At 71.6% G+C, this 42,979-nt stretch carries 38 protein-coding genes (1 of these 38 running past the window's edge); 24 read left to right on the top strand and 14 right to left on the bottom strand.

All coding sequences use genetic code 11. The annotated features are described in order from the left end of the window. The 3 genes from ACWCPM_RS25785 to ACWCPM_RS25775 all read right to left on the bottom strand — a co-directional run. Positions 1-295: biotin/lipoyl-containing protein (locus ACWCPM_RS25785; RefSeq protein ID WP_450978639.1), on the bottom strand; the 295-nt coding region annotated here is incomplete at its 3' end. Between the two features lie 61 nt (positions 296-356). Beyond that, a complete protein-coding gene (gene lpdA / locus ACWCPM_RS25780) occupies positions 357-1,745 on the bottom strand; it encodes a dihydrolipoyl dehydrogenase (protein ID WP_450978638.1) in 1,389 nt (462 codons plus the stop codon). Between the two features lie 500 nt (positions 1,746-2,245). Beyond that, entirely contained in the window at positions 2,246-3,778 is a 1,533-nt protein-coding gene (locus tag ACWCPM_RS25775; protein WP_450978637.1) for a leucyl aminopeptidase, read from the bottom strand. A 350-nt stretch (positions 3,779-4,128) separates the two neighbouring features. Between ACWCPM_RS25775 and ACWCPM_RS25770 the strand changes: the two genes are divergently transcribed. The 5 genes from ACWCPM_RS25770 to ACWCPM_RS25750 all read left to right on the top strand — a co-directional run bounded on the left by ACWCPM_RS25770 (position 4,129) and on the right by ACWCPM_RS25750 (position 10,727). Further along, positions 4,129-6,162 carry a hypothetical protein gene (locus ACWCPM_RS25770; RefSeq protein WP_450978636.1) on the top strand — a complete coding sequence of 678 codons (2,034 nt, stop codon included), beginning with the start codon at positions 4,129-4,131 and terminating at the stop codon, positions 6,160-6,162. A gap of 116 nt (positions 6,163-6,278) precedes the next feature. Next, positions 6,279-7,826 (top strand): GT4 family glycosyltransferase PelF, encoded by a 1,548-nt coding sequence (pelF, locus tag ACWCPM_RS25765; protein ID WP_450978635.1) that lies wholly within the window; start codon positions 6,279-6,281, stop codon positions 7,824-7,826. Further along, positions 7,823-9,313, top strand: a complete 1,491-nt coding sequence (locus tag ACWCPM_RS25760; protein WP_450978634.1) for a hypothetical protein — start codon at positions 7,823-7,825, stop codon at positions 9,311-9,313. The genes pelF and ACWCPM_RS25760 overlap by 4 nt, the downstream gene beginning before the upstream one ends. Continuing rightward, positions 9,310-9,957, top strand: coding sequence for a spherulation-specific family 4 protein (locus tag ACWCPM_RS25755; RefSeq protein WP_450978633.1), 648 nt, complete (start codon positions 9,310-9,312; stop codon positions 9,955-9,957). The genes ACWCPM_RS25760 and ACWCPM_RS25755 overlap by 4 nt, the downstream gene beginning before the upstream one ends. Further along, on the top strand, positions 9,954-10,727 hold the full coding sequence (locus tag ACWCPM_RS25750) for an endo alpha-1,4 polygalactosaminidase (RefSeq protein WP_450978632.1): 774 nt from the start codon (positions 9,954-9,956) through the stop codon (positions 10,725-10,727). The genes ACWCPM_RS25755 and ACWCPM_RS25750 overlap by 4 nt, the downstream gene beginning before the upstream one ends. A gap of 31 nt (positions 10,728-10,758) precedes the next feature. On the opposite strand, the gene ACWCPM_RS25745 is transcribed toward ACWCPM_RS25750, so the two are convergent. After that, a complete protein-coding gene (locus ACWCPM_RS25745; RefSeq protein ID WP_450978631.1) occupies positions 10,759-11,541 on the bottom strand; it encodes an adenosylcobinamide-GDP ribazoletransferase in 783 nt (260 codons plus the stop codon). A 62-nt stretch (positions 11,542-11,603) separates the two neighbouring features. Here ACWCPM_RS25745 and ACWCPM_RS25740 point away from each other — a divergent pair, with 62 nt between their 5' ends. Beyond that, the gene (locus tag ACWCPM_RS25740) at positions 11,604-12,368 is read left to right on the top strand and encodes a hypothetical protein (RefSeq protein WP_450978630.1); all 765 of its coding nucleotides are present in this window, start codon (positions 11,604-11,606) and stop codon (positions 12,366-12,368) included. A 324-nt stretch (positions 12,369-12,692) separates the two neighbouring features. On the opposite strand, the gene cobT is transcribed toward ACWCPM_RS25740, so the two are convergent. Continuing rightward, positions 12,693-13,787 (bottom strand): nicotinate-nucleotide--dimethylbenzimidazole phosphoribosyltransferase, encoded by a 1,095-nt coding sequence (gene cobT / locus ACWCPM_RS25735; RefSeq protein ID WP_450978629.1) that lies wholly within the window; start codon positions 13,785-13,787, stop codon positions 12,693-12,695. Between the two features lie 161 nt (positions 13,788-13,948). Between cobT and ACWCPM_RS25730 the strand changes: the two genes are divergently transcribed. After that, on the top strand, positions 13,949-15,010 hold the full coding sequence (locus ACWCPM_RS25730; RefSeq protein ID WP_450978628.1) for a class I SAM-dependent methyltransferase: 1,062 nt from the start codon (positions 13,949-13,951) through the stop codon (positions 15,008-15,010). Between the two features lie 93 nt (positions 15,011-15,103). Here the strand turns inward: ACWCPM_RS25730 and ACWCPM_RS25725 are convergent, their stop codons facing one another. Continuing rightward, complete coding sequence (locus ACWCPM_RS25725; protein ID WP_450978627.1) at positions 15,104-16,312, bottom strand: bifunctional adenosylcobinamide kinase/adenosylcobinamide-phosphate guanylyltransferase; 1,209 nt, start codon at positions 16,310-16,312, stop codon at positions 15,104-15,106. Positions 16,313-16,568: 256 nt separating this feature from the next. Here ACWCPM_RS25725 and ACWCPM_RS25720 point away from each other — a divergent pair, with 256 nt between their 5' ends. Beyond that, on the top strand, positions 16,569-16,781 hold the full coding sequence (locus ACWCPM_RS25720) for a hypothetical protein (RefSeq protein WP_450978626.1): 213 nt from the start codon (positions 16,569-16,571) through the stop codon (positions 16,779-16,781). A gap of 40 nt (positions 16,782-16,821) precedes the next feature. Here ACWCPM_RS25720 and ACWCPM_RS25715 read toward each other — a convergent pair whose 3' ends face one another. The 3 genes from ACWCPM_RS25715 to ACWCPM_RS25705 all read right to left on the bottom strand — a co-directional run bounded on the left by ACWCPM_RS25715 (position 16,822) and on the right by ACWCPM_RS25705 (position 19,355). After that, the gene (locus tag ACWCPM_RS25715) at positions 16,822-17,883 is read right to left on the bottom strand and encodes a S1C family serine protease (RefSeq protein ID WP_450978625.1); all 1,062 of its coding nucleotides are present in this window, start codon (positions 17,881-17,883) and stop codon (positions 16,822-16,824) included. A gap of 57 nt (positions 17,884-17,940) precedes the next feature. Further along, the gene (locus tag ACWCPM_RS25710) at positions 17,941-18,642 is read right to left on the bottom strand and encodes a class I SAM-dependent methyltransferase (RefSeq protein ID WP_450978641.1); all 702 of its coding nucleotides are present in this window, start codon (positions 18,640-18,642) and stop codon (positions 17,941-17,943) included. Positions 18,643-18,725: 83 nt separating this feature from the next. Further along, positions 18,726-19,355: a DUF3043 domain-containing protein gene (locus tag ACWCPM_RS25705; protein WP_450978624.1), complete on the bottom strand. Its 630-nt coding sequence runs from the start codon at positions 19,353-19,355 to the stop codon at positions 18,726-18,728. Positions 19,356-19,626: 271 nt separating this feature from the next. Here ACWCPM_RS25705 and ACWCPM_RS25700 point away from each other — a divergent pair, with 271 nt between their 5' ends. The 5 genes from ACWCPM_RS25700 to ACWCPM_RS25680 all read left to right on the top strand — a co-directional run bounded on the left by ACWCPM_RS25700 (position 19,627) and on the right by ACWCPM_RS25680 (position 25,977). Then, the gene (locus tag ACWCPM_RS25700; protein WP_450978623.1) at positions 19,627-20,424 is read left to right on the top strand and encodes a PspA/IM30 family protein; all 798 of its coding nucleotides are present in this window, start codon (positions 19,627-19,629) and stop codon (positions 20,422-20,424) included. 19 nt (positions 20,425-20,443) lie between these two features. Next, positions 20,444-20,725, top strand: a complete 282-nt coding sequence (pspAA, locus tag ACWCPM_RS25695) for a PspA-associated protein PspAA (RefSeq protein WP_450978622.1) — start codon at positions 20,444-20,446, stop codon at positions 20,723-20,725. Positions 20,726-20,804: 79 nt separating this feature from the next. Next, positions 20,805-22,025 carry a sensor histidine kinase gene (locus ACWCPM_RS25690; RefSeq protein WP_450978621.1) on the top strand — a complete coding sequence of 407 codons (1,221 nt, stop codon included), beginning with the start codon at positions 20,805-20,807 and terminating at the stop codon, positions 22,023-22,025. Then, on the top strand, positions 22,022-22,708 hold the full coding sequence (locus tag ACWCPM_RS25685) for a response regulator (protein WP_450978620.1): 687 nt from the start codon (positions 22,022-22,024) through the stop codon (positions 22,706-22,708). Before ACWCPM_RS25690 ends, ACWCPM_RS25685 begins: the two co-directional genes overlap by 4 nt. 155 nt (positions 22,709-22,863) lie before the next feature. After that, entirely contained in the window at positions 22,864-25,977 is a 3,114-nt protein-coding gene (locus ACWCPM_RS25680; RefSeq protein ID WP_450978619.1) for an efflux RND transporter permease subunit, read from the top strand. Between the two features lie 78 nt (positions 25,978-26,055). Here ACWCPM_RS25680 and nadA read toward each other — a convergent pair whose 3' ends face one another. Further along, positions 26,056-27,240 carry a quinolinate synthase NadA gene (nadA, locus tag ACWCPM_RS25675; RefSeq protein ID WP_450978618.1) on the bottom strand — a complete coding sequence of 395 codons (1,185 nt, stop codon included), beginning with the start codon at positions 27,238-27,240 and terminating at the stop codon, positions 26,056-26,058. 343 nt (positions 27,241-27,583) lie between these two features. On the opposite strand from nadA, the gene ACWCPM_RS25670 reads away from it, so the two are divergent. Then, entirely contained in the window at positions 27,584-27,940 is a 357-nt protein-coding gene (locus ACWCPM_RS25670) for a HesB/IscA family protein (RefSeq protein WP_450978617.1), read from the top strand. 72 nt (positions 27,941-28,012) lie between these two features. On the opposite strand, the gene ACWCPM_RS25665 is transcribed toward ACWCPM_RS25670, so the two are convergent. After that, the gene (locus ACWCPM_RS25665; protein WP_450978616.1) at positions 28,013-30,253 is read right to left on the bottom strand and encodes a hypothetical protein; all 2,241 of its coding nucleotides are present in this window, start codon (positions 30,251-30,253) and stop codon (positions 28,013-28,015) included. A 114-nt stretch (positions 30,254-30,367) separates the two neighbouring features. Further along, complete coding sequence (locus tag ACWCPM_RS25660) at positions 30,368-30,577, bottom strand: hypothetical protein (RefSeq protein ID WP_450978615.1); 210 nt, start codon at positions 30,575-30,577, stop codon at positions 30,368-30,370. 219 nt (positions 30,578-30,796) lie between these two features. Between ACWCPM_RS25660 and ACWCPM_RS25655 the strand changes: the two genes are divergently transcribed. Next, positions 30,797-31,771 (top strand): carbohydrate kinase family protein, encoded by a 975-nt coding sequence (locus ACWCPM_RS25655; protein ID WP_450978614.1) that lies wholly within the window; start codon positions 30,797-30,799, stop codon positions 31,769-31,771. Here the strand turns inward: ACWCPM_RS25655 and ACWCPM_RS25650 are convergent, their stop codons facing one another. Continuing rightward, positions 31,772-33,148 carry an aminotransferase class V-fold PLP-dependent enzyme gene (locus tag ACWCPM_RS25650; RefSeq protein ID WP_450978613.1) on the bottom strand — a complete coding sequence of 459 codons (1,377 nt, stop codon included), beginning with the start codon at positions 33,146-33,148 and terminating at the stop codon, positions 31,772-31,774. A 317-nt stretch (positions 33,149-33,465) separates the two neighbouring features. Here ACWCPM_RS25650 and ctaC point away from each other — a divergent pair, with 317 nt between their 5' ends. The 4 genes from ctaC to ACWCPM_RS25630 all read left to right on the top strand — a co-directional run bounded on the left by ctaC (position 33,466) and on the right by ACWCPM_RS25630 (position 37,953). Beyond that, positions 33,466-34,425, top strand: coding sequence for an aa3-type cytochrome oxidase subunit II (gene ctaC, locus ACWCPM_RS25645; RefSeq protein ID WP_450978612.1), 960 nt, complete (start codon positions 33,466-33,468; stop codon positions 34,423-34,425). Continuing rightward, positions 34,422-36,155 carry an aa3-type cytochrome oxidase subunit I gene (ctaD, locus tag ACWCPM_RS25640; protein ID WP_450978611.1) on the top strand — a complete coding sequence of 578 codons (1,734 nt, stop codon included), beginning with the start codon at positions 34,422-34,424 and terminating at the stop codon, positions 36,153-36,155. The genes ctaC and ctaD overlap by 4 nt, the downstream gene beginning before the upstream one ends. Beyond that, positions 36,152-36,550 (top strand): cytochrome c oxidase subunit 4, encoded by a 399-nt coding sequence (locus tag ACWCPM_RS25635; RefSeq protein WP_450978610.1) that lies wholly within the window; start codon positions 36,152-36,154, stop codon positions 36,548-36,550. The genes ctaD and ACWCPM_RS25635 overlap by 4 nt, the downstream gene beginning before the upstream one ends. Positions 36,551-36,690: 140 nt before the next feature. Then, a complete protein-coding gene (locus ACWCPM_RS25630) occupies positions 36,691-37,953 on the top strand; it encodes an Ig-like domain-containing protein (RefSeq protein ID WP_450978609.1) in 1,263 nt (420 codons plus the stop codon). Positions 37,954-38,046: 93 nt separating this feature from the next. Here ACWCPM_RS25630 and ACWCPM_RS25625 read toward each other — a convergent pair whose 3' ends face one another. Further along, positions 38,047-38,448 (bottom strand): hypothetical protein, encoded by a 402-nt coding sequence (locus ACWCPM_RS25625; RefSeq protein WP_450978608.1) that lies wholly within the window; start codon positions 38,446-38,448, stop codon positions 38,047-38,049. Between the two features lie 192 nt (positions 38,449-38,640). On the opposite strand from ACWCPM_RS25625, the gene ctaE reads away from it, so the two are divergent. The 5 genes from ctaE to trpD all read left to right on the top strand — a co-directional run. After that, positions 38,641-39,261 (top strand): aa3-type cytochrome oxidase subunit III, encoded by a 621-nt coding sequence (gene ctaE, locus ACWCPM_RS25620; RefSeq protein WP_450978607.1) that lies wholly within the window; start codon positions 38,641-38,643, stop codon positions 39,259-39,261. A gap of 64 nt (positions 39,262-39,325) precedes the next feature. Then, positions 39,326-40,138 (top strand): cytochrome bc1 complex diheme cytochrome c subunit, encoded by an 813-nt coding sequence (gene qcrC / locus ACWCPM_RS25615; RefSeq protein WP_450978606.1) that lies wholly within the window; start codon positions 39,326-39,328, stop codon positions 40,136-40,138. After that, the gene (qcrA, locus tag ACWCPM_RS25610; protein WP_450978605.1) at positions 40,135-41,184 is read left to right on the top strand and encodes a cytochrome bc1 complex Rieske iron-sulfur subunit; all 1,050 of its coding nucleotides are present in this window, start codon (positions 40,135-40,137) and stop codon (positions 41,182-41,184) included. The genes qcrC and qcrA overlap by 4 nt, the downstream gene beginning before the upstream one ends. Further along, positions 41,181-42,818, top strand: coding sequence for a cytochrome bc1 complex cytochrome b subunit (gene qcrB / locus ACWCPM_RS25605; protein ID WP_450978604.1), 1,638 nt, complete (start codon positions 41,181-41,183; stop codon positions 42,816-42,818). Before qcrA ends, qcrB begins: the two co-directional genes overlap by 4 nt. A 137-nt stretch (positions 42,819-42,955) precedes the next feature. After that, positions 42,956-42,979: the 5' portion of an anthranilate phosphoribosyltransferase gene (gene trpD / locus ACWCPM_RS25600; RefSeq protein ID WP_450978603.1), read on the top strand. It continues 1,041 nt past the right edge of the window; 24 of the gene's 1,065 nt are visible here — the first part of the coding sequence; its start codon is at positions 42,956-42,958; the stop codon falls past the right edge of the window.

Raw genomic sequence — 42,979 nt, 5'->3', positions numbered from 1 at the left:
GGGCCGGCGCGGCGGGCTGCTCGGCGGCCGGGGCCGGAGCGGCGGCCGGGGCGCCGGTGCCGTCGTCGATGACGGCCAGCTCGGCGCCGACCTCGACGGTCTCGTCCTCGGCGACCTTGATGGAGGCCAGGACACCGGCGGCCGGGGCCGGGATCTCGGTGTCGACCTTGTCGGTGGAGACCTCGAGCAAGGGCTCGTCGGCCTCTACACGCTCACCCTCGGCCTTCAGCCAGCGGGTGACGGTGCCCTCGGTGACGCTCTCGCCGAGCGCCGGAAGGGTTACGGAAACCGCCATGGTTTCGGTTGCTCCTTACGAATTGCGGAAGTCTGTGTCGTCGCGCCCAATGACCGAGGGGTCAGTCGTGGGAGTGCAGGGGCTTCCCGGCCAGCGCCAGGTGGGCCTCGCCGAGCGCCTCGCTCTGCGTCGGGTGGGCGTGGATGAGCTGGGCGACCTCGGCCGGCAGCGCTTCCCAGTTGTAGACCAGCTGGGCCTCGCCGACCTGCTCACCCATGCGGTCGCCGACCATGTGCACGCCGACCACCGCACCGTCCTTGACCTGGACGAGCTTGATCTCGCCCGCGGTCTTCAGGATCTTGCTCTTGCCGTTGCCCGCCAGGTTGTACTTCAGGGCGACGACCTTGTCCGCACCGTAGATCTCCTTGGCCTTGGCCTCGGTGATGCCCACGGAGGCGACCTCGGGGTGGCAGTACGTCACCCGGGGCACGCCGTCGTAGTCGATCGGGACGGTCTTCAGACCGGCCAGCCGCTCCGCAACCAGGATGCCCTCGGCGAAGCCGACGTGCGCGAGCTGGAGCGTCGGGACCAGGTCGCCGACCGCCGAGATCGTCGGGACGTTGGTCCGCATGTACTCGTCGGCGAGGACGTAACCGCGGTCCATGGCGACCCCGGCCTCCTCGTAGCCCAGGCCCTGCGAGACCGGGCCGCGGCCGACCGCGACCAGCAGGACCTCGGCCTCGAACTCCTTGCCGTCCGCGAGGGTGACCTTGACACCGTCGGCCGTGTACTCGGCCTTCTGGAAGAAGGTGCCCAGGTTGAACTTGATGCCGCGCTTGCGGAAGGCGCGCTCAAGAAGCTTGGAGCTGTTCTCGTCCTCGACCGGGACGAGGTGCTTGAGGCCCTCGATGACCGTGACGTCGGTGCCGAAGGACTTCCAGGCGGAGGCGAACTCGACGCCGATGACGCCGCCGCCCAGCACGATCGCCGACTTCGGCACGCGGTCCAGGACGAGGGCGTGGTCCGAGGAGATGATCCGGTTGCCGTCGATCTCCAGACCCGGCAGCGACTTCGGTACGGAACCGGTCGCCAGCAGGATGTGGCGGCCCTGGATGCGCTGACCGTTTACGTCCACCGAGGTGGGGGAGGACAGCCGCCCCGTACCCTCGATGTAGGTCACCTTCCGGGAGGCCACGAGGCCCTGCAGGCCCTTGTACAGGCCCGAGATCACCTCGTCCTTGTACTTGTGGACCCCGGCGACGTCGATGCCCTCGAACGTGGCCTTGACGCCGAACTGCTCGCTCTCGCGGGCCTGGTCGGCGATCTCCCCCGCGTGCAGCAGGGCCTTGGTGGGGATGCAACCCCGGTGCAGGCAGGTGCCGCCGACCTTGTCCTTCTCGATCAGGGCGACGTCCAGGCCCAGCTGAGCCCCGCGCAGGGCCGCAGCGTAACCACCGCTGCCACCGCCGAGGATCACTAGGTCGAAAACGGTGCTGGCGTCGTTCGCCACGTCACGTCCTCCATGCATGTGCGCCGTACGCCGGTCGACGATGACCGGCTGGCGGCTGGTGTCCGGCCGCTGTGCTTCGGCCCTTCGGTGGGGCCCTGTCCTGCCGAGCCCCATCTTCGCACTTGTCGGCACCGGACGAGACGCGGGGCCGGGGTGTGATACGTCGCACGCTCGGCTGTCACACACGCGAGGCGGCACCTGTCGCGCGCGGACGCCGGGAAGGGGCGCGGGGAACTGCGCGACCGGCCACAGCCCACCCGCACCCGCGAAGGGGTGGGTGCGGCAGCCCCTTGTCAACGGGAGGGAGGGCGTCGCCGGGAAGGGGCGCGGGGAACTGCGCGACCGGCCACAGTCCACCCGCACCCGCGACGGGGTGGGCGGCGGCCACCCCTGACCAGGGGGCGAGGGCGCAGCCGGAAGGGGCGCGGGGAGCTGCGCGACCGGCCACAGCCCACCCGCACCCGCGACGCGACGATCACCCACGACTCAGTGGGCGCGCGTCACCCCAGGTCGCCGGCGGCGGTCAGCTCGGCCAGCCGCACCAGCGTTCGCACACCCGACCCCGTGCCGCCCTTGGGCGTGTACCCGAACGGCCCCTGCTCGTTGAAGGCGGGCCCGGCGATGTCGAGGTGCGCCCAGGTGATCCCTTCGCCGACGAACTCGCGCAGGAAGAGACCGGCGACCAGCCCGCCGCCCATCCGCTCGCCCATGTTGGCGATGTCGGCGGTGGGCGAGTCCATCCCCTTGCGCAGGTGCTCCGGCAGCGGCATCGGCCAGGCGGCCTCGCCGACCTCCTCGGCGGCCTCGTGCACCGCGGAGCGGAACGCGTCGTCGTTGGCCATCACGCCGAACGTCCGGTTGCCCAGCGCCAGCACCATCGCCCCGGTCAGCGTCGCCACGTCGACGAGCGCGTCCGGCTTCTCCTGCGAGGCCGCCCACAGGGCGTCCGCCAGGACCAGCCGGCCCTCGGCGTCGGTGTTCAGCACCTCGACGGTCTTGCCGCTGTACATCCGCAGCACGTCGCCGGGCCGCGTGGCGGAGCCGGACGGCATGTTCTCGGCGAGCGCCAGCCAGCCGGTGACGTTGACCTCGAGACCGAGCCGCGCGGCCGTGACGACGGCCGCGAAGACCGCCGCCGCCCCGCTCATGTCGCACTTCATCGTCTCGTTGTGGCCGGCCGGCTTCAGCGAGATGCCGCCCGAGTCGTAGGTGATGCCCTTGCCCACGAACGCGAGGTGCTTCTTCGCCTTCGAGGAGGTGTACGACAGCTTCACCAGCCGCGGCGCGGACGCCGACCCGGCCCCGACGCCGAGGATGCCGCCGTAGCCGCCCTTGGCCAGCGCCTTCTCGTCGAGCACCTGCACCTTGATGCCGTGCTCCTTGGCCGCGGCCTGGGCGACCGCGGCGAACGCCTCGGGGTCGAGGTCGTTGGGCGGGGTGTTGACCAGGTCGCGGGCGCGGTTCAGCTCCTCGGCCACGGCCGTGGCGCGCTCCACCGCCGCCTTGGACGCCTTGTCGCGCGCCTTGGCGCCGAGCAGGACGACCTCGGCGAGCGGGGCCTTGCCGTTCTTCTTGTCCTTGGCGGCCGCCTGGCCGTTGTCCTTGTACGCGTCGAAGGAGTACGCGCCGAGCAGCGCGCCCTCACCGATCGCGCCCACGGCGGCCGCGTCCTCGAGGGGCAGCGCGAAAGCGGCCTTCTTGGCGCCGGCCAGCGCGCGGGCGGCGGCTCCGGCGGCCCGGCGCAGGGTCTCCGCGCCGTACTCGGCGTCCTTCTCCGGGCGGGCGCCGAGGCCCACCGCCACCACGAGCGGCGTCTTGAATCCGGCCGGGGCGGGCAGCTTCGTCACCTCGCCCTCGGCGCCGACGGCGCCGAGGGTCTCCAGGACGCCGGCGAGTCTGCCGTCGAACGCCTTGTCGACGGCCTCGGCGCCCGGTGCGACGACGGGGCCCTTGTCGCCCTTGGCGACACCGATCACGATCGCGTCGGCCCGCAGGCCGGCCGCCGCGGCGGTGCTGAGAGTGAGAGCAGTCACGGTGGTGAAATCTCGCTTCCGATGTGAGGTTCCTGTGGCCGAGGGGTGGGCCGACCGGGCCCGACAGCCGACCCTGGATCGCTCGTGCGGTGGACTCTGTACCTGGTCCGGCACAGATCGGGCACGAGCCTACGCCCGGTGACTGTTCGAGCATTCCTACGGGCGTTCACCTGTCAGTGGCGTCGTCGCCATTCCCGATGCTCGCACTCCATGACCTGAGTCACACTCGTCGGGTTCGGGTGAGCCGGATGCTCACCGCTTCGCATGATTTCCACCGATCCGCCGTGCGCCCGTCACAAGTGCACAACGGCCTTCCGGGGCGCGCGGGGATCCTCTGGGGGGAGACCACCATGGCGCGACGCGCGCACATACGGAGATCCACGGCCGCCGTCCTGGCGGCCGCCGGACTGCTGACGCTGGGCATCGGCGTACCCGGCGCCGCCGCGGCACCCACGCCGCGGATCGATCTGAGGGTGCTGGTCGTGGACAACGGGGAGAGCCCCGTCCAGGCCATCACCGAGCAACTGAGGAGCACGGGCATCCCGTACACCACGGTGAAGCTCACCGACCCGAACCGCCCCACCATCACCGGGGCGTTCCTGAGCGACACGGTGAACGGCACGCCCCGGGCCAAGTTCCAGGGCGTCGTCCTGCCCAACGAGGCCCCGTTCGGGACGGGCTCCGCCGAGCAGACCGCGCTGGAGACCTACGAGCGGACGTACGGCATCCCGCAGGTCGACGCCTACACCTGGGCGCATCCCGAGGTCGGCCTCGACTACACCAGCGAGGGCGGCTACGCCGGCACCCTCGACGGCCGGCAGGCCGCCGTCACCGACGCGGGGCGGGCGGGGCCGTTCGGCTACCTCGACGGCGCCCTCGCCTTCGAGGACAACTCGCCCACCGTGCAGGAGAGCTACGGCTTCGTGGCCCGGCCGCGCGGCGGCTTCACCAGCTACGTGGACGTCCCGGTGCCCGGCGGGACCGGCCGCGGCAGCCTGGTCGGGGAGTACGCCCACGACGGCCGCCGCGAACTGGTCGTCACGTTCGCCTACAACCAGCACCAGCGGCAGTTCCGGGCGCTGGCCCGCGGCATCGTCGAGTGGCTGACCCAGGGCGTGCACCTGGGGCGCGACCGCAACTACTTCGCCGTCCACGTCGACGACGTCTTCGCCCCGGACGCCCGCTGGGACACCGAGCGCGACTGCACGCCCGGCGACCTCGACTGCGCCGACGGCACCGGCGAGGGGACCACGGCGATCCGCATGACCGCCGCCGACGCGCAGTACGCGGCGCAGTGGCAGCGCGAGCGCGGGTTCACGCTCGACATGGTCTACAACGCCGGCTCCGGCGAGGAGTGGAAGGCCGAGAACGGCGGCACCGACGCCCTCGCCGCCCGGCTGCTCGCCGACCGCAACCAGTACCGCTGGATCAATCACACCTACACGCACCCCTACCTGGGCTGTGTCCAGGACACCTCCACCGTGCCGTGGACGTGCGCGAAGAACGCCGACGGCACGACGCGGTGGATGAGCCGCGCCGAGATCGGCGCGCAGATCCGCGACAACCACAACTGGGGGGTGAGCAAGGGCCTGCCCGTCGACCGCACCGAGCTCGTCACCGGCGAGCACTCGGGCCTCAGGAGACTGCCGCAGCAGCCCCAGGACAACCCCGAGCTGGCGCGCGCCCTCGCCGACAACGGCGTCAAGTGGATCGCCTCCGACAACTCCCGCGAGCCCGAGCAGCGGGCGGTCGGCGGCGCGCTCACCGTGCCCCGGCACCCGATGAACGTGTACTACAACGTCGGGACGGCCGCGGAGATGGCCGACGAGTACAACTACGTCTACACCTCCAGGGCCGACGGCGGCAGCGGCATCTGCGAGAACAACCCCACCTCCACCTGCCTCGACGAGCCGCTGGACCCGGCCACCGGCTACGCGTCGTACATCGTCCCGCAGGAGACCCGGATCGCCCTCGGGCACGCCTTGAACAACGACCCGCGCCCGCACTACGTGCACCAGTCCAACCTCGCCGAGGAGCGGCTGCTGTACCCCGTGCTGGACGGGGTGCTCGGCGATTACCGGGCGCTGTTCGCGGACAACACCCCGGTGGAGAACCTCGGCCAGAAGGCCGTCGGCACGGAGCTCCAGCGCCGCGCCGAGTGGCGGAGCGCCGTCGCGGACAACCGCGTCACGGCGTACCGGATCGGCAACACCGTCACCGTCAGCGCGCCGGGCGGTGTGGAGATCCCGGTGACCGCGCCGACGGGCACCAGGCAGCAACTCCTCCTGGGCACCAGCGCCTTCGGCACCCCCTACGCCGGCAGGACCTCGGCCTGGGCGACTCCCGGCCTCCTGCAGTCGGCGCTCACCCTGAAGCTGTCGTAGCGCGAAACGCCCCATGGGGGCGCGGGGAACTGCGCGACCAGCCACTGCGGACCCGCACCCGGCATCGGCCGGCAGTTCCCCGCACCACATCCGCAAACAAGGGAGCCGCGCAGCGCATGCGCACCGGCCGTCACGTCACCATGCTCACCGAAGGCACCTATCCGCATGTGCACGGCGGGGTCAGCACCTGGTGCGACCAACTCGTCAAGGGCATGCCGGAGGTGGACTTCCACATCGTCTCGCTCACCGGCAGCGGCCGCGAACCCGTGACCTGGGAGCTACCGCCCAACGTCTACCGGCACACCACCGTGCCGACCTGGGGCCCGCGCCCGGGCCACAGCAGGGCTCCCCAGGGCCGCGCGCGGCGCCGGTTCCTCGACTCCTACGAGTGCTTCCTGCTGTCCGTCCTGGACCCGGACACGTCCTGCGACTTCGGCGAGGCGCTCTACGAACTGGCCCGTCTGGCCCGCGAGGGGCGGCTGTCGGCGGCCCTGCGCACCGAGTCGGCGCTGCGGTCCCTGATGTGGATCTGGACGATGCCGCATCTGCCGACGGCGGTGGCCCGGCCGACCGTCCATGACGCCCTGACCGCGACGGACCTGCTGGAGCACGCGCTGCGCCCGCTCGGCGTGCGCATCCCGACGGACAGCGTCGCCCACGCGGTGAGCAGCGGTCTCGCCACGCTCCCCGCCCTCGCCGCGCACGAGCTGGACGGTGTGCCCTTCCTGCTCACCGAGCACGGCATCTATCTGCGCGAGCGCTATCTCGGCAACCGCCGTGACACCCAGCGCTGGCCGGTGAAGGCGTTCATGCTCGGCTTCTACCGCGCGCTGAACTCGCACGGCTACCGCGCGGCCGACCTGATCACCCCGTGCAACCAGTACAACCGCCGCTGGGAGGAGCGCGGCGGCGCCGACGCCGGCCGCATCCGCACGGTCTACAACGGCGTCGACCCGGCCGCCTTCCCGCACGCCGGACCGGAACCCGACGTCCCCACCCTCACCTGGTGCGGCCGCGTCGACCCCATCAAGGACCTGGAGACCCTGCTGCGCGCCTACGCCATGGTCCGCGCCGAACTCCCCGAGACCCGGCTGCGCCTCTTCGGCCCCGTCCCGCCCGGCGGCGAGGGCTACCGCACCCGACTGGAGAAACTCGCCGCCGAACTCGGCGTCACCGACGGCCTCACCTTCGAGGGCCGCATCAGCGAGGTCTGGCGTGCCTACGCCGCCGGGCACCTCGTGATGCTGTCGTCCATCTCCGAGGGCTTCCCCTTCTCGATCATCGAGGCCATGTCCTGCGGGCGCACGACGGTCTCGACCGACGTCGGGGGAGTGCGCGAGGCGGTCGGCGACACCGGTCTGGTCGTGCCGCCGCGCGAGCCGGAGAAGATGGCCGCGGCGGCCCTGACACTGCTCCGTGACGACGAACGGCGCCTGAGACTGGCCGAGTCGTCCCGCCAGCGGGTCATCGAGCGGTTCACGCTCCGCCGCTGTGTGGAGAACTTCGGCACCATCTACCGGGAACTCGCGGGGCAGGCCGAGGCGTACGAACCGACGCTGGAGACGGTCGCCGACTGGACCGCCGAACTGCACGACCCCTGGTACGCGGCCGTCGCGACCTGGGAGTCCCCCCGGACGGACTCCGAGGGAGGGACCGGCCGGTGAGCGAAGACCTCCGGGTGCCCCCGGGCGCCCGCCCCGGCACCCTGTCCGTGATCCCGCGTCAGCGCACCACTCCCGGCCGGGCGGAGCCCGACCCGCTCGGCGAACTCGCCGCGCGCCTCGACGCCTTCGTCGCCGCGGCCGTCCATCCCGACGAGATAGCCGCGCTGCTGGAGTCCGACGGACTGTCCGACGCCCAGATACGCGAGCGGTACGGCGTGAAGAACTCCTTCGCCCTCGCCGAGGAGCTCTACGGTCGCGTCGAACGCCGCCATCCCGAACCCGACGACCCCGTCCACGACCCCTGGCGGGCCGGCCTCCTCGGCTGCCTGCTGCGCGGCGTGGTCTTCGCCCTCCCGGGCCTCGCCTTCGTCCTGGGCGCCCCGTTCCTCGCGGGCCCGCGGGACGCCATGGGCCTCCCGGCAGGAACGCTCCCGCTCCTCGCGGGCGCCCTGACCGGCTGGGCCTGGAACCAGGCGCTCGCGCACCGCGCCTACTCCTGGCTGGGGCTCGGCGACCGCGGTGCCGCCCGCCGCTGTCTCCTCGTGGGCGGCCCGGTCGGAGCCGTGCTCGGCGCCCTCGCCGCCGTCGCCGCCGCGGGTACCGCCGGCCCGTCCGCCGTCGCGTTCGCCGCCGCCCAGTCCTGCTATCTGGGCGCCTCCACCGCCCTGCTGGTCCTCGGCCGGGACCGGGCCCTGCTCGCCGCGCTGCTGCCGATGGCGGTGGGCGCCGTCGCGGCCCTGCTCACGGACGTTCCCGAGGCGGTCCGCCTCACCCTGCTGCTCGTCTCGCTGGCGGCGGTCGCGGCCGCCGCGCTGCGGGAGGTGGCGCCCGCCGTGAAGGAACTGGGGGAGGGCAGCTGGACGGCCGGGCTGAGGGAACTGCCGGTACGCCGCGCGAGCGGCCTACGCCTGTCGGCGTCCCTCCCGTACGCCCTGTTCGGTGTGGCCGGCGGCGTCCTGGTGCTCCACACCGCCCTCGGCGACGTCCTCGCCGGGCAGGGGCCGAGCGCGCTCGCCGCACCGGCCGCCGTGGCGCTCACGCTGAGCATGGGCCCCGCCGAATGGCTGCTGCACCGCTTCCGCAGCGGCAGTCTCACCGGGCTGCGCTCCACCGGGACGTCCCGCGCCTTCCGGCGGGTCACCGCCCGCACGGTCCTGCGGTGCCTCGCCGGCTACCTCGCCGTCCTGCTCGCCCTCGCCCTGACCGCGGCGGCGCTGTGGCCGCGGACCCCGTCCCCCGACGGCGTCCGCATGGCCGGGCTGCTGCTGCTCGGCGTGGTGCTGTGGACGGGCCTGCTGCTGCAGTCGTTCGGCGCGGTGCTCGGCGCGGCGGCGGTCTGCGGCACGGCCGCCCTCGCGCAGACGCTCGCCCTCGTCACCGGCGCCGGCCCACCGCACCTGGTCGCCCTGGCGGTCTACGGCTGCGTCGCCGTGGCCCAGGCGGCGCTGGTCTGCACCTTGCTGGGAAGGGCGACCGCCCACCGATGAGCAGCCTCCTGGTCCCCTACTACGAGCACCCGGCCGTCCGCCCCGCCGAATGGGACGCGATCGTCGCCGCCGCGCCCTTCCTGCACGGCGTCGTCCTCAACCCGGCCAGCGGTCCCGGCGACCGCCGCGACGAGGGCTTCGCCCGGCTCGCGGCGCGGCTCCGCGAGGCCGGCGTCCGGGTGCTCGGCTACACCGACACCGCCTACGGCGACCGCCCGCACGCCGACGCCGTCCGGGACCTGACCCGGTACCGCGACTGGTACGGGGCGGACGGCGCCTTCCTCGACCAGGTCGCGTCGCGACCGGAGCTGCTCGGGCTCTACCGGCGGCTGGCCGGCGACGCCCGGAGCGCCGGCTGCGGCACCCTCGTCCTCAACCACGGCACCCCGCCGCACCCCTCCTACGCCGGTATCGCCGACGTCCTCGTGACCTTCGAGGGCGACTGGGCGACGTACCGCGACATGACGCCGGTCCCCTGGCGCGGGGCGGGCGCGCACCTGTGCCATCTGGTGTACGGAGTCCCGGACGGCGCCGACACGGCGGCGCTGGCCCGGGCGAGGGGAGCGGCCCTGCACTGCGCGGTCCCGGGGACGGGAGACCATCCCTGGGGTACGTTGCCCCACACCCTGGAGCCCTTCCGGTGAGACGCCCGATCCTCCTCGTCGCCCTGCTCTTCCTGCTCGCGGGCTGCGCCTCCGACCCGGCGCCGCCGCGGGAGAGATGGCAGCCGCGGCCCGGTACCGACTGGCAGTGGCAGTTGCGCGACCGCGTGGACACCTCCGTCGACGCCCCCGTCTACGACATCGACGGCTTCGACAACTCCGCGGACACCGTCGCCGCGCTGCACGACAAGGGCCGCAAGGTCATCTGCTACCTCTCCACCGGCGCCTGGGAGGACTGGCGGCCGGACGCCGGTGAGTTCCCGGAGTCGGTCCTCGGCAAGGGCAACGGCTGGGAGGGCGAACGCTGGCTCGACATCCGCCGGACCGACGTCCTTCAGCCGCTGATGGCCGCCCGCCTCGACATGTGCCGCGACAAGGGCTTCGACGCCGTCGAACCCGACAACATGGACGGCTACGAGAACGCGTCCGGATTCCCCCTCACGGCCGCCGACCAGCTCCGCTACAACCGCCTGATCGCCCGTCTGGCCCACGAACGCGGCATGGCGGTCGGCCTGAAGAACGACCTCGGCCAGATCCCCGAACTGGTCGGCGACTTCGACTTCGCGGTCAACGAACAGTGCGCCCAGTACGGCGAATGCGAGGCCCTCACCCCCTTCATCGAGGCGGGCAAGGCGGTCTTCCACGCCGAGTACGAACTCCCCACCGCCCGCTTCTGCGCCGAGTCCCGCCGCCTGGGGCTGAGCTCGCTGCTGAAGAAGTACGAACTGGGGGTCTGGCGCGAGACCTGCTGAGGCACCCGGGCGGGCGATCCGCCGAGGGACCTCACCCCAGGACGAACACCAGCAGCGCCGTCGTGGCCGCCGTCTCCGCGAGGGCGCCGAAGACGTCGCCGGTGACCCCGCCGAACCGGCGCACGCAGTGCCGCAGCAGCACCTCGGCGACGGCGGCGGAGACGACCACCGCGAGGGCGGCGCGCAGGACGCCGTACGGCCCGAGGAGCGCCCCGCCCGCCGCCGCGACCGCGATCACCGCGAGGGCGGCGCCCAGCGCGCCGCGCACCGGGACGACTCCGGCGACGGCCGCGCCCAGCCCCTCCGGACGGGCGGGCGGTGTCCCGGTGCGGGCGGCCAGCGTCAGCGCCAGCCGGGCGGCGCCTCCCGCGACGACCGCGGCGAGCGCGCCCCCGGCCCAGGAGCCGGCGTAGAGCTGCGCCAGCGCGGCCACCTGGGCCAGCAGGACGAAGACCAGGGTGAGCACCCCGAACGGCCCGATGTCGGACTGCTTCATGATGCGCAGCGCGTCCTCGGCCGGCTTGCCGCTGCCCAGCCCGTCCGCCGTGTCGGCCAGTCCGTCGAGATGCAGTCCCCGGGTGAGCACGGCGGGCACGGCGGTGCTCGCGACGCCGGCGAGCAGCGGACTCGCGCCGAGGAACAGCGACACCAGACCGGCACCGGCCGCGCACAGGCCGACGAGGAGTCCGGCGAGCGGCGCGCAGAGCATCCCGCCGCGGGCGGCCTCGCGGTCCCAGCGCGTCACGCGTACCGGCAGGACGGTGAGGGTGCCGAAGGCGAAACGGAGACCGTGCGACGGCGGGAGCTGGGGCATCCGGGCAGGTTACGCGACTGCTCGCGCGGCACCTCCGGGAGATCCTGGGCAGACTGGGACACATGGGCAACTGGTGGGACCGCAACATCGTCGAGCCCGGCAAGCTCCCCCTCCTGCTCGCCCTCACCGCGTTCGTGCTGACCTTCCTGATCACCCGGCTGGTCACCCGCATGATCAGGGCGGGCCGGGGTCCCTTCCGTGACGTCAGCGCGGGCGGCGTCCACGTCCACCACGTGGTGCCCGGCGTCGTCCTCACCCTCGTCGGCGGCTTCGGCGCGGTGGCCGGAGGAGGACACGGCTTCGGGTCCTATCTGTCGGCCGTGGTCTTCGGGATCGGCGCGGGTCTGGTGCTGGACGAGTTCGCGCTGATCCTGCATCTGGCGGACGTGTACTGGACCGAGGAGGGCCGCCAGAGCGTCGAGGCGGTCGTGATCACCGCCGCCCTGGTCGGCCTGTGGGTGGCCGGGTTCGCGCCGTTCGGGGTCAACGACCTCGACCGGGACGAACTGCAGGACCGGGGCTCGGTCATCTCCACGGTGACCGGCAACTTCCTCTTCTCGCTCGTCGCCCTCGCCAAGGGCAAGACACGGGTGGCCATCCTCGGCGTCATCGTGCCGTTCCTCGCCCTGTTCGGCGCGATCCGGCTGGCCCGGCCCGGCTCGCCCTGGGCGAGACGCCTCTACCGCAACCGCCCCCGCGCCCGGGCCAGGTCACGGCTGCGCGCCTACCACCACGACCGCCGCTGGCTGGGCCCCACCCGCAGGTTCCAGGACTGGCTCGGCGGCACCCCCGACCCGGAGCGCGCGCGGGCCCTGGAGAGCCGCTGATCAGCGCCGTCCCCGCGCCGCCGCCGCGCCTTCCTCGCGTCCCCGGGACGGCCGCTTCGGGTTCGCGGGCCGCGGTCGACGAGTTGTACACGAACCTGCGCGTCGACTGGGTCGGCTGCTTCGGGTTCCTGGCGTTCTCGGGTCGGCTGCTTCGGGTTCCTGGCGTTCCCTGGTCGGCGGCTTCCGGTTCCTGGCGTTCCCTGGTCGGCCGCTTCCGGCTTCTCGCGTTCCCTGGTCGGCCGCTTCCGGTTCCTGGCGTCTCCTGGTCGGCCGCTTCCGGTGTCTCGGGTCCCCTGGTCGGCCGCTTCCGGTTCCGCGCGTCCCCTAGACGGCCGCTTCCGGTTCCTCGGTCTCCTCGGCCGTCCGCTTCCCGTCGGGCTTCTCGGGCAGCTCCGCCGCCAGCGCCGCCGCGGCCTGCACCAGGGGCAGCGCCAGCAGCCCGCCGGTCCCCTCGCCGACCGACACCCCGTGGTCGAGCAGCGGCTCCAGCGCCATCCGGTCCAGCGCCTTGGCCTGCCCCGGCTCCCCGCTGTCGTGCGCGGCCAGCCACCAGTCCGGCGCCCGGAACGCGACCCGCTGGGCCACCAGCGCGCAGGCCGCGGCCACCACTCCGTCCAGGATCACCGGCGTCTTGCGCACGGCGCACTGGAGCAGGAACCCCGTCATCGCGGCGACGTCGGCCCCGCCGACCGCCGCCAGCAACTGCAACTGGTCCCCGAGCACCGGCCGCGCCCGCCGCAACGCGTCCCGGATCGCCGCGCACTTGCGCATCCACACCAGGTCGTCGATCGCGACCCCGCCGCGCCCGGTCACCACGGACGCGTCGGTCCCGCACAACGCGGCGACCAGTACCGCGGCCACCGTGGTGCCGCCCACGCTGACATCACCGAGCACCACCAGATCCGTACCGGAGTCGGCCTCCTCGTCGGCGACCGCGACCCCGGCCCGGAACGCCGCCTCGGCCTCCCCGGCCGTCAGCGCGTCCTCGATGTCGATCCGCCCGCTCCCGCGCCGCACCCGGTGCCTGACGACGTCCTCGGGCAGGGCCCCCGGATCGCAGTCCAGCGCCATGTCCACGACCCGCACCGGCACATCGAGCCGCCGGGCGAGCACCGACACCGGCCGCCCGCCCTCCAGTACGTCGCGCACCAGTTCCACGGCGCTGCCCGCGGGCCGCGCCGACACCCCCAGCTCCGCGACACCGTGGTCACCGGCGAACAGCACCACCCGCGGCCGCACGACCGGCCGCACCGGTACGGCACCCTGCGCCGCCGCCAGCCATTCACCCAGGTCGTCGAGGCGTCCCAGCGAACCGGGGGGCACGATCTGACGCTCCCGGCGCGCCTCCGCGTCGCGGCGCACCCCGCCGTCGGGGCGCTCGATCAGATCGGTGAAGTCGTCGAGATTCAGCGAGCTCATTCGCCGAACAGTACCGGCCCCGGTCGAACGGGACGGCGCCACATGGCGACCACGAACACGCCACATCGTTGCACCCAAGATCGGTATCCCCTACGTTCCGTTTTGCAGCGGATTGTCATACGTCCCTCCCCGCTCTGTCCGTCGCGCCCCGGGAGCCGCCCATGTCGCCGTCCGCCCCCTCCGTCCCGCTGGCGATCGACCTGCGCCGCACCAAATACCTCGCCGAACTCGCCCAGGGCACCGAGCGCTTCCACGCGCCGCGCCGTGAGAGCTGCCCCTGGTGCGGCGGGCAGCGCCTGCGCGTCCGCCTCACGGCACCCGATGTGATCCAGGGCAAGCCCGGCACCTTCACCGTCGAGGAGTGCGAGGAGTGCGCCCATGTCTTCCAGAACCCGGGCCTCACGCCCGAGGGCATGGCCTTCTACCACCGTGACCGGGACGGGTTCGAGCGCCCACCCGTTTGCCGCCGCGACCGCGCGCGGGTCCGTGCGGTGCTGCACCTCGCGCAAGCGGAGCCGGAGAGCTGGCTGGACGTCGGGACGGGCGACGGCGACTTCCCGGCCGCCGCCCGGGAGTTGCTCCCGTACACCTCCTTCGACGGCACGGACCCCACGCCCCGGGTGCTGCGCGCCCGCGCGACGGAACGCGTGGAGGAGGCCTACGCCGGTCACCTCACCACCCCCGGCCTGCTCGGCCGGCTGCGCTCCCGCTACGACGTGGTGAGCGTCTTCCACCAGCTGGAACGGGCGCCGTCGCCCCGTGAGGAACTCAAGGCGGCGATCGCGGCCCTGCGACCCGGCGGACACCTGGTCCTCGAACTGGCGAACCCGCACAGCGCCCTCGCCGCGCTGCTGGGCAAGTGGTGGCCCGCCCACGCTCAGCCCCACCAGCTCCATCTGCTTCCCCCGGCCAACGTCCACAAGGCCCTGGAGGACGGCAACTGCACGATCCTCACCACCGACGAGGCGGCCGCGCATCTCCCGGGAGACCTCGCCACCGCGGTGACCCGGGCCCTGGCCCGGACCCTCCCGTCCCCCGACACCCCTTGGCGCGCCGCCCCGCCCACGGTCCTCCAGCACACCGCGCGCACGGTCCTCACCGCGGCGACCGCCCCCGTACGCCTGACAGCCGTGGCCCTGGACCACGCCCTGTCGCCCCTGGCACGCCGCGGCGGCTTCTCCAACGCCTACCGGGTGATCGCCCGCAAGAACCCCCAGCCCTAGGTGCTCTGTCCGCGGAGGTCGTGGACGGATGGGGCAGGTCTCGGCGCGCCGGACGGTCCCAGGGCGGCGGCCGGGTGCGCCCGCGCCCTGCCGTCAGCCGCGCAGCACCACGGCCTGACCCGCCACCACCAGCAGCACCTGCTCGCACTCGGACGCGAACGCCGCGTTCAGACGGCCGAGTTCGTCCCGGTAGCGTCGCCCGGACGCGGTGGCCGGGACGATGCCCGAGCCCACCTCGTTGGACACGGCGACCATCACCCGGCCGGTGCCCCGCACCGCGTCCGTCAGCGCGTGCACGCGTTCGCGCAGCGCCTTCTCGCCGCCGTCGGCCCACTCCGCGTCGTCCCACGCGCCCACGGCGTCCATCGCGTCCGTCAGCCACAGCGACAGGCAGTCGATCAGCAGCGGCGGCCCCTCCTGCGCGAGGAGCGGCACCAGGTCGCAGGTCTCCACCGTCCGCCACGACCCCGGCCTGCGCTCCCGGTGCGCGGCCACCCGCTCGGCCCACTCGCCGTCCCCGCCCCGGGTCCCGCCCGTCGCCACGTAGAGCACGTCGGGGAACGCCTCCAGCCGCCGCTCCGCCTCCACCGACTTGCCCGAGCGCGCCCCGCCCAGCGCCAGCGTCCGGCGCGGCACGTCCGGCACGTTCTCGTACGCGCCGACCGCCAGGCTCGTCCCGTCCCGCACGGCCCGCGCCCCCGCCGCGGCGAGCCGCCGCCGCACCTCGGGCCCGGGCGGCACGTCGTGGTCCAGATGCACGGCGACGACGTCCGTCGTCGGCCCGACCGCCCCCACCGCCCGCAGCCGGGCCAGCGCGTCCGGCCGCCCCACGACGTCGAGGAGCACCATGTCGTAGGGCTCCGCCGTCGTGGTCCCCTCCTCCAGGCCGGCCGGCGCGCAGCCCGGCGGCAGATACAGCAGCCGCTTCCCGTCGGGCCCGGTCACGGAGTACCCCGTCCCCGGGGAGTCCATCGCCAGCGCCCGCACCCGATGACCCGTCAGCAACGCCAACTCCCGCCCGTCCGGCACCCGCCCCGGCTGCGGCAGCCCGGCCGGCACCTCCACCGGCGGTCCGTTGTGCGGGTGTGACAGCAGCACCTGCCGCACCCCCGTGAGCGACCGTCCCGCCCGCGCCGCCGCGAAGGCCGCGCCGGGCGTCAGGTCGAGCAGCAGCGCCCCGTCCACGAGCACGGCGGTCGCCGCCCGCGCGTCGGCACCGAGCGCGGTCGCGCACGCCGCACAGGGACAGTCGGTGCGGGGAAGCCCCGCGGGGGCGCCGGTGCCGAGCAGAGTCAGTTCCACGATCCGATTTTCGCCGGTCGCCGCCCGTCATGCGCGCCCGGGAGGGCCCGTCGGACGCGGCCGGAGGGCGGTCGAGGCCGGGGGGTGCGCCGACGGGCGGTTCCGCCGCGCGGGCGCGAACGGCTCCCGCGGCCCCGATGTGACCGATCACCCGCGGTCTGATGACCACTCACCCGGTGGAACGCATAGGCTCAGGGCCCGGTGCCGGACCGAGATCCGGCCCGGCTCTGCAGGTGCCGACAGCTGGGAGGCCTACATGGCGGCATGGACGTGGCGGTTCGAGAAGGCCGACGGGACGGAGGTCCAGCCCGCGGTGCAGCCCGAGGAGTTCACCACACAGGGCGACGCGGAGTCCTGGCTCGGGGAGCACTGGAAGGACCTGCTGGCCGGGGGCGCGGACCAGGTGAGGCTGTCCGAGGACACCACCGAGATCTACGGGCCGATGAGCCTGCACGCGGACCAGGACTGACGGGGCGGGGCGGCCGGCCGGCCGCCCTTCTCACCGCCCCTCACTGCTCGCCCAGGGTCACGTCGACCGTCCGCTCGCGGCCGTCGCGGGTGAAGGTCACCGTCGTCCGCCCGCCGGGCCGCCGCGTGGCGAGCGCCTCGGCGAGCGAGGTGAGGCCGGTGACGTCCGTGTCACCCACCGCGGTGATGACGTCCCCGGGCCGGATGCCGGCCTCGGCCGCCGCCTCACCCGGGTGCACCTCGACGACGGCCACCCCGGCCGGCCGGTAGTCCTCGTCGACGACGGTACGGCCCGTGATGCCGAGCGCCGCCCGGCCCGAGTCCGTCACCCGGCCGTCCCGGACGATCTGACCGGCGATCGACCGCACCGTCGACGCCGGGATCGCGAACCCGATGCCGGGCGCCGCGCCCTCCCCGAGGCCCGGGTCGGTCGCGGACAGCGACGGGATGCCGATCACCTCCCCGTCGAGGTTCACCAGGGCGCCCCCGCTGTTGCCCGGGTTGATGGCCGCCGACGTCTGCACCATGTCGGCGATCGTCGCGCCCGGGACGCCGCCCTCAGCGGGCCCCGTGACGGTCCGTCCGGTCGCGGAGACGATCCCCTGGGTCACGCTGGACGACAGCCCGAGCGGTGACCCCATGGCCAGCACGATCTGCCCGACCTCGACCTTCGCCGAGTCCGCGAACGCCGCCGGGCGCAGCCCCCGGGGAGGCCGGTCCAGCCTCACCACGGCAAGGTCCTGCTCGGGGTACGAGGAGACGAGCCGCGCCGCGAGCTGGTCCTCGCTGTTGGCGGTCGTCACCCGGAACGTCCGCTGCCCACCGACGACATGCGCGTTGGTGACGACGTGGCCCTTGTCGTCGAAGACCACCCCGGAACCCAGCTCGCCGGGGCCCTGGATCTGCACGACCGACGGCAGGACCTCCTTGATCACCCTCTGGTAGTCGCTCTGCAGCTCGTTCGCCGCCCTCGGTGCCAGGGCCCGCGCGGTCGTCCGCCCCGCCTCCGGCGCCGCTTTGCCCACGGTGCAGCCGGGAACGAGGAGGAGGCAGCACAAGGGGCCCACGACGCGGCGCGCCACCCGGACAGGGCGAGCTTCCATGCCCCCGAGTCTGGCTTTCCCGGCCTGCCGGGTCCCGCGCTGTACGCCCGAACGGGATCAGCCGCGCACGCCGCACAGATGCAGCAGCGCCGCGACCCCCCGGTACGGGTCCGTGCGGCCGGCCCGTTCCTCCACCGTCAGCAGCGTCTCCACGTCGGCCGGTGGCTGCGCCTCGTCGGCCGCGGTGTCGGTGAAGACCCGCACGCCGTACCAGGCGTGCAGCGGAGCCCCGATCCCGGCGAGCGTGGCCGTCAGCGTGCCCAGCCGGTCGGCGCGGACGTCGAGGCCCAGCCGGTTGCGGTACGCGGTGGTGTCGAAGGCGGTCAGGGCGGTTCCCCAGTCGCCGGACAGCCCCGGCCGCAGTGCCAGCGCGTCCCCGTTGCGCACCAGCAGCGACAGCAGCCCGCCAGGCGCCAGCATCCGCGCCAGCCCCGCGAGCAGCGGATCGGGATCGTCGACGTACATGAGGACGCCGTGGCAGAGCACGAGGTCGAAACCGCCGGGCAGGAAGTGGACCCCGGTGTCCCGGCCGTCCCCCTCGACGAGCCGCACCCGCTCGCGTATCCCCTCCGGCTCGGCGTCGAGCGCGGAGCGCGCCGCGGCGAGCATGGTGGCGTCCTTCTCTATGCCGGTCACCTGGTGTCCGGCACGGGCCAGCCGCAGTGCCTGCGTGCCCTGGCCCATCCCCACGTCGAGCACCCGCAGCCGCTGTCCGACGGGGAAGCGCCCGGCTATCTGCTCGTCGAGCTGCCGGGCCACCATCTCCTGCCGTACGACGTCACGCAGCGCGCCCAGTCCGTTCAGCCAGGCCTTCGCCGCGTCCGCGGGCAAAGGCGTCGCGCTCAGGGCCGCTCTCCGCGCTTGACCTGCGGCTTGGGCAGCCTGAGGCGGCGCATCTGGAGGGAGCGCATCAGGGCGTAGGCGACGGCGCCCCGCTTGTTCTCGTCGGGGAAGCGCTCCGCGAGCCGCTTCTTCAGCCGGTACCCGGTGAGCACGGAGTCCAGGACGATCAGCACGATCACGACCAGCCACAGCAGCAGCGCGATGTTCTGCAGCGAGGACACCCGCACCATGCTCAGCACCAGGATGACCACGGCCATCGGCAGGAAGTACTCCGCGATGTTGAATCGCGAGTCCACGAAGTCACGGGCGAACCGGCGCACCGGGCCCTTGTCGCGCGCCGGCAGGAACCGCTCGTCACCGCCTGCCAGCGCCTGGCGCTGCCGCTCCATGGTGGCGCGGCGCTCCTCGCGCTGCCGCCTGGCGGCATCCTTGCGCGTCATCGACGTGTTGGCGACGCTGCGGCGCTGGGACTGCGCCTCGCTGCGCTTGGGTGTCGGACGGCCCTTCGGGGCCTGCGGGTCACGGGTCTGCGGGGAGTCGGTCACCTGGGCCTGCGCGGCGGTGGCGGCCTTCTCGTCTTTGGCACGGCTACGGAACACAAAACCCAAGGGTAAGGGGTCGAGGGGCATGGACCCCAGTCCCGCGGGGAACGATCCCGCAACACCAGTCGTCTGTAAGGGGACAGACGGGACGATGTGTACGCTCTCGGATCCTCCCGGACCCCTCGGGACATACCCCGGGATCACCTACTCCCTGGGCCGGAGCGGGAGCGCACTCAGTCGTCCTTGGGGATGAGCGCATCCGTCCCCGAACAGTGCGGTAATGGATGCAGGGCCCGTACTGTGGGTTCTGTCGCAGGAGCTGGAGCCGGAGTCCGTCAGAAGGGGGCGCGCGAAGCCCATGAGCGGTGTCATGAAGCGTATGGGGATGATCTTCCGCGCGAAGGCGAACAAGGCCCTTGACCGGGCCGAGGACCCGCGCGAGACCCTCGACTACTCGTACCAGAAGCAGCTGGAGCTGCTCCAGAAGGTCCGCCGCGGTGTCGCGGACGTGGCCACCTCGCGCAAGCGCCTGGAACTCCAGCTCAACCAGCTGCAGAACCAGTCCACCAAGCTGGAGGACCAGGGCCGCAAGGCGCTGGCGCTGGGCCGCGAGGACCTCGCCCGTGAGGCGCTCTCCCGCCGGGCCGCGCTCCAGCAGCAGGTCACGGACCTCGAGACGCAGCACGCGACGCTCCAGGGCGAGGAGGAGAAGCTCACCCTGGCCGCCCAGCGCCTCCAGGCCAAGGTCGACGCCTTCCGCACCAAGAAGGAGACGATCAAGGCCACGTACACCGCGGCCCAGGCCCAGACCCGCATCGGCGAGGCCTTCACCGGCATCTCCGAGGAGATGGGCGACGTCGGGCTGGCCATCCAGCGGGCCGAGGACAAGACCGCCCAGCTCCAGGCCCGGGCCGGCGCGATCGACGAACTGCTCGCCTCCGGCGCCCTCGACGACCCCACGGGCATGGCCAAGGACGACATCCAGGCCGAGCTGGACCGCCTCTCCGGTGGCACGGACGTGGAGCTCGAACTGCAGCGCATGAAGGCGGAGCTGGCGGGAGGCACCGGCGGGGGACAGCAGGCCATCGAGGGCGGCAAGGACCAGACCCCGTCGCAGCAGCAGCCGCAGGACACCCCGCGCTTCGACAAGCAGTAGCCACCCACCGGAGGGCGACATGATCGTACGGATCATGGGGGAGGGGCAGGTGAGGCTGGCCGACAGCCACCTCACCGAGCTGAACAAGCTGGACGACGAACTCCTGGCGGAGATGGAGAACGGCGACGGCCCCGGCTTCCGCCGCACCCTCCAGGCCCTCCTGGGCAAGGTCCGCGAGCTGGGCGAGCCGCTGCCGGACGACTCCCTCGAACCCTCGGAGCTGATCCTCCCCTCCTCCGACGCGACCCTGGAGGAGGTCCGCGAACTGCTCAGCGACGACGGCCTCATCCCCGGCGGCTGACGAACGGAGCGGGCCGAACGGCACGAGCGCGGGCGGCCCCCGTTCCGCGCCCCGCGCCCTACCCGTACCGTTGACGGGCGTGAGCACCCTGGAAAGCGCCCGGCGGCGTCTGACGGCGCACCCCGCGGCGCTGGACGCGGCGCTGGCGGCCGGCGTACTGGCCTGCATGGTGGCCGGGTCCTTCGTGGACCCGCGCGACAAGCACGGCGTGGACTGGGTGCTGCGCACCCCGGACCCCCTCAGCCTCCTCCTGATGGTGCTCGCCGCCGGCGCACTGGTGCTGCGCCGTCGCTCCCCGCTGCGGGTCCTCGCCCTGACCGGCGGTTTCTCGGTCGTCGAGTTCGTCCATGGCGACCCCCGCGCACCGGTCGCCATGGCCGCGGTGGTCGCCCTGTACACCGTCGCCGCCACCACCGACCGCTCCACCACCTGGCGCGTCGGCCTGCTCACCATGACCCTGCTGACCGGTGCCGCCATGCTCGCCGGCCCGCTGCCCTGGTACGCGCAGGAGAACCTCGCCGTCTTCGCCTGGACCGGCATGGCCGCGGCCGGGGGCGACGCGGTCCGCAGCCGCCGGGACTTCGTGCAGGCCATCCGCGAGCGGGCCGAGAAGGCGGAGCGCACCCGCGAGGAGGAGGCCCGCCGCCGGGTCGCCGAGGAACGGCTGCGTATCGCCCGCGACCTGCATGACGTGGTCGCCCACCACATCGCCCTGGTCAACGTGCAGGCCGGGGTCGCCGCGCACGTCATGGACAAGCGCCCCGACCAGGCCAAGGAGGCTCTGGGGCACGTACGGGAGGCCAGCCGTTCGGCGCTCAACGAGCTGCGCGCCACGGTCGGTCTGCTCCGCCAGTCCGACGACCCCGAGGCCCCCACCGAACCCGCCCCCGGCCTGGACCGCCTCGAAGAGCTCGTCGGCACCTTCCGCAGCGCCGGCCTGCACGTGGAGGTCGCCCGCACCGACCACGGCACCAGCCTGCCCGCCGCCGTCGACCTGGCCGCCTACCGGGTCATCCAGGAGGCGCTGACCAACGTCCAGAAGCACGCCGGTACGGCCGCCAGGGCCGAGGTCAGCGTCGTGCGGGTGGGCCAGAACGTCGAGATCACGGTCCTCGACGACGGCTCCGGCGACGACGACGGCCCCGTCTCCGGGGGCGGCCACGGACTGCTCGGCATGCGCGAGCGGGTCACCGCCCTGCGCGGCACCCTCACCACCGGTCCCCGCTACGGCGGCGGTTTCCGTGTGCATGCGATCCTGCCGGTCAAGACCCGCGCCGCCTCAGCGAAGGACCCCGTATGACGATTCGTGTCCTGCTCGCCGACGACCAGGCACTGCTGCGCAGCGCCTTCCGCGTGCTCGTCGACTCCGAGCCGGACATGGAGGTGGTCGGCGAGGCGTCCGACGGGGCGGAGGCGGTACGGCTGGCGAAGGAGCGGCACGCCGACGTCGTGCTGATGGACATCCGGATGCCGGGCACCGACGGCCTCGCCGCCACCCGGCTGATCAGCTCCGACCCCGGCCTGGCCCATGTCCGGATCGTCATCCTGACCACCTTCGAGGTCGACGACTACGTCGTGCGGTCGCTGCGCGCGGGCGCCTCCGGCTTCCTCGGCAAGGGCTCCGAGCCCGAGGAACTGCTCACCGCCATCCGGGTCGCGGCGGGCGGCGAGGCGCTGCTCTCCCCGGCCGCCACCAAGGGCCTGATCTCCCGCTTCCTCGCCCAGGGCGGCGACGGCCACGACGGCGAGCGCGACCCGGCCCGTGCCGAGCGCCTCGACGCGCTGACCGTGCGCGAGCGCGAGGTGCTGGTCCAGGTCGCGGGCGGACACTCCAACGACGAGATCGCCGAGCGCCTGGAGGTCAGCCCGCTGACGGTGAAGACGCACGTCAACCGGGCCATGGCCAAGCTCGGCGCCCGCGACCGGGCACAGCTCGTGGTGATCGCGTACGAGTCCGGGCTGGTACGTCCGAGGGTGGACTGACCCCGGTCCGCCGTACTGCGGCGGGAGTAGGCACCGCGTAAGAAATGGTCCCAGCGGCGACGGATCACCGTCCGGCGATGGCTCAGGGTGTAGGTACGGGCGCTGACGTGTGCCCGGAGCTTTCGCCTCAGGCCACAGAAGAGAGACGCTGACCCATGTCCTGGCTGTCGAGATTCAGCCTCGCCCAACGGGCCCTGATAGGGCTGATGTCGATCATCGCGCTCGCCTTCGGGGCGATCGCGATACCCCAGCTCAAGCAGCAACTGCTGCCCACCATCGAACTGCCGGTGGTGTCGGTCCTCGCCCCGTACCAGGGCGCGTCCCCGGACGTGGTCGAGAAGCAGGTCGTCGAGCCGCTCGAGGACAACCTCGAAGCCGTCGACGGCATCACCGGCGTCACCTCCACGGCGAGCGAGGGCAACGCCGTGATCATGGCGTCCTTCGACTACGGCAACAACACCGCCCAGCTCGTCGCCGACGTCCAGCAGGCCGTCAACCGCGCCCGCGTCCAGCTTCCGGACGACGTCGACCCGCAGGTCATCGCCGGATCGACCGACGACATCCCGACGGTCGTGCTCGCCGTCACCTCCGACGAGGACCAGCAGGCGCTGGCCGGCCGGCTGGACCGGACCGTCGTACCGGCCCTGGAGGGCATCGACGGCGTCGGCCAGGTCACGGTCGACGGCGTGCGCGACGTCCAGGTCTCCGTCACCCCCGACGACGGCGACCTGGCCCGGGCCGGACTGACCCTCCAGAGCCTGGTCCCGGCCCTCCAGGCGGGCGGAGCCACCGTCCCGGCCGGCTCCTTCGACGAGGACGGCGGCAACCGCACCGTGCAGGTCGGCGGCCCCTTCACCTCGCTGGAGCAGATCGAGGACCTGAGGATCACCGGGGAGGGCGTCAAGAAGCCCGTACGCCTCGGTGACGTCGCCGAGGTGAGCGAGCGGCCGGCCAAGGCGGACTCCCTCACGCGCACCAACGGGAAGCCGAGCCTCGCCGTCGCCGTCACGATGGACCACGACGGCAGCGCGGTCGCCATCTCCGAGGCGGTCGAGGACAAGCTGCCCGCGATGCGCGCGGACCTCGGCTCCGGCGCCACCGTCACCGTGGTCAGCGACCAGGGCCCTGCGGTGTCCAAGTCCATCGAGGGACTCACCACCGAGGGCGCGCTCGGCCTGGTCTTCGCGGTCCTGGTGATCCTGGTCTTCCTGGCGTCGATCCGCTCCACCCTGGTCACCGCGGTGAGCATCCCGCTCTCCGTCGTGCTGGCCCTGATCGTGCTGTGGACGCGGGACCTGTCCCTGAACATGCTGACGCTGGGCGCCCTGACCATCGCCATCGGCCGCGTCGTGGACGACTCGATCGTGGTGCTGGAGAACATCAAGCGCCACCTCGGCTACGGCGAGGAGCGCCGGTCGGCGATCCTGGTCGCCGTCCGCGAGGTGTCCGGCGCGGTGACGTCCTCCACGCTCACCACGGTCGCCGTGTTCCTGCCGATCGGTCTGGTCGGCGGCATGGTGGGCGAGCTGTTCGGCGCGTTCTCCCTCACCGTCACGGCCGCCCTGCTGGCCTCGCTGCTGGTCTCGCTGACGGTCGTACCGGTCCTGTCGTACTGGTTCCTGCGCGCCCCCAAGGGCACCCCCGGGGACGCCGAGGAGGCGCGCCGCCTGGCCGAGGAGAAGGAGGCCCGCAGCAAGCTCCAGCGCTTCTACGTGCCCGTCCTGCGCTTCGCCACCCGGCGCCGTCTGACCAGCGTGGCCATCGCGGTCGTGGTCCTGCTCGGCACCTTCGGCATGGCACCGCTGCTCAAGACCAACTTCTTCGACCCGGGCGAGCAGGCGGTCCTCTCCGTCAAGCAGGAGCTCAAGCCCGGCACCAGCCTGGCCGCGACCGACGCCCAGACCAAGAAGGTCGAGCGGCTGCTCGCGGACACCGAGGGCGTCAAGGACTACCAGGTGACGGTCGGCTCCTCCGGCTTCATGGCCGCCTTCGGCGGCGGCACCGACTCCAACCAGGCCTCGTACTCGGTGATGCTCGAGGACTCCGCCTCGTCCGCGGACGTCCAGGACCGCATCGACGCGGGCCTGAGGAAGCTCGACGGCATCGGCACGACCACCGTCTCCGTCGGCGACGGCTTCGGCAGCCAGGACCTCAGCGTGGTCGTCAAGGCGGCCGACGCGGACGTGCTGCGCGAGGCCTCCGAGGAGGTCCGCAAGACGGTCGCGGGCCTGGACGACGTCACGGACGTCACCAGCGACCTGGCGCAGAGCGTGCCGCGCATCTCCGTGACCGCCAAGCCCTCGGCCGCGGCCGCCGGGTTCGACGACCGGACGCTGGGCGCGGCCGTGGCCCAGGCGGTGCGAGGCACCAAGGCGGGCAGCGCGACGCTGGGCGACACCGAGCGGGACATCGTCATCACGTCCGAGAAGCCGGCCGACACCCTCGCCGAGCTGCGCGGGCTGCCGCTCGGCCCGGTGAAGCTGGGTGACATCGCGACCGTGAAGGAGGTGGACGGGCCGGTCTCCATGACCCGGATCGACGGTCAGCGCGCGGCGACCGTCACCGCCAGGCCGACCGGTGACAACACGGGCGCGGTCAGCACCGAGCTGCAGCGCAAGCTCGGCGAGCTGGACCTCCCGGAGGGCGCCACCGCCCAGATCGGCGGCGTCTCCGAGGACCAGGACGACGCCTTCGCGAACCTGGGCCTGGCGATGCTGGCGGCCATCGCGATCGTCTTCATGCTGCTGGTCGCGACCTTCCGCTCGCTGGTCCAGCCGCTGATCCTGCTGGTCTCCATCCCGTTCGCCGCGACGGGCGCGATCGGTCTGCTGCTCGTGACGGGCACCCCGATGGGCGTCCCCGCGATGATCGGCATGCTGATGCTGATCGGCATCGTGGTGACCAACGCGATCGTGCTGATCGACCTCATCAACCAGTACCGCAGGCAGGGGTACGGCGTCGTGGAGGCCGTGGTCGAGGGTGGCCGCCACCGGCTCCGCCCGATCCTCATGACCGCGCTCGCGACCATCTTCGCCCTGCTCCCGATGGCGCTGGGCATCACCGGTGAGGGCGGCTTCATCGCCCAGCCGCTGGCGGTGGTCGTGATCGGCGGCCTGATCAGCTCCACCCTGCTGACCCTGCTGCTGGTCCCGACGCTCTACGCGATGCTGGAGCTGCGCAAGGAGCGCCGGGCGAAGAAGCGGGCGGCCAAGCGGCTGGTGAAGCCGGAGATCCCGGCGGAGCCGAAGCCGGAGCCGGCGCAGGTCTGAGGCGCCTGAGGGCATGACGAAGGGGGCCGCACCCTAGAGGTGCGGCCCCCTTCACCTGTGCGAGGTACGTGCCGGAGGCTACGGCAGCGCCAGCATCCGCTCCAGCGCCAGCTTCGCGAACGCCTCGGTCTCCTTGTCGACCTCGATCCGGTTGACCAGCTTGCCCTCGGCCAGCGACTCCAGGGCCCACACCAGGTGGGGGAGGTCGATGCGGTTCATGGTCGAGCAGAAGCACACGGTGCGGTCCAGGAAGACGATCTCCTTGCCCTCCGGCGCGAAACGATTCGCCAGCCGGCGCACCAGGTTCAGCTCGGTGCCGATGGCCCACTTGGAGCCGGCCGGCGCGGCCTCCAGGGTCTTGATGATGTACTCCGTCGAGCCGACGTGGTCCGCGGCCGACACCACCTCGTGCCTGCACTCGGGGTGGACCAGCACGTTCACTCCGGGGATGCGCGCGCGGACCTCCTCGACCGAGTCGAGGCTGAAGCGGCCGTGCACCGAGCAGTGGCCGCGCCACAGGATCATCTTGGCGGCCCGCAGCTCGTCGACGGTCAGACCGCCGTTCGGCTTGTGCGGGTTGTAGAGGACGCAGTCGTCGAGGGACATGCCCATGTCCCGTACGGCGGTGTTCCGGCCGAGGTGCTGGTCGGGCAGGAAGAGCACCTTCTCGCCCTGCTCGAACGCCCAGTCCAGGGCCCGCTCGGCGTTGGAGGAGGTGCAGATGGTGCCGCCGTGCTTGCCGGTGAACGCCTTGATGTCCGCGGACGAGTTCATGTAGGAGACGGGCACGACCTGCTCGGCGATCCCGGCCTCGGTCAGCACGTCCCAGCACTCGGCGACCTGCTCGGCCGTCGCCATGTCGGCCATCGAGCAGCCGGCGGCCAGGTCCGGCAGTACGACCTTCTGGTCGTCGCCGGTCAGGATGTCCGCGGACTCGGCCATGAAGTGCACGCCGCAGAAGACGATGTACTCCGCCTCGGGTCGCGCCGCCGCGTCCCTGGCCAGCTTGAAGGAGTCGCCCGTGACGTCCGCGAACTGGATGACCTCGTCGCGCTGGTAGTGGTGGCCGAGCACGAAGACCTTGTCGCCCAGCTTCTCCTTGGCCGCGCGGGCACGCTCGACCAGGTCCGGGTCGGACGGCGACGGAAGGTCGCCGGGACACTCGACGCCGCGCTCGCTCTTCGGGTCGGCCTCACGGCCGAGGAGCAGCAGGGCGAGGGGCGTCGGCTGTACGTCGAGCTCCTGGGTCTGGGCGGTGGTCACGACACACACCCTTTCTGTTCTGCGGCTCGCCGGTCCGGGAAGCCGGACCGACGGGACATTCGGGACATCTTCCCCGACTTCTCGTCGGAATGACGCTATCTATCATAACCGCTTCACGTCAGTTTGACGACGGCCATAGTGTCGGTGTGACGTGAATCCTGGCGCCTCGCTGTCGAATGGCGTTCTCCCGCTGTCCATGACTGCTGTGCGCCCGCCGCGGCATGTGCGAGCATGAAGAGGGCGCCAAGGAGAACAGAACACGGGCCCGGCCCGGAATGAATCCGCGTCCCCGCCGGTTGCAACCGTCGGCAAGCAGTCTCCGTACAACCCGGGAGAGATGTAGATGTCCGTATCGGACGAGTCCACCACCGTCACCGACGGCATCCGCGTGACCGACGCCGCCGCGTCCAAGGTGAAGGCGCTGCTCGACCAGGAAGGCCGTGACGACCTCGCCCTGCGCGTCGCCGTCCAGCCCGGCGGCTGCTCCGGCCTGCGCTACCAGCTCTTCTTCGACGAGCGCTCGCTCGACGGCGACGTCGAGAAGGACTTCGGCGGGGTCAAGGTCGTCACCGACCGCATGAGCGCCCCGTACCTGGGCGGCGCCACCATCGACTTCGTGGACACCATCGAGAAGCAGGGCTTCACGATCGACAACCCGAACGCGACGGGTTCCTGCGCCTGCGGCGACTCCTTCAACTGAGCGGTCGCGCCACACGGCGGAAGTGAAGGCGGCGGCTCCCCGCGAGGGGGGCCGCCGCCTTCGTGTTCCGGGTCACCGGGGCAGCCGGGCCCCCGGCTTCTCCAGAGGTACGGCCCTGCCGTCCGTCCCGACCACCCTCCGGTCGCCGAGCGGCTCCTCCAGTTGTACGGTCCGGTGCTGCACCTTCGCGATCAGGATGCAGACCTTGTCCTTCCAGGGCCTCTCGGTCACCGTCACCGTCACCTCGCCGGGCGTCTCGACCGCCTTCGCCGTGTAGTCGGCGCACACCCCTCCGGTGAAGCTCACGGTCAGCTCCCTGCCCTCGGCGGTGTAGCCCTCCACCCGGACGTCCCTGGTGCCCGGCCGGTCACCCGGTTCGGACGGCGGGGGGCTGGGCCGCCCCTCCGGCGCCGCCGCGCCGAGATACCTCGGGTCGATCGCCGGATACGTCACCGTGTGGCTGTCCCGGGCACCCGGCGCCCGCACCTCGAACAGCCAGGCCGGTACCAGCGCGGGCCGGGTGCCCACCGAGTGCGAGGCCAGCCCGAACACCGCGTCCTCGACGGTGATCGGCTCCCGCGGCGGGGCGCCCGGCGCCTCCTCGCAGGGCGCGGCCGCCCGCTCACCCTCCAGCGGTACGGGACTCGCGCAGCCGCCGATACCGGCCCGCGGGGAGATGTCCTGCGCCCCGTTCATCAGCGCCAGCGTCCGCTCCGCGCTCAGGACCGGGTACGCCGCCCCCTTCTCCGGAGCCGTCAGCTGGCCGTTGGCGGCCACCACGTCGCCCTGGGCGCCGACCGTGACGCCGGTCGGCCAGCCGTACGTCGGCATCCCGCCGACCACCGGGTCGGCGTTCACCACCCGCCGGGCACCCAGGACCAGGCCGGCCTCCACCTTGGCGGAGCCCTGCCCGACCGCCTTGAGGATCGGCGCGGCCGCCTTCTTCGCCGCGTCCTCGCTCACCGGCTTGTCGCTCACCGGTGTGTCGGAACCGGTGGCGGGGGCCTCGGCGCACACCGTGGTGCTCCGGCAGTTGTCCGTGCCAGGGGCGTGGCGGTGGAAGGTCCAGGTACCGGGTGCCTCCCGGTTCACCTGGAGGCCGGGGCCCTGTCCGTCACCGCCGCCGATCCGCCAGGCCCCTCCCTCGGCGACGGGCGGCCCGTCGAGGCCGAGGGCGTCCGCGAGCCGCACCACGTCCGCCTCGGTGACCTCGTCCCTCGGCCAGTGGACGGCCGCCGAGCCGGGCCCCTGCGGGAGGGCGCCGGCGGCCTTGTAAGTGACGCCGTTCGGGTCGGGTTCGCCGGGAGCGACGCCGTTCGGGGCGCCGGGTGAGGAGTAGCCGTCGAGGGCCAGGGGCGGAGGGGTGGCGTTCTCCGCCTGGGCGCCGGCGCCCGTACCACCGCCGGGGCCGCCACCGGCCGAGGCCGCGAGGTAGGCGCCGCCGCCCCCGGCGAGCAGTACGGCGACGGCGACGGAGGCGATGACGGCGGGGGAGCGGCGCCGGGAGGGCCGGGGGACGAGGCGCGCGTCGCCGCCCGCGTCCCCCGAAGAGCCCTCCGGCGGACCTGCGGCGTCCGGTCCCAGGGCCCGGACGCCGTCCGCCTCCGGGACGGTCATGGCGTCCGGCTTCGGTCCCTGTTCCTGGGGCTGTACGTCGTCCGTCTCCGGGACGGTCACGGCGTCCGGCTTCGGTCCCTGCTTCCGGGGCTGGACGTCGTCCGCCTCCGCGGCCGGTTCGCCACCCGCCTCCGGAGCCCGTACCTGGTCCTGACCCGTGGCCTTCACCTCGTCCGGACCCGTTGCGCTCCCGTCGTCCGGGCCCGTGGCCTTCACGTCGTCCGGACCTGTGGCCTTCACGTCGTCCGGACCCGGGGGCCGTGCCTCCTCGTCCGCCTCGGCTGCCGGTTCGTCACCGGCTTCCGCTGCCGGTACGTCATCCGTCTCCGGGGCCTGCGCGTCGTCGGGCGCCGATGCCTGGATGTCGTCCGCCTCCGGTGTTCGCGCTGTGTCCGGCTCTTGGGCCTGGGCCTTGTCCGTTTCCGGGGTTCGTGCCGCGTCCGGCTCCGGGGCCTTGGCCTCGTCCGCCCCCGGAGCTCGCGCCGCGTCCACCCCCGGAGCGTCGTCCGCGACGGCGTCGCCCTCACGGGCTCCGGCGTCCTCCTGGTCCTGTGACTCCTCCGAGCCGGGCGTGCCCCGCGTGTCCCGCGAAGAATCCGGGGAGGGGCGCGTGCCGTCCCGCCCGTCGTCGTCCGGCTCGGCGGCGCCGGTCGCGCCCGCGACGTCGTCGTCGTTGTCGGGTCGCTCGGTGTTCACCGCATCGCTCCTTCGGCTGCGCAGCTCACGCTGGCGGGTCGTCTCCCGTATCCCCTCCACGGGGGACGGCGATGGGACGCAGCGGGGGAGCGCGCGGTTCCCGCGCGGGGCGGCTCAGTCGCCGTAGTCGGACATCGCGTCCAGCAGACGCGCCGACCTCGGCGGCACGGTCACACCATGGATCAGCGACGGCGGGACCGGGCGGGCGGCGTGCCGGTCGGGAGCCGCCCAGTGCGGGACCATCCGGGCGCAGTCGCCCCGCAGGGAGGCCAGGTCACCCTCGAGGTCGACGGGGGCGGGAACCGGAGCGTCGAGTTTCGTCATACTGGCACCGTAGACACGTCGGGGCAGGCGAAGAAAGATCTACTATCGGGTAGTTTTCGCCCTTTCGGGGCTGCCCGTATCGACCCCGCGTCGCGCACGCCTCCTGTCCAGCCCCCTTCCGGCCAGTACTTTGCGCCCATCGGGCCGTCCGCTTCAACGGCGCGACCGCGACCGGGTAGCGTGAATCGTCAACCCCCTCCACTCGGGAGATTCCACGCCGTGCGCATCGCAGTCACCGGCTCCATCGCCACCGACCACCTCATGACCTTCCCCGGCCGCTTCGCCGACCAGTTCGTCGCGGACCAGCTGCACACGGTCTCGCTGTCGTTCCTGGTGGACAAGCTCGATGTCCGCCGAGGTGGCGTGGGCGCCAACATCGCCTTCGGCATGGGCCAGCTCGGAACCGGCCCGATCCTGGTCGGAGCCGCCGGCGCCGACTTCGACGAGTACCGCGCCTGGCTGGACCGGCACGGTGTCGACACCGCCTCCGTGCGCATCTCCGAGACGCTGCACACCGCCCGCTTCGTGTGCACCACGGACGCCGACCACAACCAGATCGGCTCGTTCTACACCGGCGCCATGAGCGAGGCCCGCCTGATCGAGCTGAAGACCGTGGCCGACCGGGTCGGCGGCCTCGACCTGGTGCTGATCGGCGCCGACGACCCGGAGGCGATGCTCCGCCACACCGAGGAGTGCCGCTCCCGCTACATCGCGTTCGCCGCCGACTTCTCCCAGCAGATCGCCCGCATGGACGGCGAGGAGATCCGCATCCTGCTGGACGGGGCGACGTACCTCTTCTCGAACGAGTACGAGAAGGGCCTCATCGAGTCCAAGACCGGCTGGAGCGACGAGGAGATCCTCGGCAAGGTCGGCCACCGCGTCACCACCCTCGGCGCCCGGGGCGTGCGCATCGAGCGGGCCGGCGAGGACCCGATCCAGGTCGGCTGCCCCGAGGAGGAGCGCAAGCTCGAACCCACCGGCGTCGGCGACGCCTTCCGCGCCGGTTTCCTGTCCGGCCTGGTCTGGGGTGTCGGCCTGGAGCGCGCCGCCCAGGTCGGCTGCATGCTGGCCACGCTCGTCATCGAGACCGTCGGCACCCAGGAGTACGCCCTGCGCCGCGCCCACTTCATGGACCGCTTCACCAAGGCGTACGGCCATGACGCCGCCGCCGAGGTCCGCGCGCACCTGAGCTGACTACGCGAGCCGGCGGACCACATAGGCCGTGCCCCGGTCCGCCGGCTCCTCACCCACGTACTCCTGGCCCCGCATCGCGCACCACGCCGGGATGTCCAGCCGGGCCGCCTCGTCGTCCGCGAGCACCCGGACCGTGCCGCCCAGCGGCACCTCCCCGATGACCTTGGCCAGCTCGATGACCGGGACCGGGCAGAGCTTGCCCACCGCGTCCACGACGAGCGCGTCGCCCTGGACGGCCGTGCTGGGCGTCGGCTCCCCGAGCTTCTCCCGGACCGCCGCGACCGCCCCCGGCAGCACCGTGAGAAAGCGGTCGACGTCCTCCTCCGCCGCCCCGAGCGGCAGCGACACCCGCACGTTGCCCTCGCTCAGCACGCCCATCGCCTTCAGCACATGGCTCGGCGTCAGCGTGCTGCTCGTACAGGACGATCCGGACGAGACGGAGAAACCGGCGCGGTCCAGCTCGTGCAGCAGGGTCTCCCCGTCGACATAGAGACAGGAGAAGGTGACGATCCCCGGCAGCCGCCGCTCCGGATCGCCCACCACCTCGACGTCCCCGAGCAGTTCCGGCACCCGCGCCCGGATCCGTTCCGTCAGCTCCCGCAGCCGCGCGGCCTCCTGGGCGGCCTCGGCCCGCACGGCCCGCAGCGAGGCCGCCGCGGCGACGACCGCCGGGATGTTCTCGAACCCGGCCGCCCGCCCCGACTCCCGTTCGTCCGCGGGGCCTTGCGGCGCGAACCGGACTCCCTTGCGTACCGCCAGCAGCCCGACTCCCGACGGTCCGCCCCACTTGTGGGCGCTGGCGGTCAGCAGCGACCAGCCGCCCGCCACCGGACCCCATGCCAGCGACTGCGCCGCGTCCACCAGCAACGGCACCCCGGCCGCCCGGCACGCCGACGCCACCTCCTCCACCGGCTGCACGGTCCCCACCTCGTGGTTGGCCGACTGGAGACACGCCAGCGCGGTGTCGGGCCGCAACGCCTCGGCGTACTCCCGTGCCCGCACCGCGCCCTCGCGGCCCACCGCCACCTGAGTGGCCGTACCGCCGTCCTTCTCGTGCAGCTCCGCCGCATGGAGCACCGAGGAGTGTTCGACCGCTGACACGATCAGGTGACGCCCGGCGCGTCGACGTCCGGCCAGAGCACCCGCGATCCCGGCGTGCACGGCGCGTGTTCCGGAGGGGGTGAACACCAGCTCGTCGGGCCGGCACCCCACCGCCTCGGCAGCCGCCTCCCGCGCCGCGTCCAGCAGCATCCGGGCCCGCCGCCCCTCCCGGTACAGCCGTGCGGGATCGGCCCACCCCTCGTCGAGAGAGGCCAGCAGCGCCTGGCGCGCGACGGGATGGAGGGGTGCCGAGGAGGCGGCGTCGAAGTAGGACATACGGCAACGCTAAGCGCCCCGAAGGACCGCGGGGAACCGGGCGGAGGGCCGTCCGCCGCCCGCACCCGCCGGAAAACCCGCTGGTCCGGATCGGTGAACGCCCCGAACCCATCGTCAGAAGTCGCCCAGAGCCGGGCAACCGACCCCTTCGGCTGACCCGGCGGCGCGTTCGGGCACCCTCCCCGCGAACCCCCCGAGAGCGTCGGCTAGGGTTTGGTCCGCATAAACATCCAAACCCCTGCCCGACGCAGGGCGGCGACCGACCAGCGAGAAGGCCGCAGCCGACCGCGCGGGCGAGACTCTCGGGAAGGCGCTACGTGAGTCCCAACGGCTCCGACCGCTCGCCGCGGCGCCCGATGCGGCGGAAGCTGCTGCAGGCAATGACCGCGGGCCTGGTCCTGGCGACCGCCACCGGTTGCACATGGGAGGACTTCCCCCGCCTTGGTATGCCCACCCCCACCACGGAAGAGGCGCCGATCGTCCTCTCCCTGTGGCAGGGCTCCTGGGCTGCCGCGCTCGCCGTCGGCGTGCTGGTGTGGGGCCTCATTCTGTGGAGTGTCATCTTCCACCGGCGCAGCCGCACCAAGATCGACATTCCTCCGCAGACCAGGTACAACGTGCCCATCGAGGCGCTGTACACGGTGGTGCCGATCATCATCGTCTCGGTCTTCTTCTACTTCACGGCGCGTGACGAGACGAAGCTCCTCGACATGTCGAAGAAGCCCGACGTCACGGTCAACGTGGTCGGCTTCCAGTGGAGCTGGTGCTTCAACTACATCGAGAACGTCGAAGGTTCCACCGGGGACGCCAAGACCTCCAAGGAACTGAACGCGATTCCGGACCGCTACAAGAAGGAGTTCCCGGCCGACGCCGGCGGCGTCTACGCCTGTGGCACTCCGGGAGAGCGGAACCCGCAGACGGGCAACCCGGGCCCCACCCTCTGGCTCCCGGAGGGCAAGACGGTCCGCTTCGTGCTCACCTCGCGTGATGTCATCCACTCCTTCTGGGTGGTGCCGTTCCTGATGAAGCAGGACGTCATCCCCGGCCACACCAACGCCTTCCAGGTGACCCCCAACAGGGAGGGCACCTTCCTGGGCAAGTGCGCCGAACTGTGCGGCGTCGACCACTCCCGGATGCTGTTCAACGTGAAGGTCGTCTCTCCGGAGCGCTACGAGCAGCACCTCAAGGACCTCGCCAAGAAGGGGCAGACCGGTTACGTTCCCGCGGGCATCGAGCAGACGCCTCACGAGAAGAACCGGGAGACGAACCAACTGTGAGCATCCTCAACGAACCCGCGGGTGCCGCCGAGGCCGGCTCGTACGAGAACGAGCTGCCGGTGCGGCGCAAGCAGCCCGGCAACGTCGTCGTCAAGTGGCTCACGACCACTGACCACAAGACGATCGGCACGCTGTACCTGGCCACGTCGTTCGCGTTCTTCTGCATCGGTGGCGTGATGGCGCTCTTCATGCGCGCCGAGCTCGCCCGTCCGGGTACGCAGATCATGTCGAACGAGCAGTTCAACCAGGCGTTCACGATGCACGGCACGATCATGCTGCTGATGTTCGCGACGCCGCTGTTCGCCGGATTCGCGAACTGGATCATGCCGCTGCAGATCGGCGCGCCGGACGTGGCGTTCCCGCGGCTGAACATGTTCGCCTACTGGCTCTACCTGTTCGGCTCGCTCATCGCGGTGGCCGGCTTCCTCACCCCGCAGGGTGCGGCCGACTTCGGCTGGTTCGCCTACTCCCCGCTGTCGGACGCGGTCCGCTCGCCGGGTGTCGGCGCCGACATGTGGATCATGGGTCTGGCCTTCTCCGGCTTCGGCACGATCCTCGGCTCGGTCAACTTCATCACCACGATCATCTGCATGCGCGCGCCCGGCATGACGATGTTCCGCATGCCGATCTTCACCTGGAACGTGCTGCTGACCGGTGTTCTGGTCCTGCTCGCCTTCCCGGTCCTCGCGGCCGCGCTGTTCGCCCTGGAGGCGGACCGCAAGTTCGGTGCCCATGTCTTCGACGCGTCCAACGGCGGAGCGTTGCTCTGGCAACACCTCTTCTGGTTCTTCGGGCACCCAGAGGTGTACATCATCGCGCTGCCGTTCTTCGGCATCGTCAGTGAGGTCATCCCGGTCTTCTCCCGCAAGCCGATGTTCGGCTACTCGGGTCTCATCGCGGCGACCATCGCGATCGCGGGTCTGTCCGTGACGGTGTGGGCCCACCACATGTACGTCACCGGTGGTGTGCTGCTGCCGTTCTTCGCCTTCATGACGTTCCTCATCGCGGTCCCGACCGGTGTGAAGTTCTTCAACTGGATCGGCACGATGTGGAAGGGCTCGCTGTCCTTCGAGACACCGATGCTCTGGTCCACGGGCTTCCTGATCACCTTCCTCTTCGGTGGTCTGACCGGTGTCATCCTGGCCTCGCCCCCGCTGGACTTCCACGTCTCCGACTCGTACTTCGTGGTGGCGCACTTCCACTACGTCGTCTTCGGCACCGTCGTCTTCGCGATGTTCGCCGGCTTCCACTTCTGGTGGCCGAAGTGGACCGGCAAGATGCTCGACGAGCGGCTCGGCAAGATCACCTTCTGGACGCTGTTCGTCGGCTTCCACGGCACCTTCCTGGTCCAGCACTGGCTGGGCGCCGAGGGCATGCCGCGCCGGTACGCCGACTACCTGGCGGCCGACGGGTTCACCGCCCTGAACACCGTCTCGACGATCAGCTCGTTCGTGCTCGGCCTGTCGATCCTGCCGTTCTTCTACAACGTGTGGAAGACGGCCAAGTACGGCAAGCCGGTCGGCGTCGACGACCCCTGGGGCTACGGTCGCTCGCTGGAGTGGGCCACCTCCTGCCCGCCGCCGCGGCACAACTTCCTCACCCTGCCGCGGATCCGCAGCGAATCCCCGGCGTTCGACCTGCACCACCCCGACATCGCCGCGCTCGAGGAGCTCGGCCACGGCGGCCACGGTGCCAGCGCCCTCACGGGTAGCAAGGAGGCCGGCAAGTGAAGATCCAGGGCAAGCTGTTCATGTGGCTGAGCCTCTTCATGCTGGTCATGGCCACCGTCTACGGCCTGTGGTCGAAGGAGCCGGTCGGCACCACAGGCCTCTTCCTGGCCTTCGGCCTGACCATCATGATCGGCTTCTACCTGGGCTTCACGGCCCGGCGGGTCGACGTGGGTGCTCAGGACAACAAGGAGGCCGACGTCGCGGACGACGCGGGCGAGCTGGGCTTCTTCAGCCCGCACAGCTGGCAGCCGCTCTCCCTCGGCATCGGCGGCGCCCTCGCCTTCCTCGGTGTCGCGGTCGGCTGGTGGCTGCTGTACTTCTCCCTGCCGCTGATCCTGCTCGGCCTCTGGGGCTGGGTCTTCGAGTACTACCGCGGTGAGAACCGCACCCAGTAGGACCCGCCCAGCGCTCGAGGAGCCCGGACCCTCCGTCAGGAGGGTCCGGGCTCCTTCGTTCCCCACGTCTCCCACCAAGGGTGTCCCTCGTACGGATGACTCACCGCGCCGAGACTGACGAATCTTCCTAGCGTGAGGGCATGACCCACTCCTCGCGCACCCGCACGATCGCCGGTTGCACGCTGGTGGTGATCGCCCTCGGCGCGGGCGTCACCGCCTGCAGCAGCGACGGCAACCCGCTGTCCGCCGCGCCCTACGACGCGGCGGAGCACCTCACCTTCAACGGCCCCACCAAGGCCGGGAAGAAGGCGGACCCGGACAAGCCCCTGGAGATCACCTCGGAGGGCTCCGAGGGCCGGATCACGGATGTCACGGCCGTGGACGCCGCCGGGCGCCATGTCTCGGGCGAACTCTCCGCCGACGGGGGCCGCTGGCACAGCACCTCCCCGCTGGCCGCCAACGCCCACTACACGGTCCGGGTGAGCACCGAGGACGAGGACGGAGCACCCGGCCGACGGGTCGTCACCTTCGACACCGGCAAGCCCGGCACGCAGAAGCGACTGGGCGTCACCTTCGGGCCGGAGGCGGGCAAGTACGGCGTGGGCCAGCCCATCACCGCCGACCTGAGCGAGCCCGTCAAGGACAAGGCGCAGCGCGCGATCGTCGAACGCGGTCTGAAGGTGGAGTCCGACATCGTCGTGGAGGGCTCCTGGCACTGGGTCGACGACAAGAAGCTCCACTACCGGCCCAAGGAGTACTGGCCCGCCAACGCCACGCTCGAGATGCGCAGCAACCTCGACAACATCAAGATCAGCGATCGGCTGTGGGGCGGCACGGCGAAGCCCCTGAAGATCACCACGGGGGACAAGATCCTCGCCATCGCGGACGGGGCCACCCACCACATGACGGTCTACAAGAACGACAAAGAGATCAACACCGTCCCGATCACCATGGGCAAGCCCGGTTTCGACACCCGCAACGGGGTCAAGGTGGTCATCGGCAAGGAGTACTTCGTACGGATGCGCGGCACCAGCGTCGGCATCGCCGACGGCACGTCCGAGTCGTACGACCTGCCCGTCTACTACGCCACCCGGGTGACCTGGAGCGGCGAGTACGTGCACGCCGCCCCCTGGTCCGTCGGCGACCAGGGTTCGGCCAACGTCAGCCATGGCTGCGTCGGCATGAACACCAGCAACGCCTCGTGGTTCTACGAGACCGTGCGCCCCGGCGACATCGTGCAGGTCGTCAACTCCACCGGCAAGATGATGGAACCGTTCGGCAACGGCTTCGGCGACTGGAACGTCGAGTGGGCGAACTGGCGCAAGGGCAGCGCCCTGGTCACCGGCGACCCCGCGGGCCCGGCGGACTCCGAGCGGGTCAGGCTGCAGCCCCAGGCCGTCTGAGGCCCGGCGGCGCAACGCCCCCCAGGGGCGCGGGAGACCGCACGACGCGCCGTAGCGGGCCCGTGGGCGCCCGAGGCGGTCGCCCACGGCCTCTCAGGCGCTCGCGAGCTTCTTCTGCCGCAGCAGGGCGGCCAGGGCGTTCGCGAACTCCACCGGCTCCACGGGCAGGGTCACCGCGGCCTCGGCACGGCTCCAGGTGGCCAGCCAGGCGTCCTGCGGCCGCCCCATGAGCAACAGCACGGGCGGGCAGGCGAAGACCTCGTCCTTGATCTGCCGGCAGAGTCCCATGCCCCCCATGGGCACGGCCTCCCCGTCCAGGACGCAGACGTCGATCCCGCCCTTGTCCAACTCGCTGAGCACGGCGGCGGGGGTGGCGCACTCCACGTACTCCACCACCGGCACGTCCGGCGCGGGCCGCTTGCCCGCGGCCATCCGCACCTGGGCGCGGGTGTGGGAGTCGTCGCTGTAGACCAGCACCGTGGCGGTCGGCTGCATGCTTCCTCCGAGACGTCGGCGTCGTACGCACAGGCCGGGACGGAACGGCCCGATGCGGCGGATGCTACTCCCTTGAACACCTCGTCAACACCGGTTCGGACACGCCTTCCCTGGGCCATCCGGGCAGTACACACGCGGCGGACACTCCGAACGGCACCCCCCGGAGTGAGGGCGGGATAAGCGACCGACATAATGTCGGTCGTGGCGACAGCAACGACAGTAGATACCGGGCACGCGCACCCGTCGGTCAACCGACCGAACCTCACCAGCGTCGGAACCATCATCTGGCTGAGTTCCGAGCTGATGTTCTTCGCGGCCCTCTTCGCGATGTACTTCACCCTGCGATCGGTGACCGGTCCCGAGTTCTGGCACGAGAAGGCCTCGGCCCTGAACTTCCCGTTCTCGGCGACCAACACCACGATCCTGGTGCTCTCCTCCCTCACCTGTCAGCTCGGCGTCTTCGCCGCCGAGCGCGGTGACGTCAAGAAGCTCCGGATGTGGTTCATCGTCACCTTCGTGATGGGTGCGTTCTTCGTCGGTGGCCAGGTCTACGAGTACACCGAGCTGGTGAAGCACGAGGGCCTCTCGCTCTCCTCCGACCCGTACGGCTCGGTGTTCTACCTGACCACCGGCTTCCACGGCCTGCACGTGACGGGCGGACTCATCGCCTTCCTGCTGGTCCTCGGCCGTACCTACGCGGCTCGGAGGTTCACCCACGAGCAGGCGACCGCAGCCATCGTCGTGTCCTACTACTGGCACTTCGTCGACGTCGTCTGGATCGGCCTCTTCGCCACGATCTACATGATCAAGTAGCCGGGACCCGCTCCCGCGCATTCCAGAAGACTCGACGCAGAAGATCCTGACACCGGGGTAATCCGTGAAAAAGCTCTCCGCACGACGACGCCATCCGCTGGCGGCGGTCGTCGTCCTACTCCTTGCGCTGGCGGCCACTGGGGGGCTGTACGCCGTGTTCGCGCCCGCGGACAAGGCGCGGGCCGATGAAACGGCCCAGTCCCTCGCCATCGACGAGGGCAAGAAGCTCTACGCCGTCGGCTGCGCCAGCTGTCACGGCACCGATGGTCAGGGCACCACCGACGGCCCCAGCCTGGTGGGCGTGGGTGCCGCGGCCGTCGACTTCCAGGTGGGCACCGGCCGCATGCCGGCGGCGACCTCCCAAGGCGCCCAGGTGCCGGCGAAGAAGGTCATCTACGACCAGGCCCAGATCGACCAGCTCGCGGCCTACGTCGCCTCGCTCGGCGCCGGCCCGAACATCCCCACCGAGGAGCAGTACGGCACGGAGGGCGCGGACATCGGCGAGGGTGGCGAGCTCTTCCGCACCAACTGCGCGCAGTGCCACAACTTCACCGGCAAGGGGGGCGCCCTCACCGAGGGCAAGTACGCGCCGTCCCTGGAAGGCGTCAGCGCGAAGCACCTCTACGAGGCCATGCAGACCGGCCCGCAGAACATGCCCTCCTTCCCCGACACGACGATGTCCGAGCAGAACAAGAAGGACGTCATCGCGTACCTGGAGGCGGTCAACAGCTCCGACACGGAGAGCCCCGGCGGTCTCGACCTGGGCGGCCTCGGGCCGGTCAGTGAGGGCCTGTTCGGCTGGATCTTCGGTCTCGGTGGCCTGATCGCCGTCGCCGTGTGGGTCGCCGCCCGGACCGCAAAGGCCAAGAAGTCATGAGTAGCCAAGACATTCCAGAAGAGAAGCTGCCCGCCGAGCGGGCCGGCGCGGTCGACGTCGCCGACGAGAAGAACCCGTTCGCGGACCCGGGACTGCCCCCGCACGAGCACCGGATCCAAGACATCGACGAGCGGGCCGCCAGGCGGTCCGAGCGCGCGGTGGCCCTGCTGTTCACGGTGTCGATGCTGGCCACGGTGGCCTTCATCGCCGCGTTCGTGGCGATCCCGGTCGACAAGTCCGTCTTCGTCTGGCCTCTCGGCCATGTCAGCGCCCTGAACCTGGCCCTCGGCCTGACCCTGGGTCTCGCGCTGTTCTGCATCGGCGCGGGCGCGGTCCACTGGGCCCGCACCCTGATGTCCGACGTGGAGATCGCCGACGAGCGTCACCCGATCGAGGCATCCCCCGAGGTCCGCGCGAAGGTCCACGCGGACTTCAAGCAGGGAGCCAAGGAGTCGGCGTTCGGCCGGCGCAAGCTGATCCGCAACACCATGTTCGGCGCGCTCACGCTGGTGCCGCTCTCCGGCGTCGTGCTGCTGCGCGACCTGGGCCCGCTGCCCGAGGACAAGCTCCGCCACACCCTGTGGAAGAAGGGCAAGCTCCTCGTCAACATGAACACGAACGAGCCGCTGCGTCCCGCGGACGTCGTCGTCGGTTCGCTCACGTTCGCCAAGCCCGAGGGCCTGGAGGAGCACGACCACGACTTCCAGAACGAGATCGCCAAGGCGGCCCTGATGATCGTGCGGCTGCAGCCGGGCGACATCAAGGACAAGCGCGAGCTCGAATGGTCGCACGAGGGCATCGTGGCGTACTCGAAGATCTGCACCCACGTCGGTTGCCCGATCTCGCTGTACGAGCAGCAGACGCACCACGTGCTGTGCCCCTGCCACCAGTCCACCTTCGACCTGTCCGACGGTGCCCGGGTCATCTTCGGCCCCGCCGGCCACGCCCTTCCGCAGCTGCGGATCGGTGTGAACGACGAGGGTTACCTCGAGGCGCTCGGCGACTTCGACGAGCCCGTCGGTCCTGCATTCTGGGAGCGCGGATGAGTACTACGACCACCTCCGATTCCCGCTCTCGCGGGAAGGCGCCGGCCGGCGAACGCGTCGCCGACTGGACCGACGGCCGGCTCGGGATCTACTCCCTGGCCAAGTCGAACATGCGCAAGATCTTCCCGGACCACTGGTCCTTCATGCTGGGTGAGATCTGCCTCTACAGCTTCATCATCATCATCCTCACGGGTGTGTACCTGACGCTGTTCTTCCACCCGTCGATGAACGAGGTGGAGTACCACGGCAGCTACGTCCCGATGCAGGGACAGCTGATGTCGGAGGCGTTCGCCTCCACCCTGGACATCAGCTTCGACGTGCGCGGTGGTCTGCTGATCCGGCAGATCCACCACTGGGCGGCGATCATCTTCCTCGCCGGCATGTTCGTGCACATGATGCGCGTCTTCTTCACCGGCGCGTTCCGCAAGCCGCGTGAGATCAACTGGCTGTTCGGCTTCCTGCTGTTCGTCCTCGGCATGTTCACCGGTTTCACCGGTTACTCGCTACCGGACGACCTGCTCTCCGGCACCGGTGTCCGCTTCACCCAGGGCGCGATCCTGTCCATGCCGATCGTCGGCACGTACATCTCGATGTTCCTGTTCGGCGGAGAGTTCCCGGGCACCGACTTCGTGGCCCGCTTCTACTCGATCCACATCCTGCTGCTGCCGGGCATCATGCTCGGTCTCGTGGTCGGCCACCTGATCCTGGTCTGGTACCACAAGCACACGCAGTTCGCGGGCCCGGGCAAGTCGAACAAGAACGTCGTCGGCATGCCGCTGCTGCCGGTCTACACGGCCAAGGCCGGAGGCTTCTTCTTCCTGGTCTTCGGCGCCATCGCGGCCCTGTCCGGCATCGCGTCGGTCAACCCGATCTGGGTCCTCGGCCCGTACCGGCCGGACCAGGTGTCCACGGGCGCCCAGCCCGACTGGTACATGGGCTTCGCGGAAGGCCTCGTCCGGGCCATGCCCGGCTGGGAGATCAACTTCTGGGGCCACACACTGGTCCTGGGCGTACTCATCCCGCTGATCCTGTTCGGGTTGTTCCTGGCCGTGATCGCCGTGTACCCGTTCATCGAGTCGTGGGTCACCGGCGACAAGCGCGAGCACCACATCCTGGACCGCCCGCGCAACGCCCCGACCCGTACGGCCTTCGGTGTCGCCTGGGTGACCGCCTACATGATCATGCTGATCGGTGGTGGCAACGACATCGTCGCCACGCACTTCCACCTCTCGATCAACGCGGTCACCTGGTTCGTCCGGATCGGCTTCTTCGCCGGACCGGTCCTCGCCTTCGTCATCACCAAGCGGATCTGCCTCGGCCTGCAGCGCAGGGACCGGGACAAGGTGCTGCACGGCCGGGAGACCGGCACCATCAAGCGCCTGCCGCACGGTGAGTTCATCGAGGTCCACGAGCCGCTCAGCCAGGAGGCTCTGTACACGCTCACGGCACACGAGCAGTACAAGCCGGCCGAGATCGGCCCGGCGGTCGACGAGAACGGTGTCGAGCGCAAGGTGACGGGTGCCGAGAAGCTGCGCGCCAAGCTCAGCGACTCGTACTACGGCGAGGACGCCCAGATCCCCAAGCCCACCGTCGATGAGTACAAGGAGATCACGAGCGGCCACGGCCACCACTGATCGCTGCACTCGCCACGCCACGGCGAAGGGCCCCGTCCGGTGTTCGGGCGGGGCCCTTCGCCGTGCCCGGGGCTGGATAGGGTGGACCCAGTTCGAGACACGTGTCCCGTACGACGGGACTGGACCAGGAGCGGCTTATGAGCGCTGTGACCCCCGCCGGC

This window comes from Streptomyces sp. NPDC002309 (genome assembly GCF_053593375.1).
The sequence above is the reverse complement of the archived record's forward strand: the minus strand, read 5'-3'. Positions and strand labels throughout refer to the sequence as shown.

Bases quoted from the DNA above. Each gene is read 5' to 3' on its own strand.
- ACWCPM_RS25770 (WP_450978636.1), top strand. From the start codon at position 4,129: ATGGCGCGACGCGCGCACATACGGAGATCCACGGCCGCCGTCCTGGCG.
- pelF (WP_450978635.1), top strand. From the start codon at position 6,279: ATGCGCACCGGCCGTCACGTCACCATGCTCACCGAAGGCACCTATCCG.
- ACWCPM_RS25755 (WP_450978633.1), top strand. From the start codon at position 9,310: ATGAGCAGCCTCCTGGTCCCCTACTACGAGCACCCGGCCGTCCGCCCC.
- ACWCPM_RS25745 (WP_450978631.1), bottom strand. From the start codon at position 11,541: ATGCCCCAGCTCCCGCCGTCGCACGGTCTCCGTTTCGCCTTCGGCACC.
- ACWCPM_RS25740 (WP_450978630.1), top strand. From the start codon at position 11,604: ATGGGCAACTGGTGGGACCGCAACATCGTCGAGCCCGGCAAGCTCCCC.
- cobT (WP_450978629.1), bottom strand. From the start codon at position 13,787: ATGAGCTCGCTGAATCTCGACGACTTCACCGATCTGATCGAGCGCCCC.
- ACWCPM_RS25730 (WP_450978628.1), top strand. From the start codon at position 13,949: ATGTCGCCGTCCGCCCCCTCCGTCCCGCTGGCGATCGACCTGCGCCGC.
- ACWCPM_RS25720 (WP_450978626.1), top strand. From the start codon at position 16,569: ATGGCGGCATGGACGTGGCGGTTCGAGAAGGCCGACGGGACGGAGGTC.
- ACWCPM_RS25715 (WP_450978625.1), bottom strand. From the start codon at position 17,883: ATGGAAGCTCGCCCTGTCCGGGTGGCGCGCCGCGTCGTGGGCCCCTTG.
- ACWCPM_RS25705 (WP_450978624.1), bottom strand. From the start codon at position 19,355: ATGCCCCTCGACCCCTTACCCTTGGGTTTTGTGTTCCGTAGCCGTGCC.
- ACWCPM_RS25700 (WP_450978623.1), top strand. From the start codon at position 19,627: ATGAGCGGTGTCATGAAGCGTATGGGGATGATCTTCCGCGCGAAGGCG.
- pspAA (WP_450978622.1), top strand. From the start codon at position 20,444: ATGATCGTACGGATCATGGGGGAGGGGCAGGTGAGGCTGGCCGACAGC.
- ACWCPM_RS25685 (WP_450978620.1), top strand. From the start codon at position 22,022: ATGACGATTCGTGTCCTGCTCGCCGACGACCAGGCACTGCTGCGCAGC.
- ACWCPM_RS25680 (WP_450978619.1), top strand. From the start codon at position 22,864: ATGTCCTGGCTGTCGAGATTCAGCCTCGCCCAACGGGCCCTGATAGGG.
- ACWCPM_RS25670 (WP_450978617.1), top strand. From the start codon at position 27,584: ATGTCCGTATCGGACGAGTCCACCACCGTCACCGACGGCATCCGCGTG.
- ACWCPM_RS25660 (WP_450978615.1), bottom strand. From the start codon at position 30,577: ATGACGAAACTCGACGCTCCGGTTCCCGCCCCCGTCGACCTCGAGGGT.
- ACWCPM_RS25650 (WP_450978613.1), bottom strand. From the start codon at position 33,148: ATGTCCTACTTCGACGCCGCCTCCTCGGCACCCCTCCATCCCGTCGCG.
- ACWCPM_RS25630 (WP_450978609.1), top strand. From the start codon at position 36,691: ATGACCCACTCCTCGCGCACCCGCACGATCGCCGGTTGCACGCTGGTG.
- ACWCPM_RS25625 (WP_450978608.1), bottom strand. From the start codon at position 38,448: ATGCAGCCGACCGCCACGGTGCTGGTCTACAGCGACGACTCCCACACC.
- ctaE (WP_450978607.1), top strand. From the start codon at position 38,641: ATGTCGGTCGTGGCGACAGCAACGACAGTAGATACCGGGCACGCGCAC.
- qcrA (WP_450978605.1), top strand. From the start codon at position 40,135: ATGAGTAGCCAAGACATTCCAGAAGAGAAGCTGCCCGCCGAGCGGGCC.
- qcrB (WP_450978604.1), top strand. From the start codon at position 41,181: ATGAGTACTACGACCACCTCCGATTCCCGCTCTCGCGGGAAGGCGCCG.